Genomic DNA, 57,671 nt, shown 5'->3' with positions numbered 1-57,671 from the left:
GCCAGCATCGGCTCCTGACGGATGCCGTTTTCGGCACGCTCGTCCTTGATGAAGCGCAGACCCTGCTCGAACAGACGCACACGGCCCTGCTGGCGGTTCTGGTTGTAGACCACCGCCTGCACCAGACCCGGGAACAGAGAGACGCGCATGGCGGACATCTCGACCGAGATTGGATTGGGCAGCACCAGGGCATCGCTCTGGGGGAACAGAGCCTGCTGAGCCTTGGGATCCACGAAGCTGTAGGTGATGGCTTCCTGAAAACCGCGGTCGACCAGCAGATCACGTACCCGCTTGAGGGTCACCTGGCCTTCGGCCTGCTCCACCATCGCCAGAGAGGCGGCGGGTTTGAGGTTCGGGATCTTGTTGTAGCCGTAGATGCGGGCCACTTCCTCGATGAGGTCTTCCTCGATGGCGATGTCGAAACGCCAGGAGGGGGCCAGCGCGGTCCAGCCGTCGGCGTCAACCGTCACCTGCATGCCGAGGCGGGTCAGGATCTCGAGCACCTGGGCGTCGGCCACGCTGATGCCGATCACCTTGTCGAGCTTGGCACGGCGCAGCTTGATGGGGGTAGCCTTGGGCAGATGGGCATCGGATTTGACCTCGATGACCGGACCGGCTTCGCCGCCGCACTCTCCGCCACAAATGTCCAGCAGCAGGCGGGTGGCTCTGTCCATCACCTTGGCTTGCAGCTCGGGATCGACCCCGCGCTCGAAGCGGTGGGAAGAGTCGGTGTGCAGACCGTAGGCACGGGCCCGGCCGGTGATGGAGAGCGGCGCGAAGAAGGCGCACTCCAGCAGGATGTCGGTGGTGGTCTCGGACACACCGGTGCGATCGCCGCCGAAGATACCGGCCATGCAGGCAGGGCCTTGTGTATCGGCAATCACCAGGGTGGTCTCTTTGAGCTTCACCTCGGTACCGTCCAGCAGGGTCATCGGCTCATCGCTCTTGGCGCGGCGTACAACCAGTTCCCCTTCCAGCTTGGCCAAGTCGAAGGCATGCATCGGCTGACCATATTCCAGCAGCAGGAAGTTGGTGATGTCGACGATAGCGTCGATGGAGCGAATGCCGCCACGGCGCAGCTTCTCTTGCATCCAGAGCGGGCTCTGCGCTTGCAAGTTCAGCCCCTTGATGACGCGGCCCAGATAACGGGGGCAATCGGCGGTTGCTTCAACCCGGATCGGGAAGGTCGCGTCTATGGTAGCGGCAGCAGGGGTCCAGTTCGGCTCGACCACATCCACGCTGTTGAGCACGCCAATCTCGCGGGCCAGACCTGCAATGCCGAGGCAATCGGCCCGGTTCGGGGTCAAGTCCACGTCGATGGCGACGTCGTTCAGATTCAAGTAGTCGCGAATGTCGGTGCCGATGGGGGCATCACTCGGCAGCTCGATGATGCCGTCCGCTTCCACCTCGATACCCAGCTCGCTGAAGGAGCAGAGCATGCCGTGAGACGGCTGGCCACGCAGCTTGGCCTTCTTGATGGTGAAATCGCCCGGCAGGGTCGCCCCGACTTTGGCCACACACACTTTCAAGCCGGTGCGGCAGTTCGGCGCGCCGCAGACGATGTCCAGCAGCTCGGCTTCGCCCACGTTGATCTTGGTCACCCGCAGCTTGTCGGCATCCGGATGCTGGGCACACTCGACCACTTCACCCACGACCACGTTGTTGAACTGGCCAGCGACTGCCTCGATGGCGTCCACTTCCAGACCCGCCATGGTGATCTGCTCGGCCAGTGCGTTGTCACTCAACTCGGTGCGGACCCACTCCATCACCCAGGATTTACTGAATTTCATGTTCTCTCGCCCTTACTTGAACTGCTTGAGGAAGCGCAGATCGTTTTCGAAGAAGGCACGCAGGTCATTGACCCCGTAACGCAGCATGGTCAGACGCTCAACGCCCATGCCGAAGGCAAAGCCGGAGTATTTTTCCGGATCGATGCCGACCGAACGCAGCACGTTCGGGTGCACCATGCCGCAGCCCAGCACTTCCAGCCACTTGCCGTTCTTGCCCATCACGTCCACTTCGGCGCTCGGCTCGGTGAACGGGAAGTAGGAAGGACGGAAGCGAATGGTCAAGTCTTCCTCGAAGTAGTTGCGCAGGAAGTCGTGCAGTATGCCCTTCAGCTCGGTAAAGCTGGCATGCTCGTCCACCAGCAGACCTTCGACCTGATGGAACATCGGGGTGTGGGTCATGTCGTAGTCGTTACGATAGACGCGGCCCGGCGCAATAATGCGAATTGGCGGCTGTTGCTGCTGCATGGTGCGGATCTGCACACCGGAAGTGTGGGTACGCAGCATCAGATCGGGATTGAAGTAGAAGGTATCGTGATCGGTACGCGCCGGGTGATGAGCCGGAATGTTCAGCGCATCGAAGTTGTGGAAACCATCTTCAATCTCGGGACCGCGCTCGACCTTGAAACCCATCTCGCCAAACAGACGTTCGATGCGCTCAATGGTGCGGGTCACCGGGTGCAAACCACCGTTCTCGATGCGGCGGCCCGGCAGGCTGATGTCGATGGTCTCGGCGGCCAGCTTCTGGTTCAGCTCCTGGGCGGCGAGATCATCGCGGCGCGCATTCAGGGCATCTTGCACCTGCTGCTTGGCCTGGTTGATCACGGCGCCGGCTGCGGGACGCGCCTCGGCGGACAAGGCACCCAGGGTCTTCATCTGCTCGGTAAAAAAGCCTTTTTTACCCAGATATTTGACCCGGATCTCGTCGAGGGTCGCCACGTCATTGACGCCCTCAATTTCGGCCTTGGCCTGGCCGACTACTTCTTCAAGCTGTTGCATGTCTTCCTCGTCACCACTCCCGAAACAGGAGCCTGTAGGCTAAATAAGGTCAAGAGGGGGATAATACAAAAAAAGCCCCTTGGCTGACCATAGTTAAGGTAGCCTTTTCTCCCGAGAAATCATTTTGTTATCGGGTAAGAGGCTGACTTGATCCCCTCCCCCCGTTAAATATGGGGCGACAACACTAGTTTGTTGGCATATACGACATCATATTGCAGATATACGGAGGTAACAGTCGGGTCTGGTAACAGAATTCGGTGAATTGCAGATACAAAAAAGGAGGCCTGGGCCTCCTTTTATCTTTCATAACAGAACCGGATTAAACCAGCGCTGCTTTAGCCTTTTCAACCAGGGCGGTGAAAGCCAACTTGTCGTGAACAGCGATATCGGACAGGATCTTGCGATCGATTTCGATAGACGCTTTCTTCAGACCGTTGATCAGACGGCTGTAGGACAGACCATTCTGACGGGCTGCAGCGTTGATACGTGCAATCCACAGCTGACGGAACTGACGCTTTTTCTGGCGACGGTCACGATAGGCATACTGACCAGCTTTGGTTACCGCTTGTACCGCTACGCGGTAGACACGGGAACGGGCGCCGTAGTAACCCTTGGCGGCTTTCATTACTTTCTTGTGACGAGCGCGAGCAGTCACACCACGTTTAACTCTTGGCATTTTTCACATCCCCCTTATGCGTACGGCAGACAAGCGACAACACGTTTGTGGTCGGCAGCAGAAACCATGAACTTCGGCCCCAGCTTACGCTTACGCTTACTGCTCTTCTTGGTCAGGATGTGACGCAGGTGGTTATGCTTGCACTTGAAGCGACCTGAGCCAGTCTTCTTGAAGCGCTTTGCAGCACCCCGGTTGGTTTTCATCTTCGGCATTTCATACTCCGCATTGTGAGTGACAACAAAATCGCAAGGCGAACCGACTCATGGGGCGAACCCATGAGTCAATTTCTTGTGGGCCTTAAGATTTCTTCTTAGGTGCGAGAACCATCACAGCTTGACGGCCTTCGACTTTCGGGAACGACTCGACTACGGCCAGCTCTTCCAGATCGTTCTTGACGCGCTCCAGTACCTTGATACCAAGATCCTGGTGAGCCATTTCACGACCGCGGAAGCGCAGGGTGACCTTCGCCTTGTCCCCGTCTTCTAAAAAGCGAACCAGGTTGCGTAGTTTTACCTGATAGTCGCCTTCGTCTGTACCAGGACGGAATTTGATTTCCTTGACCTGGACAACTTTCTGCTTTTTCTTCTGTTCTTTGGTGGTCTTGCTCTTCTCGTAGAGGAATTTGCCGTAATCCATGATTCGGCAAACGGGCGGTTCAGCGTTAGGGCTGATCTCGACCAGATCTACTCCAGCCTCAAGGGCCAAGTTCAGTGCATCATGGATTTCGACGACGCCCAAAGGCTCACCATCAAGTCCAGTCAAACGAACTTCTTTCAGACGAATCTCGGTATTGATCCGGTGAGCGCGGGCTTGCGGTTGCTTGCCCAGTTTTTTTCCGCCTTTTATAGCTTATTCCTCCACTTTCTTTTGTCCGCGGGTCTGAACTTCCTGGGACAGTAGAGCGATTAGCTCTTCAACAGGATAAGTGCCCAGGTCAGCCCCTTTACGAGTCCGTACTGCAATCTGACCGGCTTCAACTTCTTTATCGCCACAGACCAGCATGAAAGGTACTCGTTTCAAAGTATGCTCGCGGATTTTAAAGCCAATCTTCTCATTTCTCAAGTCCGCTTTTGCACGAAGGCCCGCATCATTCAATGCTTTGGCCACTTTTACGGCATAATCGGCCTGATTATCCGTGATATTCATCACCACGGCCTGAGTCGGTGCCAACCAGGTAGGGAACAGTCCTGCGTACTCTTCGGTCAATATGCCGATGAAGCGCTCGATGGACCCCAAGATGGCGCGATGTATCATCACGGGGACGTGACGCTCGTTGTCCTCGCCCACATAAGTGGCGCCCAGCCGACCTGGCAGGGCGAAATCGAGCTGCACTGTACCACACTGCCACGCACGATCCAGGCAATCGTGCAGGGTGAATTCAATTTTAGGGCCGTAGAACGCCCCTTCACCCGGCTGCAGATCGTACTTCAGGCCGTTCAGCACCAGGGCTTCGGCCAGGGCCGCTTCGGCGCGATCCCAGGCTTCATCTGAACCGATGCGCTGTTCCGGACGAGTCGAAAGCTTGACCACGATGTTTTCGAAGCCAAAGGTGCCGTAGACGTCATAGACCATACGGATACAGGCCGAAACCTCTTCCATGATCTGATCTTCGGTACAGAAGATGTGAGCGTCATCCTGGGTAAAACCACGGACTCGCATCAGACCATGCAGGGAACCGGACGGCTCATTGCGGTGGCAGGAGCCAAACTCGGCCATGCGCAATGGCAGGTCGCGGTAGGACTTGAGGCCCTGGTTGAAGATCTGCACGTGACCCGGGCAGTTCATCGGCTTGATGGCGTACTCACGGTTCTCGGACTGGGTAGTGAACATGCCTTGGGCATATTTATCCCAGTGACCGGAGCGTTCCCACAGCACGCGATCCATCATGGAGGGGCCTTTCACCTCCTGATAGTCATACTCACGCAGCTTGGTGCGCATGAAGGTTTCCAGCTCACGGAAGATGGTCCAGCCATCGTTGTGCCAGAACACCATGCCGGGGGCCTCTTCCTGCATGTGATACAGGTCGAGCTGCTTGCCAATTTTTCGGTGGTCACGCTTGGCGGCCTCTTCGAGGCGTTGCAAGTAGGCCTTGAGCTGCTTCTTGTCGGCCCAGGCGGTACCGTAAATACGCTGCAGCATCTTGTTGTTGGAGTCGCCACGCCAGTAAGCGCCGGACATCTTCTGCAACTTGAAATGGTGGCAATGACGCATGTTGGGCACGTGGGGGCCACGACACATGTCGACGTACTCTTCGTGATGATAGAGACCGGGCTTATCATCACGGGCGATATTCTGATCCAGGATCTCGACTTTATAGCTCTCGCCACGGGCCGCGAACACATCGCGCGCCTCCTGCCAGGAGACCCGCTTCTTGACGACGTCATAATCCTTGTCTGCCAACTCGAGCATACGGGCTTCCAGTGCAGCCATGTCCTCTTCGGTCAGGGTATGATCGAGATCGACGTCATAGTAGAAGCCGTTGTCGATGACAGGACCTATGGCCATCTTGGTCTGCGGCCAGAGTTGCTTGATGGCATGACCGAGCAGGTGCGCGCAGGAGTGACGCAGGATCTCGAGACCCTCTTCGTCTTTGGCGGTGATGATGGAGAGCTGGGCATCGGCTTCGATCAGCTCGCAGGCATCCACCAGTTCACCGTTCACCCGACCGGCAATGCACGCCTTGGCGAGACCGGGACCTATGTCCGCGGCGACGTCCATGACGGAAACGGCCTGGGCAAATTGACGTTGACTGCCGTCAGGCAGAGTAATGATTGGCATGATTGCTTCCTTGACAGTGGTGACCCCTACCAAAGGCCACGTGTGAATTGAAAATATCCTTCAATATCAAGCAACTCACCTTGATGTTTCACCGTTCACAATACGGCTGCTACACGCGGTGATACGCACTTTACTCCGTGCGAGGCTATCCATTAACGGGGACAGTCGAGGATTGTATCAGACGTGACAACCCAGACAAGTTTGAATGGTCGCTATCTGGGCGCGAGAAGAATCCATTACTCAGCGGCCACAATGTGGATCATCGCGCCCGGCATGGACAATCAACCCAGCTTCATCACGCTGGCACAGCGCGAAAAGTAAAGCATGTGACACCCTCGGGCAGAAGAGGCTGGCACGCCAACGAGAGCGATGGGAGCCCCCCGACAAAGGGCCATGTTCAGAATGCCACACTGGCATGCGCTGGCACGCGGTGCTCCCGATACACAGCAACCAGTGTCCGCAGGGCATCGCGCGAGCGGTGATCCGTCAGTGTCGAATGGAGCATGATCCTCGACGAGGGCAACGCGGGCAGGCCCAGACGCTGCCCTACTTCCACCGCATCGGGTGGCGCCAGACGGCAAGATAACGCAGCGACCGCCAGCCCGGCCGACACGGCGGCCATGACGGCCGAATGACCTCCACCAACAAAGACTTCACTCCACTCAATGTCAGCACCACTCAGTGCTCGAATGGCGATGTCGCGCACACCACAACAAGGTGCGAGGGCGGCCAGTCGTACCGGTTTCCCTGGCTGATGATAGAAGCCGGGAGCGGCAAACCAGCCAAAGTGCTCCGGCCCCAAATCTTCACCACTGCGGCGATCATCTTCCTGGCGGACAATCACAGCGTCGAGCGCCCCTTCGTCAAAGGCGTTGAGCAAGCTGCGGGAATTCTCCAGCCGCACTTCGATTGTCAGGGCGGGATCGCGCTCGCTGAGCCGTGCCAACAACAACGGGATTTCGGGCCCCGCCACATGCTCGGCAATGCCCAACCGAAAGCGTCGGCTTTCGCAAACCAGCGCGACCATGGCGCGGTCATGGGCGGCAACGAACTCACGGGCCGGATTGAGAAAGACACTGCCCTGCGCCGACAGCCGCACCAGCCTGGGGGTGCGTTCGAGCAGTTTGTAGCCGAGTCGATCCTCCAGGCGCTTCAATTTCACGCTGATGGCGCCCTGGGTCGTCCCCAGGGCCTCGGCGGCTCTGGTGAAACTCTGAAAATCAGCGATGGTGACGAATGCCAGCACCGACTCCACATCAAGCACCTGTCGAGTCATGAACCATCCAAATTTGTTGTCTCTGATATACCCAACCATACCATTGAGCAATAGTTCTGTATTCCCTAACATCCTTCATCGAGGTGTCGTACGTGTCTTTTTGCGTGCGGCTCGCTCTTGAGGTGGCGCCTAACAGGCCCCCCATGTTCCCATCATTTGAAGGTACCCCATGACACTGTCACCAAGACGCCAAGGCTCCTTTGCCCTGGCTGCCGTCTGCTTGTCCGCGTTGATGCTGGGACTGGAGATTTCCAGCGTCCCGCCCATTCTATCCACCATAGAGCAGGTCATGGGAGCCAGTTTCCGGCAGCTCCAATGGATCATGGCCGCCTATACCATTGCGATGACAACCATCCTGATGGGCGTTGGTACCCTGGCCGACCGTTACGGTCGTAAACGCATCTTCACCATCGGCATTCTTGCCTTCGGCGTCACGTCGCTCATCTGTGGACTGGCCGAGAGCGCCGCCGTGTTGATCGTGGCACGCTTTCTCCAGGGATTGAGTGCTGCGATGATGCTGATCTGCCAGATTGCCATCTTGTCCAATCAGTTTCGGGATGGGCGTGAACGCGGCGCCGCCTTTGCCTGGTGGGGGATGGTGTTCGGCGCCGGTCTCGGCTTTGGCCCGATAGTGGGTGGCGCCATCCTGGCGCTGGCGAGCTGGCAATGGGTATTTCTGATCCACGCGGTCCTGGCCGTCATGACCTTGCTGCTCAGCCAGATAGGGGTGCAGGAGTCCCGCGATCCTCATGCGACCCACCTCGATATCAAAGGGATCGCCACCTTGTCGGTTGCCGTGTTCTGCCTGGTCCTGTTCGTCACTCAAGGTCCGGTGCTTGGATTTGGCAGTGCCGCCGCCATGAGCATCATAGGAATGTCCATGCTGAGCTTCGCCAGTTTCGTGGTTGCCGAGCGAACCAGCCGTAGGCCCATGCTGGAGTTCTCAATGTTTCGGGTGCGCAACTTTTCCGGTGCCTTGCTCGGATCCATGGGGCAAAACTTCAGCTTCTGGCCATTCATCATCTATCTGCCGATCTATTTCCATGTGGCTTTGGGGTATGACAACGTGCAGACCGGCCTCGCCCTGCTGGCCTACACCTTGCCCACCCTGTTCATCCCGCCACTGGCTGAACGCTTGGCGATGCGCTATCAAGCCGGCATCGTGATCCCTGTGGGGCTATCGATCATCGGCATGGGCTTCGTGCTGATGAGAGCTGGCAGCCAGTCTGCCCAACCGGGCTGGCTGCTCTTGCCGGGGGCCGTCTTGGCAGGAATTGGGCTGGGTTTAACCAACACCACAACCACCAACACTATTACCGCCGCAGTATCAGCCGAACGGGTAGGCATGGCGTCGGGAGCAGATACCAGCGCCAGGATGATCTCGCTGGCATTCAACATCGCCGTGATGGGGTTCATTCTGGTTGAAGGCATCATGGCCTATCTGCGCAACAAGTTGGGTATTGTCGAGGGGGCGAGCCTGCGGCTTTTCGCGGAAAAAATAGCCGCCGGGGATATCGCTGTGCTGGAGCAACATAGCGCCTTGCTGCCGCACATCGCCATCCCCGCCGAAGCGGTCAATGAGGCTCTGGTCGCCGGATTTGGCTGGGTCATGGTTTATGGGGCGGCCAGCGCCTTCCTGCTGGCAGCGATCAGTTTCTTCATCTTTTCACCCGGGAGATCCGTACAGCGCAATCCCGAAATGCCGCAGAACACCTAGCAAAGGCCGCAAAGGGCGGGAAACTGCACCACCCTGTGGGCTAACTCACGCCAGGAGACGAGTCACGGCCCCTGAGACTCATCACGCGCCCCAAACAATAAGGAGGTCTGGTAGTTGATGGCAGACCTCCTTCTTTCGCAGCTCAAGCCAACCCTGTCATTGGCCGGATCAGCTGGCCCCAACCAGCAGTGGCTGCCAGTTGAAATCGAACTGGCTCTTGCCCTCCTCCGCCAGGGTCAGCTCCTCCAACACCCGCAGCGCCATCTTGTTGCCCCCCTGGGCGGCCTGAAACAGCCACTGCCTGGCCTGAACCAGGTCCACCCGGCCATTGACCCCCATCAGATGCAAAATGCCAAGCTTGAGCATGGCGGGCACATCACCGTTGCGGGCCGCCAGATCCATCCAGTGAAACGCCAGCGCCAGATCCTGCGTCACCCCATGACCGCGCAGATAAACCTCCCCCAAGCGATATTGACCAAAGGCATCACCCCCCTCGGCAGCCAGGCGATAGAGGCGAATCGCCTCAGCCACATCCGCGGTACTGCCCTGCCCCAGCTCATGGCTCCATCCCATCAAGGCCTGCGCTCTGGGTTCTCCCGCCTCGGCTTTCAACTGCCAGATCCCGACGGCTTGACTGAAACGCCCCTGCTGCCAGGCGCGCTGGGCACTGTGCATCTCGTCTGCACCATCCGGCAGCAGACGCCAGATCAGCACACCGGTCAGGCCAATGAACAACCAGCGGTAGCGTGACTTTGTCATAAGGAGTTCCGTGATCCAGTTCGCATTTGGTTTATGTAAACGAAATGTAATCTGGAACGCAAGCCTGAGCAGTACCGGGGGTTTGCGTCAGCCCCTGGCCCCTCCCCATCCTCATTGGATGAGGGGCCCATCCCACTGTCGTCTGGCGACTTGTCTTTGTCGGTCTCATCGCTCACAATGACTGTATATAAACACAGTTATTATGAGCAGTGAGAGATGGCTGGACGCGGTACCCTTCACAACCTGGATCATCGTTTCAGTGGCCTCCGCATCGAGGCCGTCGACGATGGCTGGCAACAAGGCATCGACTGGGCGCCCGAGTTTATGAATAGCGCCCCTCAAACCCAGGTGCACGGGATCCAGGCCAGGAGCATCATCAGCCATAACCAGTCGCCGGATGTACCCTTTAGTCGCTCCATCAACCCCTATCAGGGTTGTGAACATGGCTGTATTTATTGCTATGCCAGGCCCAGCCATGCCTACCTGGAGCTCTCCCCAGGGCTCGATTTTGAAACAAAACTGTTTGCCAAGCTCAACGCCGCCCACCTATTGCGTCAGGCATTTTCCAAACCCGGATATCAACCACAGACCATCGTCATTGGCGCCAATACCGATCCCTATCAGCCCATTGAGCAGCAATACCGCCTCACCCGCGCCTTGCTCGAAGTGATGCTGGCCCACAAGCATCCGGTAGGCATCATTACCAAGAGCGCCATGGTGCTCAGAGACCTCGAGTTGCTACAGGCTCTCGCCAGCGAAGACTTGTGCCACGTCATGGTCTCGGTCACCACACTGGATGAGGATCTCAGGCGAAAACTGGAACCCAGAGCCAGTACGGGGCAGGGACGGCTGGCGGTGATCGGCAAGCTGGCACGGGCCGGGATCCCGGTGGGAGTACTGGCAGCCCCCATGATCCCCAGGCTCAACGGATCTGAACTCGAGCAGATCATCAGCGCGGCCGCCGCGCAGGGGGCCAACCAGGCTGACTACATCTTGCTGCGCCTGCCCCATGAGCTGACGCAGCTCTTTGATGACTGGCTGACGTTGCACTATCCCGACAAGCGGCAGGCTGTCCTGAATCAACTGAAAGCCAGCCGGGAAGGCCGGCTCAATAGCCCGGCCTTCGGGGATCGCATGCGTGGCAGCGGCCAGTTTGCCGAGCTGCTTGCCCAGCGCTTTCGGCTGATCTGCAAACGCTCGGGGCTCAACTCGGCTCATACGCCCCTTAATCAACGCGCTTTTATCCGCCCCCATCAACAGTTCGAACTGTTCTAGCGTCACCCGCCCCGCCAACCCATCGAGATGAAAGGATGACAGCGTGGCAACAGACGGTGAGCCGGGCATCCAGGCAATGGGAGCAGACACAGGATGGAGAGGTTCAGGAGGGAACCGCGAACCCAAGTGAAACCATGGGATCACGGATAATGGAGTATCAAGAGTGGGAGCGTAGAGCGGAGCAAGGACTCTGCTGCGGGTAGTTACCACCAGGTCCTGGCTGGCACTGCCATCCCCAGGATGGCCCTGTGGCATCTAGCGGGAGACATATCCCCTCTCCCGCTTTACCACTGCCCCCTGCAGCGCAGAGAGCGGCTGAGCTTCAGGACGATTGGCTGCCTTTTAGCAATTCAACCGGGATCCTGGATGGCTCAAAGGCCACCAACTCCTCTTCCCGCTCAGCCCCAGACTCATCCCCGAACCATTTCGACCACCAGAGTTGTAACATCGCAGACTCCTCGACATGACACGACACCGGCTGATGTCGAGTGCAGCTTATCCTTGTGCCATGACAACCAGATGACATTCGGTCCTGCCGGCCAAGGAGCTCATGCTGAGCGAGACAACGCCAGCCAGATCCAAGGTTGCCGCCAGCCAACTGCAGACCATAAAAAAGAGCGCCCTAAGGCGCTCTTTTTTGCAGCAACTAGCCAACTCGGCCAGACGATGGAGTATTACTCCTCATCGGCCTGTTCGGCTTGATCACTCTGCTGAGCCTCGCCCGACTCGGGGACGATGTCACCTGCGGCGGCGGTACCGGCTTCAGCCGACTCACCATCCATCAGGACCTCTTCCTCGTCGCTTTCGGCGATACGCTGCAGACCGACCACTGTCTCATCTTCACCGGTACGGATCAGACGAACACCACCGGTGTTACGGCCTATGATGCTCACCTCGGCAACGCGAGTACGCACCAGGGTGCCGCCATTGGTGATCAGCATGATCTGGTCGGTATCTTCGACCTGGATCGCATCGATCACCTTGCCGTTACGCTCGTCCACCTTGATGGAGCGAACGCCCTGGGTACCACGGCTCTTGGTCGGGTACTCGGTCAGCGCGGTACGCTTGCCATAACCGTTCTCGGTAGCGGTCAGGATGGCGCCTTCGCCACGGGGGACGATGAGAGAGACCACCTTGTCGCCATTGAGCAGACGGATACCCCGTACCCCACCGGCGGTACGACCCATGGGGCGAACCCCCTTGAAGGTGCCCTTGGTTTCGCTGCCTTCGGCGGCGTCACTGCTGTCGTCATCACTGACGGCATCGGCTTCCACATCCTCATCGGCGTCGCTATCGTTCTCGACATCCGCATCGGCGCGGCCGCTGCCTTCATTGAAGCGAACCACCTTGCCCGCATCGGAGAACAACATGATCTCGTTGCTGCCATCGGTGATGTCCACGCCAATCAGCTCATCGCCCTCTTTGAGGTTGATGGCACGAATGCCGGAGGAGAGCGGACGGCTGAACGCTGACAGGCTGGTCTTCTTCACGGTACCGTCGGCGGTGGCGAAGAACACATACTTGTCGTCGCTATACTCTTTGACCGGCAGGATGGCGGTGATACGTTCACCCTCTTCCAGCGGCAGCAAGTTGATGATCGGGCGGCCACGGGCGCTACGGGACGCCTCAGGCAGCTGATACACCTTGAGCCAGTAGACCTTGCCACGGGTGGAGAAGCACAAAATGGTGTCGTGGGTGTTGGCCACCAACAGACGCTCCACAAAGTCCTCTTCCTTGATCCGGGTGGCCGACTTGCCACGACCACCGCGGCGCTGGGCCTCGTAGTCGGTCAGCGGCTGATACTTCACATAACCCTGGTGAGAGAGGGTCACCACCACGTCTTCCGGGGTGATCAGATCTTCGATGTTGATCTCGGCGCTGGAGGCGCTGATCTCGGTGCGACGCTCGTCGCCATACTGCTCGCGCACGGCCAGCAGTTCATCGCGGATCACTTCCATCAGGCGTTCCGGGCTTGCCAGAATGAACAGCAGCTCGGCGATCAGATCCAGTAGAGATTGGTACTCTTCCAGGATCTTCTCGTGCTCCAGACCGGTCAGCTTGTGCAGACGCAGGTCAAGGATGGCCTGGGCCTGCTGCTCGGTCAGGAAGTACTGGCCTTCACGGATACCGAACTCAGGCTCCAGCCACTCGGGGCGGGCTGCATCGTCACCGGCTTTTTCCAGCATGCCGGCCACGTTGCCGAGCTCCCAGCCGCGCGCGACCAGCTTGGCCTTCGCGTCGGCAGGGGTGTCGGAGTGACGGATCAGCTCGATGATGGGGTCAATGTTGGCCAGCGCAACAGCCAGACCTTCCAGGATGTGCGCCCGATCCCGCGCCTTGCGCAGTTCGAACACGGTCCGGCGGGTCACTACCTCACGGCGGTGCAGCAGGAAGGCATCCAGGATCTCTTTAAGGTTCATCACCTTGGGCTGGTTGTTATCGAGCGCCACCATGTTGATGCCGAACGTGGTCTGCATCTGGGTGTGCTTGTAGAGATTGTTCAGCACAATCTCGCCGGACTCGCCGCGCTTGATCTCGATAACGATGCGCATGCCGTCTTTATCAGACTCATCGCGCAGGGCACTGATGCCCTCGAGTTTCTTCTCTTTGACCAGCTCGGCGATCTTCTCGATCAACCGCGCCTTGTTCACCTGATAAGGCAGCTCGTGAACGATGATGGTCTCGCGACTCGTCTTCTCGTCCACTTCCACTTCGGCCTTGGCACGCACATAGACGGAGCCGCGACCGGTGCGGTAGGCCTGCACGATGCCGGAACGACCGTTGATGATGGCGCCGGTGGGGAAGTCTGGGCCGCTGATGTAGGTCATCAGCTCATCGATGGTGAGGGAGCCATTTTCGATCAGCGCCAGACAGCCGTTCACTATCTCGGTGAGATTATGAGGCGGAATGTTGGTCGCCATGCCCACCGCGATACCGGAGGAGCCGTTGACCAGCAGGTTGGGCACCTTGGTGGGCATGACAGCCGGGATCAGCTCGGTGCCGTCATAGTTGGGCACCCAGTCCACGGTCTCTTTGTCCAGATCGGCCAGCAGCTCATGGGAGATGCGCGCCATCCGGACTTCGGTATAACGCATGGCGGCGGCGCTGTCGCCGTCGACCGAACCGAAGTTACCCTGACCGTCGACCATCATGTAACGCATGGAAAAATCCTGCGCCATGCGGACGATGGTGTCATACACGGCACTGTCGCCGTGGGGGTGGTATTTACCGATTACGTCACCGACCACACGGGCCGATTTTTTATAGGGCTTGTTCCAGTCGTTCCCCAACTCGTTCATAGCAAACAGAACGCGGCGGTGAACCGGTTTCAAGCCATCACGCACATCCGGCAGAGCTCGTCCTACGATCACGCTCATGGCGTAATCCAGATAGGAACTCTTGAGCTCTTCTTCGATGTTGATCGGCGTGATCTCTCTGGCCAGATCGCTCATAGAAAGCCTTAATCCCTAATTAGTTGTTCTTTGGCATAAACAGCGCGACATAGTAACACAACAAGGGCCATTGCTTAAGTCGGAAATCGGGCTGGTTTGCATAAGTTGGTTCGTTATAATGCCCGCCAGGACAATAGATTGCGCTCCCGACGGGTCGAGCGCCCTGCCACAGGATTTTGCCAAGATGAACACTGACGCCAATGTCGATCTGACAGAAATTGCCAAATTCGAAGCCATCGCCTCCCGCTGGTGGGATCTGGAGGGTGAGTTCAAGCCGCTGCATCAAATCAACCCGGTGCGCCTTGACTGGATCACCGACAAGAGTGGCGGCCTGTTTGGCAAGCCGGTGCTCGACATCGGCTGCGGCGGCGGCATTCTCTCCGAGAGCATGGCCCGCCGTGGCGCCAAGGTGACCGGCATCGACATGGGCAAGGAGCCCCTCGGGGTCGCCCGCCTCCACGCCCTGGAACAGGGGGTCGAACTTCACTACCAGCAGATGACCGCCGAGCAGCACGCCGATGAGGCGCCCGGTCAGTACGATGTGGTGACCTGCATGGAGATGCTCGAGCACGTGCCGGATCCCGCCTCGGTGCTGCGTGCCATCGCCACCCTGGTGCGCCCGGGCGGCCGGGTGTTCGTCTCGACCATCAACCGCAACCCCAAGTCGTTCCTGATGATGATTGTCGGCGCCGAATACCTGATGAAAATGGTGCCCAAGGGGACCCATGACCACAAAAAATTCATCACCCCCGCCGAACTGTGTCGCATGGGTGAGGCCGCGGGCCTGCTGGTACGGGACATGAGCGGGGTGCACTACTCGCCGCTCACCGGCCACTTCAAGCTGGGCGCCAACGTCGATGTCAACTACATGGTGGAGTTTGTCCGCCCGGAGCTGGGTTGATGAGTACCCGCCAGACAAGCGTGCGCTGCGTGCTGTTCGACCTGGACGGCACCCTGCTCGACACCGCCCCGGACTTGGGCGCCGCGGTCAACCATGTGCTGATAAGCGAAGGCTTTGCCCCGCTCTCGGATGAGATCATTCGCCAGACCACCTCCCACGGGGCGCTCGGCCTGCTCAAGGCGGGTTTGGGGGACGAGCTGCTGGAAGAGCTGGGGGCGACGCGCCTGCGCAGCGCCCTGCTCGATTACTACGCCAGCCATCTGTGCGTCGGCACCCGCCCCTACGAGGGCATGATCGATCTCATCGAATGGCTGGACGAGCGGTCCCTGCCCTGGGGCATCGTCACCAACAAGCCGGGCTTTTTGACCGAGCCGCTGCTGGCGGCCCTGCCGGCCCTGGCCAGCTGTGGCGTGACGGTCAGCGCCGATACCCTGCCGGTGCGCAAGCCCGACCCCGCCCCCATGTATTTCGCCTGTGAGCAGTTAGGGGTCGAGGCCGCTCACTGCCTCTATGTCGGCGACCATGTGCGCGACATCGAGGCGGGCCGCAACGCCGGCATGTTGACCGCCATCGCCGGCTGGGGCTACCTGCATGGGGAGGATGACCCGGCTGCCTGGGGGGCGGATCTGCACTTTGATACGGTGCAGGCGTTGCATCACTGGTTGCGCTACGAACTCGGGTGACGCACAGCCAGACTCGCTGGATCCCGCCGGGATCAAAGATGGCCCATCCCGGCGCGTGCTCATGCCGCAGATGCGTCGCCGAGGGACCCTTGTCGCCATCCACTTGCCATCATTAACATGAAACAGACAGGGCCCGACGGGCCCTGTCTGTTTGCACGCACGGCACAGGCTCGATGACTCACTTTTTCACCGTTCTGCGCGGGGAACGTTGCCGCATAATGGCGACCATTTTTGGCGCGGATCGCACAGGGATTGTGCAAGGATCCAGAGGGGTGCGATTGCTAGTAAAACGGGGCTAGTTTCGCAAGAAAAAAAAGTTATTTTAATTTTATATCTTGGATAGGCAGGCTTGCTTTTCAGGGAGCGGACGAAGGAAAACCCGTTCACTGTGAGCAGTCACTAACTATCATGAGACACCCACAATTTATCCACAGCTATACCCCCATCCATACGTTGCAAAGCTGTGATGACCTCACTATCTTGTAGCTCGAACTCAAAATAACACTACATCTTGTGCCTCACCGCATATCGTCCCACTAGAAACGAGGGGCGAATTGGCTTGCTTGTCAAGCCTTGCGGTGAGTTTTTCGGGAATCAACTAAAGGTCATCAGCCAATGAACTTGTTTGTGACGAAGCGTAACGGCCACAAAGAACCCATCGATCTGGATAAAATTCACCGTGTGCTCGACTGGGCCGCTGAGGGACTCGACCACGTCTCAGTCTCCCAGGTAGAACTCAAGTCCCACATCCAGTTCTATGACGGTATCCGTACCGCCGACATCCACGAAACCGTCATCAAGGCTACCGCTGATCTGATCTCCGAACAGAGCCCGGATTACCAGTACATGGCAGCCCGTCTGGCCATCTTCCACCTGCGCAAGAAAGCCTACGGCCAGTTCGAACCGCCCCACCTCTACCAGCATGTCGCCCGTCTGGTAGACATGGGCAAGTACGACAAGCACCTGCTGACCGACTACAGCCAGGCCGAATTCGAGGAGCTCAACGAGCACCTGGATCACTGGCGTGACATGGACTTCTCCTACGCCGCCGTCAAACAGCTCGAAGGCAAATACCTGGTCCAGAACCGCGTCACCGGCGAGATCTACGAGAGCCCGCAGTTCCTCTATATCCTGGTAGCGGCCTGCCTCTTCTCCAAGTACCCGAAAGAGACTCGCCTGAGCTATATCAAGCGCTTCTATGATGCGGTCTCGACCTTCAAGATCTCCCTGCCGACCCCGATCATGAGCGGCGTGCGCACCCCGACACGTCAGTTCAGCTCCTGCGTGCTGATCGAGTGTGATGACAGCCTGGACTCCATCAATGCCACCGCCAGCGCCATCGTCCGTTATGTCTCCCAGCGCGCCGGCATCGGCATCAACGCTGGCCGCATTCGTGGTCTGGGCAGCCCCATTCGTGGTGGCGAAGCCTTCCACACCGGTTGCATCCCCTTCTACAAGTACTTCCAGACTGCGGTCAAATGCTGCTCCCAGGGCGGCGTGCGCGGCGGTGCCGCCACCCTGTTCTACCCCCTGTGGCACACCGAGGTGGAGAGCTTGCTGGTCCTGAAAAACAACCGCGGCGTGGAAGAGAACCGGGTCCGTCACATGGACTACGGGGTGCAGATCAACAAGCTGATGTACCAGCGCCTCATCAAGGGCGGTGACATCTCCTTGTTCTCCCCCTCCGATGCCCCCGGCCTGTACGACGCCTTCTTCGCGGATCAGGACAAGTTCGAGCAGCTCTACGTCAAGTACGAGCAGGATCCGGCCATTCGCAAGAAGACCATCAAGGCGGTGGATCTCTTCTCTCTGATGATGCAGGAGCGCGCCGGTACCGGTCGTATCTACATCCAGAACGTGGATCACTGCAACACCCACAGCCCGTTCGATCCGAGCGTGGCGCCGGTACGTCAATCCAACCTCTGCCTGGAAATTGCGCTGCCGACCAAGCCGCTCAATAACGTGGATGACGACAGTGGCGAGATTGCCCTGTGCACCCTGTCGGCCTTCAACCTCGGCGCCATCGAGAAGCTCGAAGATCTCGAAGAGATGGCCGATCTGGCCGTGCGCGCCCTGGATGCCCTGCTCGACTATCAGGACTACCCGCTCAAGGCCGCCCAGAAAGGCAGCATGAACCGCCGTACCCTGGGGATAGGCGTCATCAACTACGCCTACTACCTGGCCAAGAACGGCGCCCGTTACTCCGACGGTTCTGGTCTGGCGCTCACCCACCGCACCTTCGAGGCGATCCAGTTCTATCTGCTCAAAGCCTCGGTACAGCTGGCCCGTGAATTCGGCCCCTGCCCGGCCTTCAACGAGACCACTTACGCCCAGGGCATACTGCCCATCGATACCTATAAAAAGGATCTGGACGTGTTGTGCCAGGAGCCGCTGCACCTGGACTGGGAAACCTTGCGCGAAGAGATCAAGACCGTGGGTCTGCGCAACTCCACCCTGACCGCCCTGATGCCGAGCGAAACTTCCAGCCAGATCTCCAACGCCACCAACGGCATCGAGCCGCCGCGCGGCCTGGTGTCGGTCAAGGCCTCCAAGGATGGCATCCTCAAGCAGGTGGTGCCCGAGTACGAGCGCCTCAAGGATCAATACGAGCTGCTCTGGAAACAACCGAGCGTCGATGGTTACCTGCAGCTGGTCGGCATCATGCAGAAGTTTGTGGATCAGGCGATCTCTGCCAACACCAACTATGATCCGGCCCGTTTCGAAGGCAACAAGGTGCCGATGAAGCAGCTGCTCAAGGATCTGCTGACCGCCTACAAATACGGCCTCAAGACCCTCTATTATCACAACACCCGTGACGGGGCTGACGACACCCAGGCCGACATGCAAGATGACGGCTGTGCCGGCGGCGCCTGCAAGATCTGATAAACACCGAGCGGGAGCCTTCACTCCCGCTCTCCTGTTTCCCAATTCAAGACATTCAAATCACCATGGCTTATTCAACGTTTTGCCAGACCCAGAATGACCAGCTCAAGGAACCCATGTTCTTTGGCCAGCCGGTCAACGTGGCCCGTTATGATCAACAAAAATATGATGTATTCGAGCGGCTGATCGAGAAGCAGCTCTCCTTCTTCTGGCGCCCGGAAGAGGTGGACGTCTCGCGGGATCGCATCGACTACCATGCCCTGCCCCCCCACGAGCAGCACATCTTCATTTCCAACTTGAAGTATCAGACGCTGCTGGACTCCATTCAGGGCCGCAGCCCAAACGTGGCGCTGCTGCCGCTGGTCTCCATCCCGGAGCTGGAGACCTGGATTGAGACCTGGGCCTTCTCCGAGACCATCCACTCGCGCTCCTATACCCATATCATCCGCAACATCGTCAACAGCCCCTCCCAGGTGTTTGACGACATTGTGACCAACGAGCAGATCCTCAAGCGCGCTGGCTCCATCAGTTGCTACTATGACGACCTCATCGAGGCGACCGCGCTCTATAACCTGCACGGTGCCGGTACCCATATGGTCAACGGCGCTGAGCGCACCATCGACCTCCATGAGCTCAAGAAGAAGCTCTATCTGTGTCTGATGAGTGTCAACGCCCTGGAGGCGATCCGCTTCTACGTCAGCTTTGCCTGCTCCTTTGCCTTCGCCGAGCGCGAACTGATGGAGGGCAACGCCAAGATCATCAAGATGATCGCCCGTGATGAAGCCCTGCACCTGACTGGCACCCAGCACATGCTCAACCTGATGCGCAGCGGCCAGGACGATCCCGAGATGGCCATCGTGGCTCAGGAGTGTGAGCAGGCCTGCTTCGACATCTTCAAGGAAGCGGCCGAGCAGGAGAAGGAGTGGGCAGAGTACCTGTTCCAGGACGGCTCCATGATTGGCCTGAACAAGGACATCCTCTGCCAGTACGTAGAGTACATCACCAACCTGCGCATGGCTGCCGTCGGGCTGCCGTCCGCCTTTAGCGGCGCCAAGCAAAACCCTATTCCCTGGATCAACACCTGGCTGTCGTCTGACAACGTCCAGGTCGCCCCCCAGGAAGTGGAAGTGAGCTCCTATCTGGTCGGTCAGATAGACAGCGAAGTGAGTCATGAAGATCTCGGTGACTTCGAGCTGTGAGTGAGGCCCTGCTGGCGCCAGAGCGGGCCGCCCAGACCCCAGGGGTTGAACGCGAGCCGGCGTTGGCCATCATAGATAGCCAGCACGGCCCCATGCAGGTTCGCCCTGGCGAGGCGTTGCTCGACACCCTGGAGCGCCACGGCCACCAGCTGGAGTATCAGTGTCGCAGCGGCTATTGCGGCGCCTGCCGCACTCCTCTGCTGGCGGGCAAGGTGTACTACCCGGAGCCTCCCCTTGCCTTCGTCGAAGCGGGGCAGTGTCTGCCCTGTTGCTGTCGCCCGGTGGGCGACATCACCCTCGATCTCAGTCACCACGACTAGCGCCTCACCACCAGATCCCCAGAGCCCTCCATCGAGGGCTTTGTGTTATCCGCCAGCGGCGGTCTGCCAAACCATGTTGATATGCTCAGCCCCACTCCCAGCCAGTGCATGCTGCTCGCCCCGCCCCTCCAGACAATCTTGAGCCACGCCTGTGTCTGCGCATCTGCCTGCCCGTCTGGCAGCTGCGACGGCCCGCCACACCGCTTGCGAGGAAGGGAGAGAAGCCCGCCCCTGCACCAGCCACGGTCTGCACGCAAAAAAAATGCCCTCCGAAGAGGGCATGTCCATGTCTGACACGTAGCCAGATTGCTGACCGTCGATTTAGACGTTACGGCTGACCACAGGGTGATCCAGCAGGGCCTCGTCTTCGGCCATGCAGGCTGCCGCGGTGAACAAGACGTCGGTGGAGCTGTTAAGGGCTGTCTCGGCGGAATCTTGCAGCACACCGATGATGAAGCCGACCGCGACCACCTGCATGGCGACATCATTGCTGATGCCAAACAGGCTGCAGGCCAGAGGGATCAACAGCAGGGAGCCGCCGGCTACCCCAGATGCGCCACAGGCGCTGATGGTTGCGACCACGCTGAGCAGCACTGCCGTGGCCAAATCCACCTGCAGACCCAGGGTATGGGCCGCCGCCAGACTCAGTACCGTGATGGTGATGGCGGCACCAGCCATGTTGATGGTGGCTCCCAGGGGGATGGAGACCGCATAGGTGTCCTTGGGCAGCTTGAGCTTCTCGCACAGGGCCATGTTGACCGGGATGTTGGCGGCGGAGCTACGGGTGAAGAAGGCGGTCACACCGCTCTCTTTCAGGCAGGTCAACACCAGCGGATAAGGGTTGCGCTTTATCTTCCAGAAGACGATGAGCGGGTTGACCACAAAGGCGATGAACAACATGCTGCCGATCAGCACCATCAGCAGATGGGCGTAACCAAGCAACGCCTCGAAGCCGGTCTCGGCCAGGGTGGATGCGACCAGACCCAGGATGCCGAGCGGGGCGCAGCGGATCACCGCCTTGACGATGATAGAGACCCCATCGGACAAGTCGGAAACCAGCACCTTGGTGCTCTCACTGGCGTGACGCAGCACGATGCCAAGGGCGATGGCCCAGGCCAGGATGCCGATGTAGTTGGCTTCCATCAAGGCCTTGACCGGGTTGCTCACCACGTTGAACAGCAGGGTCTGCAACACCTCGATGATGCCCCCAGGCGGGGTGACATCGGCGGTATTGGCCACCAGATGCAGGCTGGAGGGGAACATGAAGCTGGCCAGCACGGCCACCAGCGCGGCGGCGAAGGTACCGAACAGGTAAAGACCGAGCAGCGGGCGGATATTGGTCTTCTGACCCTGCTTGTGACCCGTGATGGAGGCGGTCACCAGCACGAAGACCAGTATGGGGGCCACGGCCTTGAGGGCACCGACAAACAGGTTGCCGAGCAGACCTGCCGATTTGGCCCACTCAGGAGCGAGCAAGGCCAGCACTATGCCAACGATCAAACCGATCAGGATCTGGCTGACCAGACTGGTGCGATTGATCAGACGAAGGAGGGGGTGTTGTTGTGTCATCTATGTAGTCCCTGTGCACACACGGTGCTTGAATCATGAAGTCCTGCGGCGAACCTATTTCATTCGGAACCAACCGAACGAACCCGCCAGCTGCGGGAAGACCTTCTCGAGGGGGTCTCTGTTCCAGGCGGGGGTCGCACCCATGGAATATCCCACCTGCAACATCTTTTTTCCACACATACACCACGAAAATCCCATTTCACATCACAAAAAAACCACAACAATGAGATAACACCATATCAACAACCGCCAGAACGAAGCCAAATGCCACTCTCTTGGCGTCCCTGGCCGATCCTGGCCGGGTCCAGGTGGTATCATGGGGTTTTCCTCAGGATGCCGCCCTATGATCGCCTCTTTGCTTGAACAACACTTCGGTTTCACCCAGCTCAGACCCGGGCAACAGGCAGTCATGGAGCAGATATTGGCAGGACGCAGCGCCGCGGCCATCTTCCCGACAGGCTCCGGCAAGTCTCTTTGCTATCAACTGCCCGCCCTGGCCCTGCCCCACCTGACCCTGGTCATCTCCCCGCTCATCGCCCTGATGCAGGATCAGCTCGCCTTCTTGCAGCGCAAAGGGATAGCCGCAGCCACGCTGGATTCGAGCCTGACCCCGGAGCAGAGCCGTGAGGTGATGCGGCAGATAGAGGCTGGCGAGCTCAAGATCCTGATGATCTCGGTCGAGCGACTCAAAAACGAGCGCTTTCGCCGCTTCATCGCCGGGGTGCCGCTCTCGTTGATGGTGGTGGACGAAGCGCACTGCATCTCGGAGTGGGGCCACAACTTTCGTCCCGATTACCTCAAGCTGCCCGAACACAGGCGCGCTCTTAATATCCCCCAGGTACTGCTGCTGACCGCCACCGCCACGCGGGCCGTGATGCAGGACATGCAACGCAAGTTCGATATCGACGATCAGGGGCTGGTGGTGACCGGTTTCTACCGCCCCAATCTGGACTTGAATGTTGTGCCTATTGAACCCGGCTTGCGTGACCGCTGGCTGGCGCAGGAGATAGGGCGAGCGCCTGGCGCCCCGACCATCGTCTATGTCACCCTGCAACACACCGCCGAGGCGTGCGCCGCCAATCTGGCCCGGGCCGGGTTTCGGGCCCGTGCCTATCATGCCGGGCTGGGCGCTGATCTTCGCCGGGAGATACAGCAGTCCTTCATGACTGGCCAGCTCGACTGCATTGTCGCCACCATCGCCTTTGGCATGGGGATAGACAAGGCCGATATTCGCCGGGTCATCCATTACGACTTGCCCAAGTCCATCGAGAACTACAGCCAGGAGATAGGCCGTGCCGGGCGAGATGGCCAGCTCTCCCACTGCACTGTGCTGGCCAACCGGGCTCAGCTGCCGGTGCTGGAGAACTTCGTCTATGGGGATACCCCGGACCGCGCCGCCATCCGTCAACTGTTGGCCCAACTGCCCCCTGCGGGGGAGTCCTGGGAGTTCGTGCTGCTGCGCCTCTCCAACGAGACCAATATTCGCCAGCTTCCCCTCAAGACACTCCTGGTCTATCTGGAACTGGCCGGCGTGCTGAGCCCGGCTTATAGCTATTTTGCCGACTATCGCTTCAAGTTCATCGCAGACAAAGCCGCCATATTGGCGCGTTTTGGCGAGGGGCGTCGCCACTTTCTCGAGGCCCTGTTCGCCTCTGCCCCTCAGGCTCGCAGCTGGTGCACCATGGATTTTGAGGCCCTCTGGCAGGGGTATCAGGGGGAACGATCCCGCGCCGTGGCCGCCCTCGACTATCTGCAGCAACAGGGGCTCATCGAACTGGAGAGCAAGCAGATGACCGAGGTTTATCAGGTGCAGAATGCACCGAGCAGCCTCGATGTCCTCGCCGATGAGCTTCATGCTCTGTTCGAGCAAAAGGAGCAGAGCGAACTGGCCAGGTTGCAAGGCCTGCTCGCCTTCTTCACCTCACCCACCTGCCTGAGCCACTCCCTTGCCCACCATTTTGCCGATGAGCAAGCGCCGGCCTTATGCGGTCACTGTTCGGTCTGTCGCGGCCAGGTGGCGGAGCTGCCTGTTCACCTCGCCCCACAACTGCCCAATGAAGCCGGGATCCGCGCCTGGTGCGATCCGCTGGCGAGCCTGTTGCCCCAACCAACACCCAGGGTGCTGGCGCGCTTCCTGTGCGGCATCAGCACGCCGCTCACCACCCGCCTCAAGGCGGGCAAGCTGGCTGGCTTCGGGAGGCTGAGCGAGGTGCCCTTTGCGCAGGTGATGGCACTGGTGACCCAGGCCTATGGTGTGCAAGTCTCCAAATAGACTCATTTGTTCCGTCTTGGGGATTCCGGCCAAGAATGCCGGTTAGCGTGCTGAAGAGATAAGGAGGATAACAGGAGGGCCTGCGCCGAAAAAATAAGACCCTCGCAGATGCGAGGGTCAAGCCAACGGAAACGTGCTTAAACAGAGCTTTGTTTTCGGACACTGAGACGCCTTCTTGCTAAAGCAGCGCAGCACCGAACACAGGGCCAATCTAGAGCAGCCTGAATGTAGCGTCAATGTAAAAATTAGACTCAAGACTCTAAGTTTTGAGCATTACGTTAACGCTTACGTAAAGCACATTCCACTGTGACATTCCCCAAGGCACGGCTGGCCTGCCCTGGGGCGATAGCGATCCTCTCCCTCATCCCATTCGTACTTTTTTATTGAAGAATGATGAAACATTTATTTTTTATCTCTTTGACATTTACCCAGCTATCGTGGCAGAAATAATTTAACAGTCAGTAACATACAGCATCTGCTGACTGCCTCCCACCCAAAGGGCCAGGGAAGCGAGCCAACCGATTTAATCCCGTTAACGGTGATGGATTACTGGGGGCTGTTGACTAGGCTTAAGAGGAAAGTACAACAAGGGTAAGAAACCGGTCATTTTAGGGTAAGCGACTATAACGAGGGCTAAGTTATGGGCATCTTCGAGCATTACCAACAGCGTTATGAGCAAGCCAGGGAAGAGGAGTACAGCATTCAGGAGTTCCTGGACATGTGCAAACAGGATAAATCCTGCTACGCCTCCGCCGCCGAACGTCTACTGGTCGCCATCGGCGATCCCGAGATGGTTGATACCGCCACAAATCCACGACTCAGTCGCCTCTTCTCAAATCGAGTCGTTGCACGCTATCCGGCATTCAAAGATTTCTATGGCATGGAAGAAGCCATCGAACAGATCGTCTCCTACCTCAAACACTCGGCCCAGGGGCTGGAGGAGAAGAAACAGATCCTCTATCTGCTGGGTCCGGTTGGCGGCGGTAAATCCTCCCTGGCCGAGAAGCTCAAATCCCTGATGCAGAAGGTGCCCATTTACCGGATCAAAGGTTCCCCGGTCAACGATCACCCCTTCTGCCTGTTTGACATGGAGGAGGACGGTGAGCTGCTGGAGAAAGAGTACGGCATACCCCGCCGTTACCTGCGTCCCATCATGTCTCCCTGGGCGGCAAAGCGTCTCACCGAATACGGTGGTGACATCAGCAAGTTCAAGGTAGAGAAGATCAACCCCTCCATCCTGCACCAGATCGCCATCGCCAAGACGGAGCCCGGTGATGAGAACAATCAGGACATCTCTTCCCTGGTTGGCAAGGTCGATATCCGCATGCTGGAACACTTTGCCCAGGATGACGCCGATGCTTACTCCTACTCCGGGGCCCTGTGCAAGGCCAACCAGGGCATGATGGAGTTCGTCGAGATGTTCAAGGCCCCCATCAAGGTGCTGCACCCGCTGCTGACCGCGACGCAAGAAGGCAACTACAACGGCACCGAAGGGCTCTCTGCCCTCCCCTTTGACGGTATCTTGCTGGCTCACTCCAACGAATCCGAATGGCAGCACTTCAAGAACAACCGCAACAACGAAGCCTTCCTCGACCGCGTCTATATCGTCAAGGTGCCATACTGCCTGCGCGTCTCGGAAGAGGTGAAAATCTACGAGAAGTTGCTCACCAACAGCGAACTGACCGAGGCCAAGTGCGCCCCGGGAACCCTGGAGCTCCTCGGCCAGTTTACCGTCTTGTCACGACTCAAGGAGCCGGAGAACTCCAGCCTCTACTCCAAGATGCGGGTCTATGATGGCGAGAGTCTCAAAGACACGGATCCCAAAGCAAAAAGCTATCAGGAGTACCGGGATTATGCCGGGGTCGATGAGGGGATGAATGGCCTGTCGACCCGCTTCGCATTCAAGATATTGTCGCGGGTGTTCAACTTCGATCATGCCGAGGTCGCGGCCAACCCGGTGCATCTCTTCTATGTGCTGGAGCAACAGATAGAGCGGGAACAGTTCCCGCAAGAGATCCACGATCGCTACCTGGAGTTCATCAAGGGCTACCTCACCCCGCGTTACGTGGAGTTCATCGGCAAGGAGATCCAGACCGCTTATCTCGAGTCCTACTCGGAGTACGGCCAGAACATCTTCGATCGCTACGTCACTTATGCGGATTTCTGGATCCAGGATCAGGAGTATCGGGATCCAGAGACGGGCCAGCTGTTTGACCGCGCCTCCCTCAACAGCGAGCTGGAGAAGATAGAAAAACCGGCAGGCATCAGCAACCCGAAAGATTTTCGCAACGAAATCGTCAACTTCGTGCTGCGGGCCCGGGCCAACAACGCCGGTCGCAATCCGAACTGGACCAGCTACGAGAAGCTGCGCACCGTCATCGAGAAGAAGATGTTCTCCAATACCGAGGAGCTGCTGCCGGTTATCTCCTTCAACAGCAAGACCTCGGCGGAAGAGCAGAAGAAACACGATAACTTTGTCGAGCGGATGATGGAGAAGGGCTACACCCGTAAACAGGTGCGGCTGCTCTCCGAATGGTATCTCAGGGTACGCAAGTCATCCTGAGCCTGACGGCTTTGCCAAGGGGGAGTTATGGCGCACTTTATCGACCGCAGGCTCAACGGCAAGAACAAAAGCGCTGTCAATCGGCAGCGCTTCATCCGCCGCTACAAGAAGCAGATCAAACAAGCGGTCTCGGATGCCGTCTCCAAGCGCAGCATCCAGGACGTAGACAAAGGCGAGAGCATCAGCATCCCGACGCGGGACATTGGCGAGCCCCATTTTCACCAGGGTCAGGGGGGAAAACGGGAGATGGTGCACCCGGGTAACGATCAATTCGTCTCCGGGGACAAGATAGACAGACCCAAGGGCGGTGGCGCAGGTCAGGGCGCGGGTGAAGGTCAGGCCTCCAATCAGGGGGAAGGAAGCGATGACTTCGTGTTCCAGATCTCCAAGGAGGAGTATCTGGATCTCTTGTTCGAAGATTTGGAACTGCCCCACCTGCAAAAGACGCAGCTCAACCAGCTGATGGAGATGAAGACCTACCGGGCTGGCTACACCTCAAACGGGGTGCCGGCCAATATCAACGTAGTGCGTTCCCTGCGCAACTCACTGGCGCGACGCATGGCACTGCAAGCGGGCAAGAAACGCACTCTGCGTGAACTTGAAGCGCGCATGCTGTTGCTTCAGCAAGATCCGAGCGAACACTTTGCTGAGATCACACTGCTTGAGAAGGAGATCCGCGACCTGAAAAAACGGATCGATGCCGTGCCTTTTATCGATACCTTCGATCTCAAGTTCAATAACTTCGTCAAACGGCCGGTTCCCTCCAGTCAGGCGGTGATGTTCTGCCTGATGGATGTCTCCGGCTCCATGGATCAGGCCACCAAGGAGATGGCCAAACGCTTCTACATCCTGCTCTACCTCTTCCTGAGCCGTACTTACAAGAATGTGGAGGTGGTCTATATCCGCCACCACACCCAGGCCAAGGAGGTGGACGAGCATGAGTTCTTCTACTCCCAGGAGACGGGGGGCACCATCGTCTCCAGCGCGCTCAAGATGATGAGCGACATCATGGATGAGCGCTACCCCACCAATCAGTGGAACATCTACGCCGCCCAAGCCTCCGATGGCGACAACTGGGCAGACGATTCGCCCCAGTGTAAAGAGATCCTGCTGCGCGACATCATGCCGCGGGTTCGCTACTACTCCTATATCGAGATCACCACCCGGGCCCACCAGACTCTGTGGCACGAATACGAGTCGGTGGCGAGCCACTACTCCTACTTTGCCATGGAACATATCCGCAAGGTGGAGGACATCTATCCGGTATTCAGGGAACTGTTCAAGAAGCAAGCGGCCTAGGGGGGCATATGACAGAGACAGCCAGAACCTTTGCGCCCTTCGATGATGGGCCAGACTGGAACTTCGATCTGCTGGAGATCTACCACAAGGAGATAGCGCGCGTCGCCAAGCACTATCGCCTGGATACCTACCCCAACCAGATAGAGGTGATCACCGCCGAACAGATGATGGATGCCTACTCCAGCGTCGGCATGCCCATTGGCTACCAGCATTGGTCATTCGGCAAGCGTTTCATCCACACCGAGCGCAACTACAAGCGAGGCCAGATGGGGCTCGCGTATGAAATAGTGATCAACTCGGATCCCTGCATCGCCTATCTGATGGAGGAGAACACCATGCCGATGCAGGCCCTGGTGATGGCTCACGCCTGCTATGGCCACAACTCGTTTTTCAAGAACAACTATCTGTTCAAGACCTGGACGGATGCCTCATCCATCATCGATTACCTGTTATTTGCCAAAAACTACATCACCGAGTGCGAAGAAAAGCACGGTATAGACGCGGTAGAGCGGCTGATTGATGCCTGCCATGCTCTGATGAACTTCGGGGTGGATCGCTATAAACGGCCCCAGAAGATCTCGTTGGCCGAGGAGAAACGGCGCCAGAAGGCCCGTGAGGATTATTTGCAGACCCAGGTCAATGAGCTGTGGCGCACCCTGCCCAAGCAGCACAAGTCCTCCAATGTGGCGGACAGACACTACCCCTCGGAACCTCAGGAAAATCTGCTCTATTTCATCGAGAAGAATGCCCCCCTGCTCGAACCTTGGCAGCGGGAAATCGTGCGCATAGTGCGCAAGATAAGCCAGTACTTCTATCCCCAGAAACAGACCCAGGTCATGAACGAAGGCTGGGCCACCTTCTGGCACTACACCATACTCAACCACCTTTATGATGAGGGGAAATTGAGTGATCGCTTCATGATGGAGGTGCTGCACAGCCACACCAATGTGGTCTACCAGCCCCCCTATAACAGTCGCTACTACTCGGGGATCAATCCCTATGCCCTGGGATTTGCCATGTTCATCGATCTGCGGCGCATTTGTGAACACCCGACCGAAGAGGACAGGCGCTGGTTCCCCGACTATGCCGGCACCAACTGGGTGGATACCCTCCACTTTGCCATGCAGAACTTCAAGGATGAGAGCTTCATCAGCCAGTTTCTCAGCCCGAAAGTGATGCGCGATCTGAAACTGTTCGCCATCGATGATGACGATCTGAAAAACTACCTCAAGATTGCGGCCATCCATAATGAAGAGGGTTATCATCTGGTCCGCAACGCCCTCTCGGCCCAGTACAACCTCAGCAATCTGGAGCCCAACATCCAGGTCTATGATGTGGCGGTGAAGGGGGATCGCGCTCTGACCTTGCGTTATATTCCTCACAACCGCATCCCACTCGGCGACTCCCATCATGAAGTGCTCAAGCATGTGCATCTGCTATGGGGGTTTGATGTCGTGCTGGAGCAAGACAATGGCGATCTGCCAAGTGATCTCATCGGTCGTTGTCCAGAGCGACGCCCCTCCCCTTGACCCTGCCCCATGACAGATAATGCAAAGAGCGCGCCCTGGGGCGCGCTCTTTTTCTACCATCACTCGGCGAGATCCCAGAGGAGCTCAACGTCATCAGTTATCGCACAGGTTGCTCGGCATATCTGTGCGCAGGCGAGTCCATAACTTACCGGACTCAATGCCGTATTGGCGTACCGTCTTGTACACATCTTCGTGATTCTTGGTCTCTGCCAGCGTGCGCAACACCTTGTAATAGGCATCAGCGGAGGCGCGAGCCTGAGTATCGGAGAAGTAGTAACGACCAACCCGGCTATAAAGCCCCTTGAAACCGTTCAGGATCAGGGCATAGATGGGGTTGCCCGAGGCAAACGCAAGTTGATGATGCAGACGATAGTCAAACTCGGCATAGGCATCGGCACTGTTATCGACACTGTCCGCAGCCCGCAAGATTTCGGCAGCTTGTTCCGGATTGTTGCGGATCGCGCCCCGGATGAAGATGGTGCAGATGTTGGTGCGCGCCGACAGCAATTGCGCCACCAGCTCAGGCACTTTGTCCTGATCCAGGCGGGCCAGGGTTTCGAGGATATTAAGACCCGATGTTTCCCAGAAGTTGTTGACCTTGGTCGGCTTGCCATGCTGAATGGTCAGCCAGCCATCACGGGCCAAGCGTTGCAGCACTTCACGCAGCGTAGTGCGGGTAACACCGATTAATTCGGACAGCTCGCGTTCTGCCGGCAGTATGGAGCCTGGCGGAAAGCGATTGTTCCAGATGGACTCGATGATATATTCCTCGGCAAACCCGGCAGGGCTCTGCGCTTTTATAACCATGAAGTGACTCGATTCTCGTGCGTAAAAAGGCTCCCGAATAATAGCAAAGCAGGGGGACGTGGCAAGCAGAAGGTCAGTCCTCTGCTCACATAAACGCACTGTTTTGTTATCAAAACGTATATAAATTCATCGCCCGCCGAGTTCGAGACTCATGCATGCCCCGAAATTGCGAGCAAGTCATGGGCAAGCTTCATTATGTAATTTATAGTTAGCCCCATTTTTGATTAAAATCATGGGGAATCAATCAAATAAGCGACAGCATCTTGGTGTGTGCCCGCCATCGTCCTGGGTATCAACACAGCGTCCAACAATAATCACTGAGACTCACTATTATGCCGATTAGCCTAGGGCAAGCCTTTGCGAAGAACTTTTTAGGGCATGCCCCAAACTGGTACAAGATCGCCATCATCGCCTTCTTGATCATTAACCCCATCGCCTTCCACCTGGATCCCTTCTTCGCTGGCTGGTTGTTGGTGGTGGAGTTCATCTTCACCCTGGCCATGGCCCTCAAATGCTACCCGTTGCAACCCGGCGGTCTGCTCGCCATCGAGGCCGTGCTGATCGGCATGACCTCGGCCGAGCAGGTCAAGCATGAGCTGGTCGCCAATATAGAAGTGCTCTTGCTATTGGTGTTCATGGTGGCCGGCATCTACTTCATGAAGCAGCTGCTGCTCTATGTGTTTACCAAGATGCTGATCCGCATACGCTCCAAGACCCTGCTTTCCCTGGCCTTCTGTCTGGTGTCTGCCTTCCTCTCGGCCTTCCTGGATGCCCTGACGGTCATCGCCGTGGTGATAAGCGTCGCCACCGGTTTCTACGCTATCTATCACAAGGTCTCCTCCGGCAAGGAGTTTGGTCATGATCACGACCACACGGATGATGTCACCGTCGCCGAACTCAACCGTCAGCATCTGGACGATTTTCGCGCCTTCCTGCGCAGCCTGATGATGCATGCCGCCATAGGTACCGCCCTCGGTGGCGTCTGTACGCTGGTCGGTGAGCCCCAGAACCTCATCATCGGCGAGCAGGCGGGTTGGCACTTCGGCGAGTTCGCCATGCGCATGTCACCGATCACCATCCCCGTGTTCTTCTGCGGCCTGCTCACCTGCATACTGGTCGAGAAGTGCCGCTGGTTCGGTTATGGCGCCAAGTTGCCCAATGCGGTTCGCCGTATCATGGAAGACTACAACCGCTACGAAGACGAGCGCCGAACTCCTCAGGACAAGGCCAAGTTGATTGTTCAGGCCCTGATTGCCGTCTGGCTGATCGTGGGACTTGCCATGCATCTGGCCGCCGTCGGTCTCATCGGTTTGACCGTCATTGTGCTGGCAACCTCCTTGACTGGCATCACCGAAGAGCATGCCCTTGGCAAAGCCTTCGAGGAGGCCTTGCCCTTCACCGCCCTGCTTGCCGTCTTCTTCAGCGTGGTGGCCGTCATCATCGATCAGCAGCTGTTCAGACCGGTGATCCAGATGGTGCTCTCCGCCGATCCGGACGATCAGCTAGCCCTCTTCTATCTGGCCAATGGTCTGCTCTCCATGGTGAGTGACAACGTCTTCGTCGGCACCGTCTACATCAATGAGGTGAAGACCGCCCTGTTAAACGGCGCCATCAGCCGGGATCAGTTCGACATGCTGGCGGTTGCCATCAATACGGGGACCAATTTGCCATCGGTGGCGACCCCCAACGGCCAAGCCGCCTTCCTGTTCATGCTCACCTCGGCACTGGCCCCTCTGCTACGCCTCTCCTACGGGCGCATGGTGTGGATGGCGCTGCCCTACACCCTGGTGCTGGGTGGCATTGGCTTCATCTCAGTGGAGTTTTTGCTCGGCCCCATTACCAGCTGGTACTACGAGGCGGGTTGGTTGTTGCACCACAGCAGTGCCGCCAGCAGTGCATTGCCACTGGCACACTGAGAAAAGGGCCCAGGAAGGGCCCTTTTCTTTTGCGCCTTGCTCTGCTCTAATCCGTCTCATCTTCCCCTTCAGGATCAATCAGATGATTGCATTTCTCCGCCATATTGCCTGTCAGCGCTGGGCCTGGGGCCTGCTCGCGGCCTCCGCCCTCGCCTTCGAATTGTGCGCGCTCTTCTTCCAGCACATCCTCGGGCTGCATCCCTGTGTCATGTGCATCTATGAACGCATCGCCATCCTTGGTGTACTCACCGCCGGCCTGATTGGCATGGTCAACCCGCAGCAGTGGTATCTGCGCTGGGGGGCCTTGCTGCTCTGGGGCTTCAGTGCCTTCCGTGGTTTGCAACTGGCGCTGCAGCACGTTGATTATCAAATCAATCCCTCCCCCTTCAATGTCTGTAGCCCCTATGCCGACTTCCCCAGTTGGCTTCCCCTGGACACCTGGGTTCCCTGGCTCTTCTTCCCCGATGGAGATTGCAGCGAGATCAGTTGGCAGTTCCTCAGTTTTTCCATGCCCCAGTGGCTGATCGTCATCTTCGCCGCCTATCTGCTGGTGGCCGCCGTGGTGATGATTGGCAATCTGGTCAAGGGACGCTGCTGCAACTGATCAACCACCTGTCATGAGAAGAGGCGCCCGAGGGCGCCTCCTTTTTATCCGCGCCCAGCTAGATGGGAATGATGGGGAGGGCTGCTGGGCATGTGACCGCGAGCGCACCAGGCCAGCAAGTCCAGAGCAGGCTCCCGTCGATGGGCGGATCTTCAGAGCCAAAAAAGCCGCCCCGAGGGCGGCTTGCGTTTGTGTGCTACTCAGCCTGACTTAGCCCAGCAGGGCATTGCTCAGGATGAAGAGTCCCCCCGAAAGCACCATGGTCAGCGGCAGCGTCAGCGCCCAGGCGATCAAGATGGTCTTGATGGTCTGGCTCTGCAGGCCAGAGCCGTTGGCCACCATGGTACCCGCCACCGCCGAGGAGAGGATATGGGTGGTGGATACCGGCATGCCGGTCAGACTGGCGATCCCTATCGAAGTGGCGGCCGTGATCTGGGCGGCAATGCCCTGGCTATAAGTCATGCCGCTCGAGCCTATCTTCTCACCGACGGTGTGAACGATACGGCGCCAGCCCACCATGGTGCCACAGCCCAGGGCCAGGGCGATGGAGACGATGACCCAGGTCGGGGCATATTCGGCAGTCGCCGTCAGATCCTTGCGCCACTTGGCGAGATCGGTCAGCTCCTTGCCAGGTAGCGGCAGCTTGGCGACTTTGCGGGCCGTATCATCGACACACAGCAGCAGGCGGCGTACTTCACGGCGCTCTTCCAGGCTCAGACCATCGTAGCTACGCACCTTGCCAAGCCTGTCATCCAGGGTCGCCATGGCCGACAAGGCATTCCCTGCCTCGCAATGGGTCACCGGATGATGGTTGACCGTGGCAGGACGCTGGAAGTCAATCAGACCCACCAGTTGATCCTGATTGCGCTGATAGATCTCGGTAATGCGACGGTTGGCATCCTGAGTTCTGTCGATGTCATAAGGGCGGCTGCCCATGTCGAGGGCGAAATAAGCGGGTGCCATACAGATGAGCACCAACATCACCAGGCCGATCCCCTTCTGACCATCATTGGAGCCATGCACGAAGCTCACTCCCATGGCCGATGCGACCAGGGTCAGTCGTGCCCAGAAGGGAGGGTGCTTCTTGCCATCGACCAGCAACCGCTCTTCCGGGGTCTTGTGGATCTTGCTGCCCTGCCAGACGCGTTTGAGCGCAAACAGCAGCCCGGCCGCGATGATAAAGCCCAGTGTGGGCGAGACGATGAGCGACAGCATGATATCGATGGCCTTGCCAACGTTGATCCCCTGCGCCAGGGGCTGATCGTTGATCCAGGCATAGGCACCACCCACCCCCAGAATGGAGCCTATCAGGGTGTGGGAGCTGGACGCCGGAATGCCGAAATACCAGGTCCCCAGATTCCAGACGATGGCGGAGAAGAGCAGGGAGAAGACCATGACGAGCCCCTGGCTCGAATCCATCCCGAGCAGCAGATCGATAGGCAACAGATGGACGATGGCATAAGCCACCCCCAGGCCACCGAGCATGACACCGGCAAAATTGAAGATTCCGGAGGCCACCACCGCCATGTTTGCAGGCATCGCCTTGGTGTAAATCACCGTCGCTACCGCATTGGCCGTGTCATGAAACCCGTTGATAAATTCATACGTCAGTACAAAGAGCACGGCCAGCGCCAAGCCAATGAACCACCACAAACCCAAACCGTTAATCATTTCCAACATAAAAACGAACCTGTTTATGAGTTGCGGCGGATTATGCCCAGATGGCTCGGGAGGCAATAGCCACCCCTGAAATATTTCAGTCATAAAAATAAAGCGCATTTTATAAAACCGAGGTAGACCCCTTGTACCATGGGCCTGTCAACAACTCGTTAATATAAGGAGCACAACCAATATCCGGGCAAAAAAACACGAACGGAGGGTAAAACATGCTCAACATTTGCGATGTCGTGGCCAACAATACGGATCACGCCAAGTTTTATGACCAAAAAATGGCACACGATAGCCACATGTTGACGACACATAGCTCATCAGCCGGGGCCAGTGTCCCGGTCAGGATGAGCCGATTGGACACCGCGAGCGGGACAATCTCATCGGCTCAGCCAGCACAGTCATGACAAAGAGTGCAATGCGACTCAGCGCAGTTAACTGCCATCACGCACAGACATCATGGATCCCCCTGCCAATGCCAACGCCGTTCCACCTGATCAGGCTCACGACGCCACGCTGCACCGGAATGATCAGACCGCTACAGGAGCACAGAACGCTGTCTGGGGAAACAGGCAGTAAAAAGGCGCCACAGAGGCGCCTTTGCAGGGAAAATAGTCGCCTCAGTCTTCACTCATGCGGCTGGCGACCGCACCTTGCTGGCTCTTGTACTTGGCATTTTCACGCTTGTTGTAGGGGCGGGCCGCGGCGCCGGAGAGCATCTCGAAGTTGAGCGCCCCTATCTTCATCTTGGGACGCAATGCCAGCGGCAGTTTGCCGCCGTTGTAGAACTCGAGCACGATACGGCCGGACCAACCCGGATCGATGCGGTGTGCGGTCACGTGCACCATCAACCCGAGACGGGCCAACGAGGAGCGGCCATCGAGCCAACCAACGATATCGGCAGGCAGGGTCACTGACTCATAGGTCACCGCCAGGGCAAGCTGACCCGGGTGCAGATAGAAGGCATCCCCATCCGCAATGTGGATCTCCTCGCTCATCACCCGATCGATGGCACTGGCCATCTCGCTGCTCGGGCCGCTCAGATCGATGAAGGGGGCGGTGTGGTCGCGAAACACCCGGAACTCGTTGCCAAGCAGCACATCGACGCTGACGCCGCTGATCCGCTCTACTCCGGGCCTGGGTTCGATGACTATCTTGCCTTCGTCCAGATGACGTTCGATATCGGTATCACAAAGACGCATTGGGCGACTCTCCTGACAAAAATGGCATTTAAAAAAGCCGGGCAGTGACCCGGCTTCCTCATGTTGTTAACCCACCAGCATGTGGCGAATACGCGCCTTGAGCATGTCGATGGCGATGCGGTTCTTGCCGCCTCTGGGCACTATCACGTCCGCATACTGCTTGGAGGGATCGATGAACTGCAGGAACATGGGGCGCACGGTTTTCTGGTACTGCTTGAGCACCGAGTCCATGGTACGGCCACGCTCTTGCACATCGCGCACCAGGCGGCGCACCAGACAGATGTCCAGCGGGGTATCCATGAAGATGGAGGCATCCATCAGCTCGCGCAGCCGGCTGTCGGTCAGCAGCAGTATCCCTTCGAGGATGATGACCTTGCGCGGTGCAAAGTAGCTGGTCTCGCTGATGCGGGTATGTTCCGTGTAGGAGTACTGGGGGATCTCGACCCCTGCCCCCTTGATAAGCTGCACCAGATGCTCGACCAGCAGGCTGTGATCCATGGCGCTGGGGTGGTCGTAGTTGGTCTTGACCCGCTCTTCCATGGTCAGATGGGTCTGATCTTTGTAGTAACAATCTTCGGAGATCACCCCGATCTCACCCGCCCCCAGTTCGGCCACCAGCTCTTCGTAGATGGTCTGGGCGATGAGGCTCTTGCCGGACGCTGACGCCCCTGCAATGGCGATGATCACACACGAATGTTGAGTATCAGACATGACAAATACCTAAAAAAGAAGCGCTGCGGGAAAGGTTTAAACCGATCCATTATATGGAAAAGGGTGGGACCTGCCCACCCTAAATACCCACTGAACCGCCAACCGACGATTATTCGTCCACCGCCAGGGTAAACAGGGGGGTCGCAATCGGTTTACCGCTGAAATAGAGCGCAGCAGCGACCCGACGAGCCAGCTTCAAATAACTCTGAGCCAGCTCCCCTTCCGGGGCAAAGAACACCGTCGGACGGCCATCATCCATGTGCTGACGAATATCGATGTGCAGCGGCAATTGACCAAGCAAGTCCACATGATACTGCTCAGCCATCTTCTGGCCACCGCCGGTACCAAACAGGGCTTCATGGTGGCCGCAGGCGCTGCACAGGTGATAGCTCATGTTCTCGATGATGCCGAGCACCGGCACATTCACCTTGTTGAACATGGCAATGCCTTTGCGTGCATCCGCCAGTGCCACATCCTGGGGGGTAGTGACGATGACGGCCCCCGAGGTCGGTACCTGCTGGGCCAGGGTGAGCTGGATGTCGCCGGTGCCCGGCGGCATGTCGACCACCAGATAGTCCAGCTCGCCCCAGCGGGTTTCGTGCAGTATCTGCGCCAATGCCTTGCTGGCCATGGGACCACGCCAGATGGTGGCGTCCTGCTCGGCCACCAGATAACCGATGCTGTTGCTCTTGAGGCCACACGCCTCCACCGGCAGCATGGTCTTGCCATCGTGACTGCTGGGGCGCTCTTGCTGGGAGCCCAGCATGATGGGGACCGAGGGACCATAGATGTCCGCATCCAGAATGGCGACCCGCGCCCCCTCTTTTTGCAGCGCCAGCGCCAGATTGACCGCCGTGGTGGATTTACCCACCCCCCCCTTGCCCGAGGCGACCACCAATATGTTGCGGATCCCCTGCACCGCATTGAGATGCTGGGCCCGGGGCATGCTGGCCACATCGATGTCGCATTGCCACTCGATCTGGCTCGCCCCGGTCAAGGTGCGCAACCTGTCATCAAACTCAGCCTTGATCTGTTCAAACCAGGAAGCGCCGGCAAAGGGCAGCACCAGTCTGATCTGCAGGGTTTGCTCCTGCTCGTTGATGGCACGGACAAAACCGGCGTCAACCAGGCTCTTGCCCCAACCGATTGGCTTAAATTCGGCAAGTACCTGTTTAACTGAATCAATCACCATGAAATCCTCATTATGTCGTCATTATGCTGAGGGTGAGTGGAGAACCTACCTCATAAGGGCCAAGCCCGCGCCCATGAAGGGCCGCAGACCTAGGCAGGCCGCCCCCAATTCGGGTAACATGCTCGGCACTGTATCATCCCAACAGGCACATAAAGAACGTATTATGGCAACTGATCCTCGTACAATGCTGGTAACCTGCGCCCTCCCCTATGCCAATGGCTCCATCCATCTTGGCCACATGCTGGAACACATCCAGGCCGATATCTGGGTTCGTTATCAGCGAATGCGTGGCCATCAGGTGCATTTCGTCTGTGCCGACGATGCCCACGGCACCCCCATCATGCTCAAGGCGCAGCAGCTCGGGATCACCCCGGAAGCGATGATCGCGGCCGTGTCCGAGGAGCATCAAACCGACTTCGCCGGCTTCAACATCAGCTTTGACAACTATCACTCCACCCACAGCGATGAGAACCGCGCGCTGGCGGAGCAGATCTACGGGCGGCTGAAGGATGGCGACTTCATCAAGGGCCGCACCATCACTCAGCTGTTCGATCCGGAAAAGTCCATGTTCCTGCCGGACCGCTTCGTCAAAGGCACCTGCCCCAAGTGCAAGTCCCCCGAGCAATACGGTGACAACTGCGACGCTTGCGGCGCCACCTACAGCCCGACCGAGCTCATCGATCCGAAATCCGCCGTCTCCGGCGCCACCCCGGTGATGAAGGACTCAGAGCACTTCTTCTTCGACCTGCCCCAGTTCGAAACCTGGCTCGCCGGCTGGGTACGTGGCTCCGGCGCCATCCAGGAAGAGATGGCCAACAAGATGCAGGAGTGGTTCGAGAGCGGCCTGCAGCAGTGGGACATCACCCGCGACGCCCCCTACTTCGGCTTCGAGATCCCCGGCGCCCCTGGCAAGTACTTCTACGTCTGGCTGGATGCCCCCATCGGCTATATGGCGTCGTTCAAGAACCTGTGCAACAAGCGCGGCGACATCGATTTCGACAGCTACTGGCGACAAGACTCCACCGCCGAGCTCTATCACTTCATCGGCAAGGACATCGCCTACTTCCACTGCCTGTTCTGGCCGGCGATGCTGGAAGGGGCGGGTTTCCGCCAGCCGACCAAGGTCAACGTGCACGGTTATGTGACCGTCAACGGCGCCAAGATGTCCAAGTCCAAGGGCACCTTCATCAAGGCGAGCACCTACCTCAAGCACCTGGATCCGGAGTGCCTGCGTTACTACTACGCCGCCAAGCTCAACAGCCGCATCGACGATCTGGACTTGAACCTGGAAGACTTCGTCTCCCGGGTCAACGCCGATGTGGTCAACAAGCTGGTCAACCTGGCCTCCCGCAACGCCGGTTTCATCACCAAGCGTTTCGACGGAAAATTGGCCGATAGCTGCAGCGAACCCGAGCTCTACAACGAGTTTGCCAACGCCAGCGCCTCCATCGCAGAGGCCTACGAGGCCCGCGAGTTCAGCCGCGCCATCCGCGAGATCATGGCCCTGGCCGACAAGGCCAACCGCTACGTCGATGACAAGGCCCCCTGGGTACTGGCCAAGCAGGAAGGCGCGGATAGCGAGCTGCAGGACGTCTGCTCCGTGGGCATCAACCTGTTCCGGGTGCTGATGGCCTACCTGAAGCCGGTCATGCCGCTCTTGGCCGAGCGCGCCGAAGCCTTCTTGAATGAGACCCTCAGCTGGGAAGGGGTGGCCCAGCCGCTCACCAATCATCAGCTGGCCCCGTTCAAGGCGCTGTTCGCCCGCATCGAACCGGCCAAGATTGAGGCCATGATCGAAGCCTCCAAGGAAGATCTGGCTAAGGAGCAGGCCCCCAAGCCCACCGGCCCGCTGGCGGATGACCCCATCAGCCCGACCATCTCCTATGAGGATTTCGCCAAGATTGACTTGCGGGTGGCGCTGATCAAGAAGGCCGAAGCGGTGCCTGAGGCCGACAAGCTGCTCAAGTTGCAGCTGGATCTCGGTGGTGAGACCCGTCAGGTGTTCGCCGGCATCAAATCCGCTTACAACCCGGAAGATCTGGAAGGCAAGCTGACCGTGATGGTGGCCAACCTGGCGCCGCGCAAGATGCGCTTTGGCATGTCAGAGGGCATGGTGCTGGCCGCGGGCCCCGGCGGAAAAGATCTCTGGATTTTGGAGCCCCAGGACGGCGCCCAGCCAGGCATGCGGGTCAAGTAAACCCCGCGCCATTACCAAACAAGGGGCCCAATGGGCCCCTTGTTTGTCTCACCCTCGCCAAGGAGGATGAGTGGCAATCCCCGCGCCTGATTGGCCGCCGCGCCTCAATCGACCTTGAGCATCAAGAGGCTCAACCCAACGAGTTCACCGCGCTGACAGGAGAGCCGTTGTAGCTGCCAGCCCCCTTTCTTGCGCAGGGCCCGCAACAGCCGTTGCTGCTTGGCGGTGCTCTTTTCCCGGCGCAGCCGCTTGTACCACTGCCGGCCATCTTGCAGCTGACCCAGCTGTTCCTGCCAACGGCCAAGCAGGGTCAGCCAATCCGGATCCCCCGCCCCCATGGCCACCAAGAGCTCGCAGCCATAGCGGAGCTGCTTGATCTCGACCCGGGCCTTGTGCCATTGGCGCAACAGCTTGTCATTCTTGAGCTTCTTGGATTTGGCGCTCTGTTCATCATCACTCTGGTTGAGCAGCAGGCTCAGTCGCAGACCAAGCTGGAGCCGATACCAGGGCAGTGGATCAAAGCCTGCTGGCACCTGTTGTACCGCATCGAGCCAGCCGTCGAGGGCCACCGCCAGCATGTTCACCTTGGGTGGCACAGGCTCAGCTACTGCCCCCTTGCCCTCCTTCTCATCCCCTTTGTTCGCGGCCTTGTGATGCAAGAAATGGCTGGCGTAGACCTGTTCATCCCGCAACGGGGAGAGACGGCGCACCGAATTCAGCAGCCGCCGCTCCAGCCTGGGGTGGTAAATGAGCGGGCGCCACAGGGCCAGCAGGGCATGGAGCCTGCGCGCCGCGATGCGGTAGCCATGGACTTGCTCCAGGCCCGCCTGCTGGCGCAGGGCCAGGGTCGCGGCCCAATAGTGATTGATGAGGGCACGCGCCTGATCAAGCAGTCGCTCGCGTAAGGGATCGTCCATGAAGTCACTCCTGTTTATTGCCATGCCCATCATGGCAATGCCAACGCACCGGCACTGTCACCCCCAGGGGGGCGGATCTGTCACCTTGGCATGACCCATCGCCTGCCCGGAACCGCCAACAAGCAGAGCGTCCGGGCGTGACGAGCCTAGCGCTAATTGATGTGAAAGCCCGCCCTGACCTCCCCCTCATGGGCCAAATACTCGATGTGGGTCACGGCGGCGGTGCGCGGACCGTGTTCGAGCCAACCCAGCATCATCTGTACCTGCTCCCTGGGTCCGCAGATCACGACCTCGACCGAACCATCCTCCAGGTTATAGGCATGCCCCCTCAAGCCCAGTTGCAAGGCTCGCTCCTGAGTGAAGTAGCGAAAGCCCACCCCTTGCACTCGCCCAAACACCTTGACCGAAAACGCTTGCTCTCCCATTTTTCACACCTTTTCCTTAAGCAATGAGAGGGCAAGCCGATAATGATGCCGACACTCTCTGTTGTGCAGGATGCAAATACCATTATGAAAGAAGTAAAGTTTCGTTGGGTTGACCGCTATCTCATTCATCTCACCATCAGTGAAAAATTCCTCATCACCTTCTGGTGCCCGCTGATCTTCATCGCGGTACTCTCCTGGTATCTGCTATCGAGCAGCCACGCCCAGCAGATGCAGCTGCGCCTCGACGCCTTGCAAAGCAAGGTGGAGACCACGGCGCAGCTGGTCAGCCAGCAACCGACCCTGACCCTGCCTGCCGGCTTGAGCTTAAGCCCCAGCGGTACTCCTGGTATCAGTGAGCAGGGCGAGCACCGCAGCGTCACCGCCAGTGCCGGTCAGGCGGGCTACCTCACCGCCACCCTGGATGCCAGCCAGTTCTCCCCCTGGGACAACCAGGGCAGCACCCTCACCGTCATCGCCCTGGTGGCCGCGCTGATGGCACTGGTCACCCATTATCTGATGACCTTCGTATGCGGCGCCCTCTACTCCACCAACAAGGCCCTGCAGACGGTGGCTGACGGCGATCTCACCCATCGCCTCAACTTCTTCCCGGTCCGGGACGAGTTTTCCGTGCTGGCGGGCAGCATCGACAGATTTACCGACCGTCAGCATAAGATAGTGCAATTGGTGGAAGAGTCTGCTGAAGCCCTCACCATGGCCGCCGACGAGTTTCGCGAACATGCCAGTGACGGCGAATCTCTCGCCATGGATCAACGCCAGCACATGGACTCCCTGGCCGCCGCCATGGAGCAGATGTCCGCCGCCATTCGCGAGGTCGCCCGCAATGCCAATGACTCCCTGGCCCAGACCCGCCAGTCGAGTGACGAGGCCAACCAGGGCGCCAACCGGGTGACCCGTACCATAGAGGCCATCAGCACCCTGGCCAGCGAGATAGGCAATGCCTCTGGCGCGGTGGAGCGGTTGACCCACAACGCCAATCGCATCAACGAGGTGATCGCCGTCATCAATGCCATCTCCCAGCAGACCAACCTGCTGGCCCTCAATGCCGCCATCGAGGCGGCCCGGGCCGGTGAGCAGGGTCGTGGCTTCGCGGTGGTCGCCGATGAGGTACGCACCCTGGCCAGCCGCACCCAGCAAGCCACGGTCGAGATCCAGAAGATGATCGAAGAGCTGCAAGGGGGCACGGGCGCACTCAACGACATCATGGAGAAAACCGTCGAGCGCGCCGAGCAGAGCCAGCGTCTGATCGCCGAAGTGGGGTTGGATATCGAGAAGCTCAGCCACCACAGCGATGCGGTGCTGGAGATGAGCACCCAGATAGCCACCGCCTCCGAGCAGCAGAGTTCGGTGGCCGAGGAGATCAGCCGCAATCTGGACCGGGTCCGTCACGAGGCGAGCCAGGTGGAAGAGTCCGCCAGCGCCTCGGTGGCCGGTACCGCAGGCCTCAAGGCCACGGCAACGGAGCTGACACAGGCCCTGCGTGGTCTCAAGATCTGAGTCAACCCATCACCACTGCGTTTTGCCTTTGAGTTTTTGGGAGGGGCCACATAGAATGTGGCCCCATTTCTTTTGACCATCTGGCAACTCCCATGAGCGCTTCCATCTATCTCGTCAAAGGCCGCGAAAAATCCCTGCTGCGCCGTCACCCCTGGATCTTCTCCAAGGGGATCGACAAGGTGCAGGGCAACCCCATCGATGGCGACACCGTCGAGATCTACTCCAACGATGGCAAGTGGCTCGCCCGGGGCGCCTGGTCCGGCAGCTCCCAGATCCGCGCCAGGGTCTGGACCTTCGATAAAGACGAGGCCGTCGATCTCGACTTCTTCATTCGTCGCCTCTCCTATGCCCAGGAGTCCCGGGATCCGCTGATCAAGCGTCAGGGCCTCACCGGTTATCGCCTGTGCGCCGCCGAATCCGATGGCCTGCCGGGTCTGACCATCGATCGCTACGCCAACTTTCTGGTGTGCCAGATCCTCTCCGCCGGCGCCGAGTTCCAGCGCGAGCTGATCACCCAAGCCCTGCGTACCCTCTACCCCGAGTGCAGCATCTATGAGCGCTCCGACGTGGCGGTGCGCAAGAAAGAGGGGCTCAAAGAGCGCACTGGCGTCATCTATGGCGAGACACCGAACGAGCCTGTGGTGATCGAGGAGAACGGCGGCGTCAAGATCCTGGTGGACATCCGCAACGGTCACAAGACCGGTTTCTATCTGGATCAACGCGATAACCGTCAGACCGCCGCCAAGTACGCCGAAGGCAAGCGGGTACTCAACTGCTTCTGCTACACCGGCGGCTTTGGTATCTATGCCCTCAAGGGCGGCGCCCGGGAAGTGGTCAACGTCGATCTCTCCCAGAACGCCCTGGACGTTGCCCGTCAGAACGCCGAGCTCAACGGCCTGGATGTCTCCAACACCCAGTTCGTGCGCCATGACGTGTTCAAGCTGCTGCGCGAATACCGCGAGAAGGGCGAGAAGTTCGACGTCATCGTGCTGGATCCGCCCAAGTTTGCCGACAGCAAGGCCCAGCTGCTGGGCGCCTGCCGTGGCTACAAGGACATCAACATGCTGGCGTTCCAGTTGCTCGCGCCGGGTGGCGTGCTGCTGACTTACTCCTGCACCGGCTTGATGGAGCAGAGTCTGTTCCAGAAGATAGTGGCCGATGCGGCCCTCGATGCCGGTCGCGATGCCCAGATCCTGGAGCTGCTCACCCAGGCCTCGGATCACCCCATCGGCACCGCCTATCCGGAAGGCTTCTACCTCAAGGGCATGGTGGTGCGCGCTCGCTAAGGGCGCCCTCCCCGACATCTCTCCTGAGGGGATGACCCACCCAAAACATGCCAAAAAGAGGCCCGCGATTGCGGGCCTCTCTCTTGTGCCAGGTGGCGACCTGCCATCGGAGATACCGGCGCCACTCGCCATCACAGTGAAAATCACCATTGGCCTGGCCCATGTCGCTAGTCCCGCGCGGGGGCCCCGAGCGGAAAATAGTGGCGGTAGGGGCGCGCCTCGTCCACGGTACGCGCGACGGAGGGGTGGCTCAGCAGCCGAGCGCGATAGTCTCGCAGCCGGGTATAGAGAGAGGGGATCTCGTGGGCCCAGTCGGCATAAAAGAGTGAGGGGGCGGCGGCGCAATCGGCCAGGGTGAAGCGATCGCCGGCTATCCAGCGGCGTCCGGCCAGGCGATCGTCGAGCCAGGGGTAGATCCTGCCCAGCAAATCGCGCGCCTGTGCCACCCCAGAGGCATCCTTGTCACCATCTGGACGCAAGCCGTCCAGTACCACCTTCTGCATCGGCGTCATCACATAGTTGTCGAACAGGCGATCGAGCATGCGAACCTCTAGCCCCGCCTCCCCCTCCGGGATCAGCTGAACGGGGCTGGGGTAACAGTGCTGGAGGTACTCGATGATGGTACTGCTCTCGAGGATGGTGCGGCCATTGTCCAGCAGCACCGGGAAGCGCTTGAGCGGCCAGAGGGCGACAAGCTCGGCGTTGGCCGCCGGATCTTCGAGGTTCCGATAGTCAAACGAGATGGCATTCTCGTAGAGGGCGATCAGCACTTTCTGGCTGTAAGACGAGAAGGGGTGGGCGTAGAGTTTCATCTGATGGGTCCTGGCTATCATGTCGGCGGTCAACCCGTCATAGTCTAGTGCGCTTACCCCCGGGGTGCCCCTTCCACCATTCGCTGCCCATGGGGTGAATTCCAGTTCGAACCCCTTATCCCCTTTGTGGCATAATGTCCCGTCCTGTGGCCCTTGGCGGGGCTGCTCTGGCGCACCTTGTCGCCCCTTCTCCCCGTCCGGCCTGGTCGCCATTCATGGTGACCTGACATCGCTGCCCCCGTTGGCACCGAGGCCACCCGTATTTGCGGTGCATTGTTGCGATACCTGCTGTTGCGACAGAGCCCGCGCGTTTATCAAGATGGCGCCACGAGCGCCTCTGCATAAGGGGTAACTATGTCTTCCATTCGTCTGACCCAATACAGCCACGGCGCTGGCTGTGGCTGCAAAATCTCTCCCAAGGTGCTCGACACCATTCTCAAGAGCCAGATCCCGGGCTTCGACGATCCGACCCTGATCGTCGGCAACAGCAGCAAGGATGACGCCGCCGTGGTCGATATCGGCAACGGCCAGGGCATCGTCTCCACCACCGATTTTTTCATGCCCATCGTCGATGACCCTTTTACCTTTGGCCGCATCGCCGCCACCAATGCCATCAGCGACATCTACGCCATGGGCGGCAAACCCATCGTCGCCATCGCCATCCTCGGCTGGCCCATCAACACCCTCGCGCCTGAAGTGGCACAGCAGGTGATCGATGGCGGTCGCCAGGTGTGCCACGAGGCGGGGATCTCCCTGGCCGGCGGTCACAGCATCGATGCCCCCGAGCCCATCTTCGGTCTGGCGGTGACCGGCATAGTGCCGCTTGATGCCATCAAGCAGAACGACACCGCCCAGGTGGGCGACATTCTCTATCTGACCAAGCCCCTTGGCATCGGCATCCTCACCACGGCCCAGAAGAAGGGCAAGCTCAAACCCGAGCATGAGCAACTGGCCCCCGAGGCCATGTGCACCCTCAACAAGATTGGTCAGCAGTTTGCGGCCCTGCCCGGCGTGCATGCCATGACGGATGTGACCGGTTTCGGTCTGGCGGGCCACCTGCTGGAGATGTGCGAAGGATCCGGGCTGCGCGCCAGATTGAACTTCAAGGCGCTGCCGCTGCTGGACGAGGTGGATTACTACCTGGATGAGGGCTGCGTGCCGGGCGGCACCCTGCGCAACTTCGACTCTTATGGTGACAAGCTCGATGCCATGAGTGATCGCACCCGCAATATCCTGTGCGATCCCCAGACCAGCGGCGGCCTGCTGGTGGCCGTCGGTAAAGAGAGCGAGGCCGCGCTGCTGAGCATTGCCCGTGCGGCCGGGCTCTCCCTCTCCCCGGTCGGCGAGCTGATGGTCAAGGATGGCGAACGCTTTATCGAGGTCATTCAATGAGTTCGCTGCCACTCGCCACGGACTTGGCCACTATTTTCCTCAAGGATGTGCCACTCATCGACCTGCGCGCCCCCGTCGAGTTCAAGGAGGGGGCCTTCCCCCATGCCGTCAGCCTGCCGCTGATGACCGATGAAGAACGCGCCAAGGTCGGCACCTGTTACAAGCAGCAGGGCCAGGCGGCCGCCATTGCCCTCGGCCACAAGCTGGTGGGGGGCGCCGTGCGGGCAGCGCGTCTCGATGGCTGGCTGGCGCAATTGCGCCAGCAGCCCGATGCCCTGCTCTACTGCTTTCGTGGCGGCCTGCGCTCCCAGACGGTGCAGCAGTGGCTCCATGAGGCCGGGGTCACCCGCCCCCGGGTGGCCGGTGGCTACAAGGAGCTGCGCCGCTTTCTGATAGATACCCAGGAGAGCGCCTCGGCCGAATGTGGCTGGACAGTGCTGACCGGCATGACCGGCTCCGGCAAGACCCATATGCTGGAGCAGGTTGTCCAGGCGGTGGATCTTGAGGGCCATGCCCATCACAGGGGCTCCTCCTTTGGCCAGTTGCCGGGAGGCCAACCCAGCAACATCAACTTCGAGAACAAGCTGGCCATCGAGCTGCTCAAGCGCCGTCACCTGGGCGAGCGGGCCTTCGTGGTGGAAGACGAGAGTCGCCTCATCGGCCGCTGCGCCCTGCCACTGAGCCTGTATGAGGCCATGTGCCAGGCCCCGCTGGTGGTGGTGGATGTGCCCCAGGAAGAGCGTGCCGAACAGATCCGGGTCGATTACGTGCAGGATCTCTGGTCACGCTACCAGGAGATGCACGGGCCAGAGGCTGGCTGGCCGCTGTTTGCCGGCTACCTGACCGAAGCCCTGGCGCGCCTCAAGAAGCGGCTCGGCGACAAGGATCACCGGGAGCTGGATGGCTTGATGCAGACCGCCCTGGCGGAGCAGGCCAGCAGCGGCAATACCGCGCTGCACCTGGCCTGGATCCGGCTGTTGCTGACTCGCTACTACGATCCCATGTATCTCTATCAGCTCAACAACAAACGCGAGCGGATCCGCTTTCGCGGTGACAAGCAGGCCTGCCTCGCCTTCTTCGCCGAGCAGCATGCCGCCGAGATCAATCAGGAGAGATCCCCATGTTGAAGTTCGAGGTGATCCCGGTCACCCCTTTCGCCCAGAACTGCTCCCTCATCTGGTGTGACGAGACCCGCCAGGCCGCGCTGATCGACCCCGGTGGTGAAGCCGACAAGTTGCTGGCCGCCATCGCCCGGCACAATCTGGTATTGGAGAAGATCATTCTGACCCACGGCCATCTGGATCACGTGGGCGCCGCCGACTCCCTGCGTGAGCAGACCGGGGTCAAGATCATCGGCCCCCACCAGGAAGATGCCTTCTGGCTCGACATGCTGCCCCAGCAGAGCCAGATGTTCGGCTTCCCCCACACCCCCGCCTTCAACCCGGACGGCTGGCTGGCGCAGGGCGACAAGGTGACAGTCGGCAACTGCGAGCTGGAGGTCTATTTCTGCCCCGGCCACACCCCGGGTCATGTGGTATTGCTCAGCCAGCGTGAGCGGCTCGCCTGGGTCGGCGATGTGCTGTTCGCCGGTGGCATAGGTCGCACCGACTTTCCCCGTGGCGATCACGCCACCCTCATTCGCTCGATCACCGAGACCCTGTTGCCCCTCGGCGATGACATCGTCTTCGTGCCGGGTCACGGCCCCAGCTCGACCTTTGGCCGCGAGCGAGTCAGCAATCCCTATCTCACCCAGCCCGTCTGGTGATCAAGGGGGCAGCACCCCGAAGGGCGGCTCCCCCTGCTTGTGGAGGTGATAGGTGGCGGCAACCAGCCGAAACACTGAGCGGGGAGCGGGGAGCGGGCAAGGGACGCTCGCCACCCGCCTTTCAAGTGAAATCCAGACATAAAAAAACACCTCCACAAGGGAGGTGTTTTTATCACGTGCCAAGCGAGGCTTAGACGCGGATGAAGTCCATGTGCACCAGCTTGGCTTTCACTGGGTGACGCTGGATAGCCTTCACTTTCACGTTGACTTCTTCACCGTTCACTTTCAGGGTCAGCACGGATTCGTAGAACTCCGGCTTGGCTTGGGCGATGATGAATTTTTTGTGGTCAACAGTGATGGACACTGCTTCTTTGCCTGCACCGTAGATGATGGCAGGAACTTGGTCAGCATGACGCAGGCGGCGGCTCGCACCTTTCCCCAGGTCAGAACGGACTTCAGCTTCGAATATGAAAGACATATTGGTTATCTCTATGTAGATGACTTTATGATGCTGACTGCGACCGATCAGCACCTCGCAAAACGAGCGCGGATAGTAGCATGGCTATCACGGCAGTGACAAGACAGGTTACAGGCTGCCATCGAGTCGATTGAACTGCTGATGACGCTCGGCGGGGCTGAGCGCCTCGAAACGGGCCAGCAATTGTGGCGCCGGGCAGCGCAGGGCATCCCCGGTCTTGACCACAGGCTTGGCTCCCAGCTGCTGGCGATTGGTTTCATAGAGCGCCAGCAGATAGCTGTAGGTGTCCCCGCCCTCCCCCTTGGCCAGGGTGCTGGCGATGCGCCACAAGGTCTCGCCGGGTGCCACCCTGTGACAGATGCCACCGCCCTCCTCCCCTCTTGCCAGGGTTGACGCGACCCGTTCCGGTTGGCCCTGAGGCTGCACCTGCCCCTGATGGGGCATCCAGTCACTGAGCAGGGGGGATGCCAGCAGGAGGCCATATTGATTGGGAAGCGTGAACTCGGGCAGCACAGGCACATGGCTGGTGGCCTGTTCGAGCCGCTGCTCCTGATTGAGCGTGGCCGGTTTCGCTGGCTCCACGCTGGCGATGCCATAGGCCATCTCGTCGATACGCTCCAACCGGGCCAGATAGGCACGGGAAAGCTGGGCCTGCCCCTCGAACAAGTCGAATGGAGGGACCAATCTTGCCGGGAACAGCACTTGCCAATGCCCCTTGTATTGGCGACTGGCCAGGGGGGGATACTGGTTGCCGTGCCAGGCGGCAAAGATGGGCGGTGGCGCCTGGCGCAGCGGATAATATTCAGGGTTCAGGCTGACCCAGGTCTGCTCGGCAATGGGTTGATACCCACTGATGTTCACCAATGCCATCCCTAACCAGAGTCCAAGCATGCCTGCTCCTTTTTATCTCGACTAATCAATGGCTAGCAAGGCGACTTTCCCTATCAACCCCGCCGTGCCATCAGGTTAGCACTGAGCGATGGCACTCTGCACCCGTTTATCCGAGACCGGATAGGGGGTGCCCAGTTGTTGGGCAAAGAACGACACCCGCAGCTCCTCGATCATCCAGCGGATGTTGGCCACCTCGGGGGGGATCGGCTGGGACTTGGGCATCTTGGCAAGCAGCGCCTTGTAATCGTTCTCGACGATCGAAACCTTGAGCATGTAAGCCCTGTCCCGATTGGGATCGATGGCCAGCTTCTCCATGCGCCGCTCGATGGCGCGCAGGTAGCGCAACAAGTCAGGCAATCGCTGCCAGCCGGTCTCGGTCACGAAGCCCTTGTGGATGAGCTTGTCGAGCTGCAACTGGATGTCGGACATGGCAAAGGCGGTATCGAGCTGCATCTTGCCCTTGAGGCGCTTCTTGATATCAAAGGAGAGGGTCAGCACGGCTTCCACCTGGCTAGCCACCTCCACCACGGCATCATTGAGCTCGGCGCGCACATACTCCTTGAGCGCCTCGAAACCCGCCTCGTCCCAGGCCAGGCCGCCGTGGCGCTCGATCAGCTTGTCGCAGCCGCAGGCTATGCAGTCGTCAATCAGCTCCGCCACCTTGCCGAACGGGTTGAAATAGAGCCCAAGCTTGGCCTTGTTGGGCAGCTTCTCCTGCAGGTACTTGATGGGAGATGGCACATTGAGCAGGATCAGGCGGCGTTGGCCCGCCCACATCAGCTGCTGCTGGGTCACCGGACTCTCCACCAGCTGGATGGCGACCGAATCTTTCTGATCCACCAGCGCCGGATAGGCCTTCATCTCAAAGCCACTGCGTTTCTGGCTGTACTCCTTGGGCAGCTCCCCGAAGCTCCACAGAGTAAGGCCGGACTGCTCGATGTCATCATCCGCGACCTGGGAGAGCGTCTCCTGCACCCGGCCACGCAAGGACTCTTTGAGCGCCTCCAGATCCTTGGCCTCAGCCACCTTCTTGTGTTTGTCGTCCACCACCCGGAAGGTGAGTTTCAGGTGATCGGGCACCGCCGCCCAGTCCCAGGCCTCCCGGGGCACAGTGATGCCGGTCATGCGCCGCAGTTGGCGCTCCATCTCGTCCAGCAGCGGCCCCTGCTCGGGATTGATGCTGGCGAGCAGCGCATCGGCATAGTTGGGGGCCGGTACGAAGTTCTTGCGCATGGGCTTTGGCATCGACTTGATGAGGGCCACCAACAGCTCATGACGCAGACCCGGGATCAGCCACTCGAAGCCTTTGACTTCGACCTGGTTGAGCAGCGGCAACGGGATATGCAGGGTGACGCCATCGGCCGCCTCCCCCGGCTCGAACTGGTAGGTCAGCTTGAGCTTGAGGCGCCCCTGCTGCCAGAAGTTGGGGTAATCGAAGTCGCTGATGTGGGCGGCATCCCCCTTCATCAGCATCTCTTTCTCGAAGTTGAGCAGATCGGGGTTCTGCTTTTGCGCCTCCTTCCACCACTTGTCGAAGTGACGGCTGGAGATGACATCCTCCGGCAGCCGCGCATCATAGAAGCGGAACAGGTCTTCGTCATCCACCAGGATGTCGCGGCGCCGCGACTTGTGCTCCAGCGCCTCCACCTCGGCCAGCAGCTTGCGGTTGTCGCTAAAGAAGCGGTGGCGGGTCTCGAAGTCCCCCTCCACCAGGGCGCGGCGAATGAACAGCTCGCGGCACAGGGCCGGGTCTATGGTGCTGAAGTTGATGAGACGCTCATTGACCAGGGTCAGGCCGTAGAGGGTCACCTTCTCCTTGGCCATGACGGCGCCACTTTTCTTCGACCAGTGGGGATCGCTGTGGTGCAGCTTGATGAGGTGCGCCGCCAGGGGTTCCACCCACTCGGGTTCAATTTTGGCGTTGACCCGGGCATAGAGGCGCGAGGTCTCCACCAGTTCGGCGGCCATCACCCACTTGGGCGGCTTCTTGAACAGTCCCGAAGCCGGGAAAATATGGAAGCGACCATTACGAGCGCCGAGAAACTCCGGCTTTTCCAGATCCTTGTTGCCGATGTGGCTGAGCAGGCCGGTCAGCAGGGCGCAGTGCACCGTCTTGAAATCCGCGGGCTCGGCATTGCTCTTGAAGCCCAGCTCTTTCACCGTCTGGCGCAGCTGGAAGTGGATATCCTGCCATTCGCGCACCCGCAGGAATGAGAGGAACTCCTTCTGGCACAGGCGACGGAACGGGTTGCTGCCCAGGAGATCCTGCTGCTCTTTCAGGTAGTTCCACAGATTGACGAAGGCGAGGAAGTCGGACTCCTTGTCCTCGAAGCGCCTGTGCTGCTCGTCGGCGGCCTGTTTCTTCTCCATGGGGCGCTCGCGAGGATCCTGGATGCTAAGGCCGGCGGTGATCACCATCACCTCGTTCAGGCAGCCGGTTTGCGCCCCGGTGATCACCATCTTGGCGAGCCGTGGATCGAGAGGAATGCGCGACAGCTGGCGACCGGTCTCGGTCAGTTGCAGCTTGCCGTCCTGCTCCCTGTTTGCAGGCAGCGCCTTGACCGCCCCCAGCTCGTTGAGCAGGGAGAGGCCATCCTTGATGTGGCGCGACTCCGGTGGCTCGACGAAGGGGAAGGCCTCCATGTTGCCCAGCCCCAGCGCCAGCATCTGCAAGATGACGGAGGCGAGGTTGGTGCGCAGGATCTCGGGATCGGTAAAGGCGGGCCTGTTGTTGAAATCTTCCTCGCTGTAGAGGCGGATGCAGATACCGTCGGCGACCCGGCCACAGCGGCCCATGCGCTGGTTGGCGCTGGCCTGGGAGACGGGTTCGATGGGCAGGCGCTGCACCTTGGTGCGCCAGGAGTAGCGGCTGATGCGGGCGGTGCCGGGATCTATCACGTAACGGATGCCTGGCACAGTGAGGGAGGTCTCCGCCACGTTGGTGGCGAGCACGATTCGCCGCCCGGCGTGCTGCTGAAACACCCTGTTCTGCTCGCTGTTGGAGAGGCGCGCATAGAGCGGCAATATCTCGGTGTCACGCAGCCCCAGCTTGTTCAAGGCATCGGCGGTGTCGCGGATCTCCCGCTCGCCATTCATGAAGATGAGGATGTCCCCCAAGCCCTCTTTGGCCAGCTCCTGCACCGCATCGAAGATGCCCTGCAACTCATCGCGATCGTCGCCCCCTTCCGGGCGCGGCTGATAGCGCACCTCCACCGGATAGGTACGGCCCGATACTTCGATCACCGGCGCCTGGTTGAAGTGGCGGGAGAAGCGCTGGGGGTCGATGGTGGCCGAGGTGATGATCACCTTGAGATCGGGGCGCCTCGGCAGCAGCTGCTTGAGATAGCCCAGGATGAAGTCGATGTTGAGGCTGCGCTCATGGGCCTCATCGATGATGATGGTGTCGTACTGGGTCAACATGCGGTCGTGCTGGATCTCCGCCAGCAAGATGCCGTCGGTCATCAGCTTGATGTGGGTCTGCTCGCTCACCTGATCGGTGAAGCGCACCTTGTAGCCGACATATTGGCCGAGCTCGGACTTCATCTCCTCGGCGATGCGGGCCGCCACGGTGCGGGCCGCCAAGCGGCGCGGCTGGGTGTGGCCGATGTAACCTTTCACCCCGCGTCCCAGTGCCAGACAGATCTTGGGGATCTGGGTGGTCTTGCCCGAGCCGGTTTCCCCGGCGATGATCACCACCTGATGTTCTTGAATCGCCTTGGCGATCTCCGCCTGCTTCTGGCTGACCGGCAGGTTGTCTGGATAAGTAACGGCGGGCACCCCGGCCAGGCGAGACTGGTAACGCTGCTCGGCGGCGTCCAGATCGGCGGCAATGGTTTCCAGCACAGACTCTTGCTTGTCTTGTGGCAGCTTCTTGACCCCATGAAGTCGACTGGATAGACGGCGGGCATCCAGATTCATGCAGGCAGAAAGACGGCGGCGCAGCGCCTCGATAGAGAGAGACAAGGTACAGATTCCTTATAGAAAGCCCGCTGGGGGCCATATCGATAGCTGGGGCAGATCCTAAAGAGCGGGCGGGAGCGGTGCAAGCATTAACGCGGTCAGGTTGCGGGTCAGGATAAAAGCAGGGGAAGACCCCTGCCTCGGTGAAGAGCTGTCAGTGGTGAGCCCGGGGAAGGAAGCAGGTATCGAGCTGATTGTGAATGGCCTTCATCACATCATGGCGACTGATGACCCCCACCAGGCGGCCGCCCTCCAGCACCGGATACATCTTGGGTTTCTGACCCAGCATCATCTCGGCCAGCTCCAGCATGCTGGTGTCAGGGTTGACCGTCAGCACATCCTTGCGCATCACATCCTTGACCTGAGCCACCTGCTCGCAGTGATAGGCCTCCTTGAGCATGACGGAGATGCAATCTTGCTCAGAGACCCAGCCTATCAAGTGACCTGCCTCATCGATGACAGGGCCGCCCAGTTGATTGCTGTTGATAAACTTGGCGACGGCAGATTGCACCATCATCTCAGCCTTGAAGGTGATGGGCCTCACCTGCATATAGTCCTTGGCCATTAATGCTTTCATGTTGAACCCCCTAAGAAATCTGGCTCGGCCGCCTTATATTGGCGGCCTCATGTCTAGCATAGTTCGCCGATGTCAGGAGATGGATTGCAGCAGCAACAACAGCTCGCTCTGGCTGTGACAATCTGTCTTCTTGAAGACCCCTTTGAGGGTAGATCGCACCGTTTCCACTTTCACGCCCCGTAATTGGGCGATGTCATTGCTGCTGTATCCCTTGCTCATCAGCATCAGCAGCTCTTTCTCCCCTATGGTCAGTGGATAGAGACTGGCCAGGGCCTCGATATCGGGATTAAACGCATGCTCAGGGTCGCGCAGCACCAACTCCACATAACGCTCGAACCGGGTCAGGCCACTCATCAGGGTGCACTGGATCAACAAGGGCCTGAGATTGGATTGGCGGGGTACGGAAAGATAAGCGCTTGCCCCGGGCAGCAGATATGCAAAACCGGCAAGCATCTCTTTGAATTGACGCTGCAGCTCCTTGCTATGCAGGGAGAACAAGCCCGTCAGGGTGCGCAATTCCACATTTTCATCCGTGATGCGGTTAAATGCCATGTTGGAATAATGGATATAACCCTTGCCATCAATGATGGCGCTCGGCTTATTGTGGTTACGCACCAGCTGTTGCAGCTGGTAATTCTGGGTTTCCAGAGCAAGCAGATTCCAATAGTGCTGACTCCAGGCCGCAAGACCGGCATAGGTATCGGCAACCAGATGCCTCTCTTGCAGGTTGAAATCGCTCTGGGCCCCACTGCGATAACCGCACAGAGAGCTCAAGCCATGATCCTTGACCCGGCACACGCCCCCTAAGGCAAACTGGGCGCCAAAGCTGGCGAGCAGGCCGGCGTTGTCGGAGATCTCGTTGGCGCTGACCACCCCCTGGCATCCTTTATCCAGGTAGTGATTGAACCAGAGATCCTGACGATGATGCTGCAGATAGAAATGCTGCTGAGCATCGTTCAAGCCGCTGGCAAACAGCTTGATCCCGTCGCTCTTGTCATCATCGCGCAATAAAAACAGGGTTGAACTGCCACCGAGATCATGACGAAACTTGTCCACGACCAGCTTAATGTCAGAATCATTAATACCGCATTCATATAATTGATTTATATAAGGCGATACCCTCTCGCTTACTAATGTTTTCACACCCGAACTCCTAATTCTTATTTTTATTGAGCAGGCATCTTACTCCGCATTGACTACAGCGAAAAGTAGCCAAATGAATAATTACAAGAGCAGCTGCCTCATTATATTTACAATTAAGTGTTCATCAGTCATCGCTTATTAAGCAAAGGCCCATACGATGTCGTCCCCCTGCCCTGTTGATCGCTTTCCTCCGCTCCCGCCTTGTTTTGATAGGCTCCTTTCATGCTCCCCACGCCCGGCTATCTGTCTGATCGCACCGCCCTGCTCTGTCGGGGCAAAGCCTGAGCAGTGTCATGGGGTTAGATAAGATCATAAAATCGACACCTACAAAAAATCTGCTTACAGAGGGGCATGGCACCGTCTGACGGCCAAAAACAGCGCTCGGCGACAGCTTTTGACTGGGCTGGATCGCCATTTACGCTCTCTAAAAGTGGTAAAACCTAAAAAGCCTCATTCAAAACCCATTCATAAACCTGTTATCAATGCACAATAAGCTATTGAAAATAATGAGTTTAAAATGGTTTTCCGTCGAAACATTCCATTAACCACATCGACTTGGGTGCATTTCAAACACCAGCATGCAAAAACGGTCGCTTGGTTGCTCAAGCCATAAAAATGCCCCATTTATCACAAAGAGCCATTGTTTTAATCTCCCTTTGTGTTATCTTGGATCCATCAACAGCCAGCCAGGGAGAAAAGATATGACCGAATTCTTAGTTACAGCAGTTTTCACTGTGTTTTTCACTCTGGTCGCAGTTTCCCTGCCTTCACTGTCCCAGTTTTGAGCCATGCGAGGCGCCTTGTGCCTCACTGACTGACCAGAAAACGACTGTTTAATCGACACCAACTGTGACTTTTTCACGGTTGGTGTTTTTGTTTGTGCTTTTTGCGCCATTTCTGCATTTCCCCATGATGCCCATGCTCGTCCGACCTCTTATGGGCGGCCCCATCACCGATTTACTCTGCCCCACCCCAGGGCCACAATAACCCTCTTCAGTTGTTCTCGGGATCCGTTATGACTATCGACACCCTGCGCCACTGGCGCCGCGATCTGCATCGTCTGCCAGAAGCAGCCTGGTGTGAATTTCGCACCAGCGCCCTCATCGCACACCGCCTCAATGAACTCGGTTTCACCGTCATGCTGGGAGATGCCCTGCTGGCCAGTTCCTTGGTGATGGGCCGCCAGATCGACGTAGCAGCGCAGAAAGAGCGAGCCCTGCGCCAAGGTGCCAACCCCGACTGGTTGGCACGCATCGAGAACCTGACCGGCGTGATGGGCCTGTGGGATAGCGGACGGCCCGGCCCGACGCTGGGGTTTCGTTTCGACATAGATGCCGTTGAGGTGGACGAAGAGAGTGGCGAGCAGCACCAACCCACCCAGGAGGCATGGCAGTCTCACAATCCCGGTTGGATGCACGCCTGTGCCCATGATGGCCACACCGCCATCGGCCTGGTACTGGCAGAGCGCATCATGGCCCAAGCCGAGCAGCTTGGGGGGCGAATAAAGCTGTTCTTTCAACCGGCGGAAGAGGGATGCCGTGGCGGCAAGGCGCTGGCGGCAGGTGGCCAGCTCGATGATGTGGACGCGCTGCTGGCGCTGCACATAGGCATTCATGCCACCAGCGGCGAGCTGGTCCTCAACCCTACCGAGTTTCTCTGCTCGACCAAGTTTGATGTGGAATTTATGGGGGAGTCGGCTCACGCCGGGCTCGAGCCCAATGCGGGCCGCAATGCCCTGGCGGCGGCCTGTATGGCGACCACCGCCATGCTCGGCATCCCCCGTCATCGCGACGGCATGACCCGCATCAACGTCGGCCAGCTCAGTGGTGGCAGCGGTCGCAATGTGATACCCGGCCAGGCTCGCCTGCAAGGAGAAACCCGGGGCGCCAGCCCGGCGCTCAACGACTATGTCTTTGGCCAGGTACAACGCATCGTCGAGGGGGCCGCCCTGATGCAGGGGGTGAGTTATCTCATTCGCAAGCAAGGGGAAGCCATCGGCATCCACAACAGCCCTGAGCTGATTGAAGAGCTGCTCCCCCTGGCCGCCGCCATGGCCCTCAATACGGTGCACACCCGCCGCTTCGGTGCCAGTGAGGATGCCGGTTTCCTCATCGAGCGGGTGCAGCGCAATGGTGGTCAGGCCGCTTATCTCATCCTGGGTGCCGATCTCAGTGCGCCTCACCACCATCCCGCATTCAACTTCGATGAAACCGTGATGGAATCGGGTGTCAATCTGCTGGCGCGTTTTATCCAGCACAGGCTGGCTATCTCTTGAT

Annotated in this window: 43 protein-coding genes (1 of these 43 only partly in view); 20 read left to right on the top strand and 23 right to left on the bottom strand. The window is 58.9% G+C overall.

Annotation, left to right across the window (positions count from 1 at the left end):
• The 7 genes from pheT to BN1130_RS12695 form a co-directional block, all read right to left on the bottom strand.
• A protein-coding gene (gene pheT, locus BN1130_RS12725) for a phenylalanine--tRNA ligase subunit beta (RefSeq protein ID WP_042042418.1) crosses the window boundary here: on the bottom strand, positions 1-1,790 show its 5' portion. The gene continues 610 nt to the left of window position 1, outside the view; only the first 1,790 of its 2,400 coding nucleotides appear in the window; the start codon lies at positions 1,788-1,790; its stop codon lies off the left edge, out of view.
• Positions 1,791-1,802: 12 nt separating this feature from the next.
• Positions 1,803-2,786: a phenylalanine--tRNA ligase subunit alpha gene (pheS, locus tag BN1130_RS12720; protein ID WP_042042417.1), complete on the bottom strand. Its 984-nt coding sequence runs from the start codon at positions 2,784-2,786 to the stop codon at positions 1,803-1,805.
• Positions 2,787-3,105: 319 nt separating this feature from the next.
• Complete coding sequence (gene rplT, locus BN1130_RS12715) at positions 3,106-3,462, bottom strand: 50S ribosomal protein L20 (RefSeq protein WP_005300683.1); 357 nt, start codon at positions 3,460-3,462, stop codon at positions 3,106-3,108.
• Positions 3,463-3,476: 14 nt separating this feature from the next.
• Entirely contained in the window at positions 3,477-3,674 is a 198-nt protein-coding gene (gene rpmI, locus BN1130_RS12710; protein WP_005315535.1) for a 50S ribosomal protein L35, read from the bottom strand.
• A gap of 85 nt (positions 3,675-3,759) precedes the next feature.
• Positions 3,760-4,290, bottom strand: a complete 531-nt coding sequence (gene infC / locus BN1130_RS12705) for a translation initiation factor IF-3 (protein ID WP_259236227.1) — start codon at positions 4,288-4,290, stop codon at positions 3,760-3,762.
• A gap of 21 nt (positions 4,291-4,311) precedes the next feature.
• Positions 4,312-6,240, bottom strand: coding sequence for a threonine--tRNA ligase (thrS, locus tag BN1130_RS12700; RefSeq protein WP_042042416.1), 1,929 nt, complete (start codon positions 6,238-6,240; stop codon positions 4,312-4,314).
• Between the two features lie 397 nt (positions 6,241-6,637).
• Complete coding sequence (locus BN1130_RS12695; protein WP_042042508.1) at positions 6,638-7,516, bottom strand: LysR substrate-binding domain-containing protein; 879 nt, start codon at positions 7,514-7,516, stop codon at positions 6,638-6,640.
• A 169-nt stretch (positions 7,517-7,685) separates the two neighbouring features.
• Between BN1130_RS12695 and BN1130_RS12690 the strand changes: the two genes are divergently transcribed.
• Positions 7,686-9,233 carry an MFS transporter gene (locus tag BN1130_RS12690; RefSeq protein ID WP_042042415.1) on the top strand — a complete coding sequence of 516 codons (1,548 nt, stop codon included), beginning with the start codon at positions 7,686-7,688 and terminating at the stop codon, positions 9,231-9,233.
• Between the two features lie 168 nt (positions 9,234-9,401).
• On the opposite strand, the gene BN1130_RS12685 is transcribed toward BN1130_RS12690, so the two are convergent.
• Entirely contained in the window at positions 9,402-9,992 is a 591-nt protein-coding gene (locus BN1130_RS12685) for a tetratricopeptide repeat protein (RefSeq protein ID WP_042042414.1), read from the bottom strand.
• Between the two features lie 216 nt (positions 9,993-10,208).
• Here BN1130_RS12685 and BN1130_RS12680 point away from each other — a divergent pair, with 216 nt between their 5' ends.
• The gene (locus BN1130_RS12680; protein ID WP_042042412.1) at positions 10,209-11,267 is read left to right on the top strand and encodes a PA0069 family radical SAM protein; all 1,059 of its coding nucleotides are present in this window, start codon (positions 10,209-10,211) and stop codon (positions 11,265-11,267) included.
• A gap of 674 nt (positions 11,268-11,941) precedes the next feature.
• Here the strand turns inward: BN1130_RS12680 and gyrA are convergent.
• Positions 11,942-14,719, bottom strand: a complete 2,778-nt coding sequence (gyrA, locus tag BN1130_RS12675; RefSeq protein ID WP_042042411.1) for a DNA topoisomerase (ATP-hydrolyzing) subunit A — start codon at positions 14,717-14,719, stop codon at positions 11,942-11,944.
• Between the two features lie 184 nt (positions 14,720-14,903).
• Here gyrA and ubiG point away from each other — a divergent pair, with 184 nt between their 5' ends.
• From ubiG to yfaE, 5 genes are all read left to right on the top strand, one after another.
• Complete coding sequence (ubiG, locus tag BN1130_RS12670; RefSeq protein ID WP_005907197.1) at positions 14,904-15,620, top strand: bifunctional 2-polyprenyl-6-hydroxyphenol methylase/3-demethylubiquinol 3-O-methyltransferase UbiG; 717 nt, start codon at positions 14,904-14,906, stop codon at positions 15,618-15,620.
• Positions 15,620-16,303 (top strand): HAD family hydrolase, encoded by a 684-nt coding sequence (locus BN1130_RS12665; RefSeq protein ID WP_042042410.1) that lies wholly within the window; start codon positions 15,620-15,622, stop codon positions 16,301-16,303. Before ubiG ends, BN1130_RS12665 begins: the two co-directional genes overlap by 1 nt.
• 615 nt (positions 16,304-16,918) lie before the next feature.
• Positions 16,919-19,186, top strand: coding sequence for a class 1a ribonucleoside-diphosphate reductase subunit alpha (gene nrdA, locus BN1130_RS12660; protein ID WP_042042409.1), 2,268 nt, complete (start codon positions 16,919-16,921; stop codon positions 19,184-19,186).
• Between the two features lie 65 nt (positions 19,187-19,251).
• Positions 19,252-20,385, top strand: a complete 1,134-nt coding sequence (gene nrdB, locus BN1130_RS12655; RefSeq protein WP_042042407.1) for a class Ia ribonucleoside-diphosphate reductase subunit beta — start codon at positions 19,252-19,254, stop codon at positions 20,383-20,385.
• 62 nt (positions 20,386-20,447) lie between these two features.
• Complete coding sequence (gene yfaE, locus BN1130_RS12650; RefSeq protein ID WP_306381969.1) at positions 20,448-20,705, top strand: class I ribonucleotide reductase maintenance protein YfaE; 258 nt, start codon at positions 20,448-20,450, stop codon at positions 20,703-20,705.
• Positions 20,706-21,026: 321 nt separating this feature from the next.
• Here the strand turns inward: yfaE and sstT are convergent, their stop codons facing one another.
• Positions 21,027-22,274 (bottom strand): serine/threonine transporter SstT, encoded by a 1,248-nt coding sequence (gene sstT / locus BN1130_RS12645; RefSeq protein ID WP_042042406.1) that lies wholly within the window; start codon positions 22,272-22,274, stop codon positions 21,027-21,029.
• 343 nt (positions 22,275-22,617) lie between these two features.
• On the opposite strand from sstT, the gene BN1130_RS12640 reads away from it, so the two are divergent.
• The 4 genes from BN1130_RS12640 (at position 22,618) to BN1130_RS12625 (ending at position 29,937) form a co-directional block, all read left to right on the top strand.
• Positions 22,618-24,546: a RecQ family ATP-dependent DNA helicase gene (locus BN1130_RS12640; RefSeq protein WP_042042405.1), complete on the top strand. Its 1,929-nt coding sequence runs from the start codon at positions 22,618-22,620 to the stop codon at positions 24,544-24,546.
• Between the two features lie 640 nt (positions 24,547-25,186).
• The gene (locus BN1130_RS12635) at positions 25,187-27,109 is read left to right on the top strand and encodes a PrkA family serine protein kinase (protein ID WP_042042404.1); all 1,923 of its coding nucleotides are present in this window, start codon (positions 25,187-25,189) and stop codon (positions 27,107-27,109) included.
• A 27-nt stretch (positions 27,110-27,136) separates the two neighbouring features.
• A complete protein-coding gene (locus BN1130_RS12630; protein ID WP_042042402.1) occupies positions 27,137-28,408 on the top strand; it encodes a YeaH/YhbH family protein in 1,272 nt (423 codons plus the stop codon).
• Positions 28,409-28,416: 8 nt separating this feature from the next.
• The gene (locus tag BN1130_RS12625; protein ID WP_042042401.1) at positions 28,417-29,937 is read left to right on the top strand and encodes a SpoVR family protein; all 1,521 of its coding nucleotides are present in this window, start codon (positions 28,417-28,419) and stop codon (positions 29,935-29,937) included.
• A 93-nt stretch (positions 29,938-30,030) separates the two neighbouring features.
• Here the strand turns inward: BN1130_RS12625 and fadR are convergent, their stop codons facing one another.
• Positions 30,031-30,744: a fatty acid metabolism transcriptional regulator FadR gene (gene fadR, locus BN1130_RS12620; RefSeq protein ID WP_042042400.1), complete on the bottom strand. Its 714-nt coding sequence runs from the start codon at positions 30,742-30,744 to the stop codon at positions 30,031-30,033.
• 332 nt (positions 30,745-31,076) lie between these two features.
• On the opposite strand from fadR, the gene nhaB reads away from it, so the two are divergent.
• Positions 31,077-32,660: a Na(+)/H(+) antiporter NhaB gene (gene nhaB / locus BN1130_RS12615; RefSeq protein WP_042042399.1), complete on the top strand. Its 1,584-nt coding sequence runs from the start codon at positions 31,077-31,079 to the stop codon at positions 32,658-32,660.
• 82 nt (positions 32,661-32,742) lie between these two features.
• The gene (dsbB, locus tag BN1130_RS12610) at positions 32,743-33,264 is read left to right on the top strand and encodes a disulfide bond formation protein DsbB (RefSeq protein WP_042042397.1); all 522 of its coding nucleotides are present in this window, start codon (positions 32,743-32,745) and stop codon (positions 33,262-33,264) included.
• A gap of 210 nt (positions 33,265-33,474) precedes the next feature.
• On the opposite strand, the gene BN1130_RS12605 is transcribed toward dsbB, so the two are convergent.
• From BN1130_RS12605 to apbC, 4 genes are all read right to left on the bottom strand, one after another.
• Positions 33,475-34,944 carry an inorganic phosphate transporter gene (locus tag BN1130_RS12605; RefSeq protein ID WP_042042396.1) on the bottom strand — a complete coding sequence of 490 codons (1,470 nt, stop codon included), beginning with the start codon at positions 34,942-34,944 and terminating at the stop codon, positions 33,475-33,477.
• A 608-nt stretch (positions 34,945-35,552) separates the two neighbouring features.
• Positions 35,553-36,134: a dCTP deaminase gene (gene dcd, locus BN1130_RS12600; RefSeq protein WP_005902592.1), complete on the bottom strand. Its 582-nt coding sequence runs from the start codon at positions 36,132-36,134 to the stop codon at positions 35,553-35,555.
• A 66-nt stretch (positions 36,135-36,200) separates the two neighbouring features.
• Entirely contained in the window at positions 36,201-36,845 is a 645-nt protein-coding gene (gene udk, locus BN1130_RS12595) for a uridine kinase (RefSeq protein ID WP_005902590.1), read from the bottom strand.
• A gap of 109 nt (positions 36,846-36,954) precedes the next feature.
• The gene (gene apbC, locus BN1130_RS12590) at positions 36,955-38,037 is read right to left on the bottom strand and encodes an iron-sulfur cluster carrier protein ApbC (RefSeq protein WP_042042394.1); all 1,083 of its coding nucleotides are present in this window, start codon (positions 38,035-38,037) and stop codon (positions 36,955-36,957) included.
• 163 nt (positions 38,038-38,200) lie between these two features.
• On the opposite strand from apbC, the gene metG reads away from it, so the two are divergent.
• Positions 38,201-40,234, top strand: coding sequence for a methionine--tRNA ligase (gene metG / locus BN1130_RS12585; protein WP_042042393.1), 2,034 nt, complete (start codon positions 38,201-38,203; stop codon positions 40,232-40,234).
• 104 nt (positions 40,235-40,338) lie between these two features.
• On the opposite strand, the gene BN1130_RS12580 is transcribed toward metG, so the two are convergent.
• Complete coding sequence (locus BN1130_RS12580) at positions 40,339-41,151, bottom strand: CHAD domain-containing protein (RefSeq protein ID WP_042042391.1); 813 nt, start codon at positions 41,149-41,151, stop codon at positions 40,339-40,341.
• A gap of 152 nt (positions 41,152-41,303) precedes the next feature.
• Positions 41,304-41,576 (bottom strand): acylphosphatase, encoded by a 273-nt coding sequence (yccX, locus tag BN1130_RS12575; protein WP_042042389.1) that lies wholly within the window; start codon positions 41,574-41,576, stop codon positions 41,304-41,306.
• An 84-nt stretch (positions 41,577-41,660) separates the two neighbouring features.
• Between yccX and BN1130_RS12570 the strand changes: the two genes are divergently transcribed.
• On the top strand, positions 41,661-43,091 hold the full coding sequence (locus BN1130_RS12570; protein WP_042042388.1) for a methyl-accepting chemotaxis protein: 1,431 nt from the start codon (positions 41,661-41,663) through the stop codon (positions 43,089-43,091).
• Positions 43,092-43,183: 92 nt separating this feature from the next.
• The gene (locus BN1130_RS12565; protein WP_005908514.1) at positions 43,184-44,377 is read left to right on the top strand and encodes a class I SAM-dependent methyltransferase; all 1,194 of its coding nucleotides are present in this window, start codon (positions 43,184-43,186) and stop codon (positions 44,375-44,377) included.
• Positions 44,378-44,544: 167 nt separating this feature from the next.
• Here BN1130_RS12565 and BN1130_RS12560 read toward each other — a convergent pair whose 3' ends face one another.
• On the bottom strand, positions 44,545-45,189 hold the full coding sequence (locus BN1130_RS12560; RefSeq protein WP_042042387.1) for a glutathione S-transferase family protein: 645 nt from the start codon (positions 45,187-45,189) through the stop codon (positions 44,545-44,547).
• A gap of 354 nt (positions 45,190-45,543) precedes the next feature.
• On the opposite strand from BN1130_RS12560, the gene selD reads away from it, so the two are divergent.
• The 3 genes from selD to BN1130_RS12545 are packed head-to-tail and all read left to right on the top strand — an operon-like array spanning position 45,544 to position 48,346.
• On the top strand, positions 45,544-46,581 hold the full coding sequence (gene selD / locus BN1130_RS12555) for a selenide, water dikinase SelD (protein ID WP_042042385.1): 1,038 nt from the start codon (positions 45,544-45,546) through the stop codon (positions 46,579-46,581).
• Positions 46,578-47,708, top strand: a complete 1,131-nt coding sequence (gene mnmH, locus BN1130_RS12550; protein ID WP_042042384.1) for a tRNA 2-selenouridine(34) synthase MnmH — start codon at positions 46,578-46,580, stop codon at positions 47,706-47,708. The genes selD and mnmH overlap by 4 nt, the downstream gene beginning before the upstream one ends.
• Complete coding sequence (locus tag BN1130_RS12545) at positions 47,702-48,346, top strand: MBL fold metallo-hydrolase (protein ID WP_042042383.1); 645 nt, start codon at positions 47,702-47,704, stop codon at positions 48,344-48,346. The genes mnmH and BN1130_RS12545 overlap by 7 nt, the downstream gene beginning before the upstream one ends.
• A 190-nt stretch (positions 48,347-48,536) precedes the next feature.
• Here the strand turns inward: BN1130_RS12545 and rplY are convergent, their stop codons facing one another.
• The 5 genes from rplY to BN1130_RS12520 form a co-directional block, all read right to left on the bottom strand.
• On the bottom strand, positions 48,537-48,824 hold the full coding sequence (gene rplY / locus BN1130_RS12540; RefSeq protein ID WP_005908201.1) for a 50S ribosomal protein L25: 288 nt from the start codon (positions 48,822-48,824) through the stop codon (positions 48,537-48,539).
• A 108-nt stretch (positions 48,825-48,932) separates the two neighbouring features.
• Positions 48,933-49,715, bottom strand: a complete 783-nt coding sequence (locus BN1130_RS12535; RefSeq protein WP_042042382.1) for a hypothetical protein — start codon at positions 49,713-49,715, stop codon at positions 48,933-48,935.
• Positions 49,716-49,790: 75 nt separating this feature from the next.
• Positions 49,791-53,678, bottom strand: a complete 3,888-nt coding sequence (gene hrpA / locus BN1130_RS12530; protein ID WP_042042381.1) for an ATP-dependent RNA helicase HrpA — start codon at positions 53,676-53,678, stop codon at positions 49,791-49,793.
• A gap of 151 nt (positions 53,679-53,829) precedes the next feature.
• A complete protein-coding gene (locus BN1130_RS12525; protein WP_042042380.1) occupies positions 53,830-54,252 on the bottom strand; it encodes a CBS domain-containing protein in 423 nt (140 codons plus the stop codon).
• Between the two features lie 72 nt (positions 54,253-54,324).
• Entirely contained in the window at positions 54,325-55,395 is a 1,071-nt protein-coding gene (locus tag BN1130_RS12520; protein WP_042042378.1) for a helix-turn-helix transcriptional regulator, read from the bottom strand.
• A 1,015-nt stretch (positions 55,396-56,410) separates the two neighbouring features.
• On the opposite strand from BN1130_RS12520, the gene BN1130_RS12515 reads away from it, so the two are divergent.
• Positions 56,411-57,670 carry an amidohydrolase gene (locus BN1130_RS12515; RefSeq protein ID WP_042042376.1) on the top strand — a complete coding sequence of 420 codons (1,260 nt, stop codon included), beginning with the start codon at positions 56,411-56,413 and terminating at the stop codon, positions 57,668-57,670.
• Position 57,671 lies beyond the last annotated feature (1 nt).

The sequence above is a fragment of the Aeromonas rivuli genome, assembly GCF_000820045.1.
Taxonomy (GTDB): domain Bacteria; phylum Pseudomonadota; class Gammaproteobacteria; order Enterobacterales; family Aeromonadaceae; genus Aeromonas; species Aeromonas rivuli.
This window is presented reverse-complemented; position numbering and strand designations above follow the sequence as displayed.

Excerpts from the sequence above, each read along its gene's own strand:
- pheS (WP_042042417.1), bottom strand. The coding sequence starts at position 2,786 with ATGCAACAGCTTGAAGAAGTAGTCGGCCAGGCCAAGGCCGAAATTGAG.
- rplT (WP_005300683.1), bottom strand. The coding sequence starts at position 3,462 with ATGCCAAGAGTTAAACGTGGTGTGACTGCTCGCGCTCGTCACAAGAAA.
- rpmI (WP_005315535.1), bottom strand. The coding sequence starts at position 3,674 with ATGCCGAAGATGAAAACCAACCGGGGTGCTGCAAAGCGCTTCAAGAAG.
- thrS (WP_042042416.1), bottom strand. The coding sequence starts at position 6,240 with ATGCCAATCATTACTCTGCCTGACGGCAGTCAACGTCAATTTGCCCAG.
- BN1130_RS12695 (WP_042042508.1), bottom strand. The coding sequence starts at position 7,516 with ATGACTCGACAGGTGCTTGATGTGGAGTCGGTGCTGGCATTCGTCACC.
- BN1130_RS12690 (WP_042042415.1), top strand. The coding sequence starts at position 7,686 with ATGACACTGTCACCAAGACGCCAAGGCTCCTTTGCCCTGGCTGCCGTC.
- BN1130_RS12685 (WP_042042414.1), bottom strand. The coding sequence starts at position 9,992 with ATGACAAAGTCACGCTACCGCTGGTTGTTCATTGGCCTGACCGGTGTG.
- BN1130_RS12680 (WP_042042412.1), top strand. The coding sequence starts at position 10,209 with ATGGCTGGACGCGGTACCCTTCACAACCTGGATCATCGTTTCAGTGGC.
- gyrA (WP_042042411.1), bottom strand. The coding sequence starts at position 14,719 with ATGAGCGATCTGGCCAGAGAGATCACGCCGATCAACATCGAAGAAGAG.
- ubiG (WP_005907197.1), top strand. The coding sequence starts at position 14,904 with ATGAACACTGACGCCAATGTCGATCTGACAGAAATTGCCAAATTCGAA.
- BN1130_RS12665 (WP_042042410.1), top strand. The coding sequence starts at position 15,620 with ATGAGTACCCGCCAGACAAGCGTGCGCTGCGTGCTGTTCGACCTGGAC.
- nrdA (WP_042042409.1), top strand. The coding sequence starts at position 16,919 with ATGAACTTGTTTGTGACGAAGCGTAACGGCCACAAAGAACCCATCGAT.
- nrdB (WP_042042407.1), top strand. The coding sequence starts at position 19,252 with ATGGCTTATTCAACGTTTTGCCAGACCCAGAATGACCAGCTCAAGGAA.
- sstT (WP_042042406.1), bottom strand. The coding sequence starts at position 22,274 with ATGACACAACAACACCCCCTCCTTCGTCTGATCAATCGCACCAGTCTG.
- BN1130_RS12640 (WP_042042405.1), top strand. The coding sequence starts at position 22,618 with ATGATCGCCTCTTTGCTTGAACAACACTTCGGTTTCACCCAGCTCAGA.
- BN1130_RS12635 (WP_042042404.1), top strand. The coding sequence starts at position 25,187 with ATGGGCATCTTCGAGCATTACCAACAGCGTTATGAGCAAGCCAGGGAA.
- BN1130_RS12630 (WP_042042402.1), top strand. The coding sequence starts at position 27,137 with ATGGCGCACTTTATCGACCGCAGGCTCAACGGCAAGAACAAAAGCGCT.
- BN1130_RS12625 (WP_042042401.1), top strand. The coding sequence starts at position 28,417 with ATGACAGAGACAGCCAGAACCTTTGCGCCCTTCGATGATGGGCCAGAC.
- fadR (WP_042042400.1), bottom strand. The coding sequence starts at position 30,744 with ATGGTTATAAAAGCGCAGAGCCCTGCCGGGTTTGCCGAGGAATATATC.
- nhaB (WP_042042399.1), top strand. The coding sequence starts at position 31,077 with ATGCCGATTAGCCTAGGGCAAGCCTTTGCGAAGAACTTTTTAGGGCAT.
- dsbB (WP_042042397.1), top strand. The coding sequence starts at position 32,743 with ATGATTGCATTTCTCCGCCATATTGCCTGTCAGCGCTGGGCCTGGGGC.
- BN1130_RS12605 (WP_042042396.1), bottom strand. The coding sequence starts at position 34,944 with ATGTTGGAAATGATTAACGGTTTGGGTTTGTGGTGGTTCATTGGCTTG.
- dcd (WP_005902592.1), bottom strand. The coding sequence starts at position 36,134 with ATGCGTCTTTGTGATACCGATATCGAACGTCATCTGGACGAAGGCAAG.
- udk (WP_005902590.1), bottom strand. The coding sequence starts at position 36,845 with ATGTCTGATACTCAACATTCGTGTGTGATCATCGCCATTGCAGGGGCG.
- apbC (WP_042042394.1), bottom strand. The coding sequence starts at position 38,037 with ATGGTGATTGATTCAGTTAAACAGGTACTTGCCGAATTTAAGCCAATC.
- metG (WP_042042393.1), top strand. The coding sequence starts at position 38,201 with ATGGCAACTGATCCTCGTACAATGCTGGTAACCTGCGCCCTCCCCTAT.
- BN1130_RS12580 (WP_042042391.1), bottom strand. The coding sequence starts at position 41,151 with ATGGACGATCCCTTACGCGAGCGACTGCTTGATCAGGCGCGTGCCCTC.
- yccX (WP_042042389.1), bottom strand. The coding sequence starts at position 41,576 with ATGGGAGAGCAAGCGTTTTCGGTCAAGGTGTTTGGGCGAGTGCAAGGG.
- BN1130_RS12570 (WP_042042388.1), top strand. The coding sequence starts at position 41,661 with ATGAAAGAAGTAAAGTTTCGTTGGGTTGACCGCTATCTCATTCATCTC.
- BN1130_RS12565 (WP_005908514.1), top strand. The coding sequence starts at position 43,184 with ATGAGCGCTTCCATCTATCTCGTCAAAGGCCGCGAAAAATCCCTGCTG.
- BN1130_RS12560 (WP_042042387.1), bottom strand. The coding sequence starts at position 45,189 with ATGAAACTCTACGCCCACCCCTTCTCGTCTTACAGCCAGAAAGTGCTG.
- selD (WP_042042385.1), top strand. The coding sequence starts at position 45,544 with ATGTCTTCCATTCGTCTGACCCAATACAGCCACGGCGCTGGCTGTGGC.
- mnmH (WP_042042384.1), top strand. The coding sequence starts at position 46,578 with ATGAGTTCGCTGCCACTCGCCACGGACTTGGCCACTATTTTCCTCAAG.
- BN1130_RS12545 (WP_042042383.1), top strand. The coding sequence starts at position 47,702 with ATGTTGAAGTTCGAGGTGATCCCGGTCACCCCTTTCGCCCAGAACTGC.
- rplY (WP_005908201.1), bottom strand. The coding sequence starts at position 48,824 with ATGTCTTTCATATTCGAAGCTGAAGTCCGTTCTGACCTGGGGAAAGGT.
- BN1130_RS12535 (WP_042042382.1), bottom strand. The coding sequence starts at position 49,715 with ATGCTTGGACTCTGGTTAGGGATGGCATTGGTGAACATCAGTGGGTAT.
- BN1130_RS12525 (WP_042042380.1), bottom strand. The coding sequence starts at position 54,252 with ATGAAAGCATTAATGGCCAAGGACTATATGCAGGTGAGGCCCATCACC.
- BN1130_RS12515 (WP_042042376.1), top strand. The coding sequence starts at position 56,411 with ATGACTATCGACACCCTGCGCCACTGGCGCCGCGATCTGCATCGTCTG.